Origin of the sequence: Salinispora vitiensis (assembly GCF_000378825.1) — a bacterium.
In the GTDB taxonomy this organism is placed as follows: Bacteria; Actinomycetota; Actinomycetes; order Mycobacteriales; family Micromonosporaceae; genus Micromonospora; species Micromonospora vitiensis.
The window spans coordinates 1,774,870-1,831,983 of record NZ_KB900388.1 but is presented as its reverse complement, the minus strand read 5'-3'; the positions used below and the strand labels follow the sequence as shown (position 1 = coordinate 1,831,983).

45 protein-coding genes and 1 pseudogene (1 of these 46 only partly in view) are annotated in these 57,114 nt (G+C 71.4%); 19 read left to right on the top strand and 27 right to left on the bottom strand.

What is annotated here, in order from left to right; translation table 11 throughout:
• A protein-coding gene (locus tag SALPAC2_RS0108475) for a right-handed parallel beta-helix repeat-containing protein (RefSeq protein WP_018216229.1) crosses the window boundary here: on the bottom strand, window positions 1-455 show its 5' end (the start). The gene continues 1,216 nt to the left of window position 1, outside the view; only the first 455 of its 1,671 coding nucleotides appear in the window; it begins with the start codon at window positions 453-455; the stop codon falls past the left edge of the window.
• 282 nt (window positions 456-737) lie between these two features.
• Window positions 738-2,216, bottom strand: a complete 1,479-nt coding sequence (locus SALPAC2_RS0108470) for an aminopeptidase P family protein (RefSeq protein WP_018216228.1) — start codon at window positions 2,214-2,216, stop codon at window positions 738-740.
• A 120-nt stretch (window positions 2,217-2,336) separates the two neighbouring features.
• Here SALPAC2_RS0108470 and asnB point away from each other — a divergent pair, with 120 nt between their 5' ends.
• Entirely contained in the window at window positions 2,337-4,298 is a 1,962-nt protein-coding gene (gene asnB / locus SALPAC2_RS0108465; RefSeq protein ID WP_018216227.1) for an asparagine synthase (glutamine-hydrolyzing), read from the top strand.
• A gap of 130 nt (window positions 4,299-4,428) precedes the next feature.
• Here asnB and SALPAC2_RS0108460 read toward each other — a convergent pair whose 3' ends face one another.
• The 3 genes from SALPAC2_RS0108460 to SALPAC2_RS0108450 form a co-directional block, all read right to left on the bottom strand.
• Complete coding sequence (locus tag SALPAC2_RS0108460; protein ID WP_026184541.1) at window positions 4,429-11,568, bottom strand: type I polyketide synthase; 7,140 nt, start codon at window positions 11,566-11,568, stop codon at window positions 4,429-4,431.
• Between the two features lie 89 nt (window positions 11,569-11,657).
• Window positions 11,658-12,515: a methyltransferase domain-containing protein gene (locus SALPAC2_RS0108455; protein WP_018216226.1), complete on the bottom strand. Its 858-nt coding sequence runs from the start codon at window positions 12,513-12,515 to the stop codon at window positions 11,658-11,660.
• A gap of 23 nt (window positions 12,516-12,538) precedes the next feature.
• Entirely contained in the window at window positions 12,539-15,031 is a 2,493-nt protein-coding gene (locus tag SALPAC2_RS0108450) for a lantibiotic dehydratase (protein ID WP_018216225.1), read from the bottom strand.
• Window positions 15,032-15,132: 101 nt separating this feature from the next.
• Between SALPAC2_RS0108450 and SALPAC2_RS0108445 the strand changes: the two genes are divergently transcribed.
• A complete protein-coding gene (locus SALPAC2_RS0108445) occupies window positions 15,133-16,341 on the top strand; it encodes a M20 family metallopeptidase (protein ID WP_018216224.1) in 1,209 nt (402 codons plus the stop codon).
• Between the two features lie 32 nt (window positions 16,342-16,373).
• On the opposite strand, the gene SALPAC2_RS0108440 is transcribed toward SALPAC2_RS0108445, so the two are convergent.
• The 12 genes from SALPAC2_RS0108440 to SALPAC2_RS0108385 form a co-directional block, all read right to left on the bottom strand.
• Window positions 16,374-17,045, bottom strand: coding sequence for a VOC family protein (locus SALPAC2_RS0108440; protein ID WP_018216223.1), 672 nt, complete (start codon window positions 17,043-17,045; stop codon window positions 16,374-16,376).
• Window positions 17,045-18,145 (bottom strand): NAD(P)/FAD-dependent oxidoreductase, encoded by a 1,101-nt coding sequence (locus tag SALPAC2_RS0108435; RefSeq protein ID WP_026184540.1) that lies wholly within the window; start codon window positions 18,143-18,145, stop codon window positions 17,045-17,047. Before SALPAC2_RS0108435 ends, SALPAC2_RS0108440 begins: the two co-directional genes overlap by 1 nt.
• Window positions 18,120-19,196: a hypothetical protein gene (locus tag SALPAC2_RS0108430; protein WP_018216221.1), complete on the bottom strand. Its 1,077-nt coding sequence runs from the start codon at window positions 19,194-19,196 to the stop codon at window positions 18,120-18,122. Before SALPAC2_RS0108430 ends, SALPAC2_RS0108435 begins: the two co-directional genes overlap by 26 nt.
• Window positions 19,189-20,448, bottom strand: a complete 1,260-nt coding sequence (locus tag SALPAC2_RS0108425) for a metallopeptidase TldD-related protein (RefSeq protein WP_018216220.1) — start codon at window positions 20,446-20,448, stop codon at window positions 19,189-19,191. The genes SALPAC2_RS0108430 and SALPAC2_RS0108425 overlap by 8 nt, the downstream gene beginning before the upstream one ends.
• Window positions 20,445-22,694 carry a lantibiotic dehydratase gene (locus SALPAC2_RS0108420; protein WP_026184539.1) on the bottom strand — a complete coding sequence of 750 codons (2,250 nt, stop codon included), beginning with the start codon at window positions 22,692-22,694 and terminating at the stop codon, window positions 20,445-20,447. The genes SALPAC2_RS0108425 and SALPAC2_RS0108420 overlap by 4 nt, the downstream gene beginning before the upstream one ends.
• Window positions 22,691-24,160, bottom strand: a complete 1,470-nt coding sequence (locus tag SALPAC2_RS0108415) for a hypothetical protein (RefSeq protein ID WP_018216218.1) — start codon at window positions 24,158-24,160, stop codon at window positions 22,691-22,693. Before SALPAC2_RS0108415 ends, SALPAC2_RS0108420 begins: the two co-directional genes overlap by 4 nt.
• Complete coding sequence (locus SALPAC2_RS0108410; RefSeq protein WP_018216217.1) at window positions 24,157-26,442, bottom strand: lantibiotic dehydratase; 2,286 nt, start codon at window positions 26,440-26,442, stop codon at window positions 24,157-24,159. The genes SALPAC2_RS0108415 and SALPAC2_RS0108410 overlap by 4 nt, the downstream gene beginning before the upstream one ends.
• The gene (locus SALPAC2_RS0108405) at window positions 26,439-28,874 is read right to left on the bottom strand and encodes a lantibiotic dehydratase (protein WP_018216216.1); all 2,436 of its coding nucleotides are present in this window, start codon (window positions 28,872-28,874) and stop codon (window positions 26,439-26,441) included. The genes SALPAC2_RS0108410 and SALPAC2_RS0108405 overlap by 4 nt, the downstream gene beginning before the upstream one ends.
• A 2-nt stretch (window positions 28,875-28,876) precedes the next feature.
• Window positions 28,877-30,676, bottom strand: coding sequence for a hypothetical protein (locus SALPAC2_RS0108400; protein WP_018216215.1), 1,800 nt, complete (start codon window positions 30,674-30,676; stop codon window positions 28,877-28,879).
• Window positions 30,664-30,921: a lymphostin biosynthesis Trp-donating RiPP gene (locus SALPAC2_RS0108395; RefSeq protein WP_026184538.1), complete on the bottom strand. Its 258-nt coding sequence runs from the start codon at window positions 30,919-30,921 to the stop codon at window positions 30,664-30,666. Before SALPAC2_RS0108395 ends, SALPAC2_RS0108400 begins: the two co-directional genes overlap by 13 nt.
• A gap of 36 nt (window positions 30,922-30,957) precedes the next feature.
• On the bottom strand, window positions 30,958-31,578 hold the full coding sequence (locus SALPAC2_RS0108390) for an NADPH-dependent FMN reductase (RefSeq protein ID WP_018216213.1): 621 nt from the start codon (window positions 31,576-31,578) through the stop codon (window positions 30,958-30,960).
• A 275-nt stretch (window positions 31,579-31,853) separates the two neighbouring features.
• Complete coding sequence (locus tag SALPAC2_RS0108385; protein ID WP_018216212.1) at window positions 31,854-34,526, bottom strand: CHAT domain-containing protein; 2,673 nt, start codon at window positions 34,524-34,526, stop codon at window positions 31,854-31,856.
• Between the two features lie 230 nt (window positions 34,527-34,756).
• Here SALPAC2_RS0108385 and SALPAC2_RS0108380 point away from each other — a divergent pair, with 230 nt between their 5' ends.
• Genes SALPAC2_RS0108380 through SALPAC2_RS0108370 form a run of 3 tightly spaced genes read left to right on the top strand, consistent with a single transcriptional unit; the run spans window position 34,757 to window position 37,009 of the window.
• Window positions 34,757-35,935, top strand: a complete 1,179-nt coding sequence (locus SALPAC2_RS0108380; RefSeq protein WP_018216211.1) for a S8 family peptidase — start codon at window positions 34,757-34,759, stop codon at window positions 35,933-35,935.
• A gap of 32 nt (window positions 35,936-35,967) precedes the next feature.
• Window positions 35,968-36,531: an RNA polymerase sigma factor gene (locus SALPAC2_RS0108375; protein WP_018216210.1), complete on the top strand. Its 564-nt coding sequence runs from the start codon at window positions 35,968-35,970 to the stop codon at window positions 36,529-36,531.
• 16 nt (window positions 36,532-36,547) lie between these two features.
• Window positions 36,548-37,009 carry a hypothetical protein gene (locus tag SALPAC2_RS0108370; RefSeq protein WP_018216209.1) on the top strand — a complete coding sequence of 154 codons (462 nt, stop codon included), beginning with the start codon at window positions 36,548-36,550 and terminating at the stop codon, window positions 37,007-37,009.
• A gap of 97 nt (window positions 37,010-37,106) precedes the next feature.
• Here SALPAC2_RS0108370 and SALPAC2_RS0108365 read toward each other — a convergent pair whose 3' ends face one another.
• Window positions 37,107-38,144 carry a lytic polysaccharide monooxygenase auxiliary activity family 9 protein gene (locus SALPAC2_RS0108365; RefSeq protein WP_188115907.1) on the bottom strand — a complete coding sequence of 346 codons (1,038 nt, stop codon included), beginning with the start codon at window positions 38,142-38,144 and terminating at the stop codon, window positions 37,107-37,109.
• Window positions 38,145-38,509: 365 nt separating this feature from the next.
• Entirely contained in the window at window positions 38,510-39,754 is a 1,245-nt protein-coding gene (locus tag SALPAC2_RS0108360) for a multidrug effflux MFS transporter (protein ID WP_018216207.1), read from the bottom strand.
• Window positions 39,755-39,823: 69 nt separating this feature from the next.
• Between SALPAC2_RS0108360 and SALPAC2_RS0108355 the strand changes: the two genes are divergently transcribed.
• Window positions 39,824-40,312 (top strand): MarR family winged helix-turn-helix transcriptional regulator, encoded by a 489-nt coding sequence (locus tag SALPAC2_RS0108355; RefSeq protein ID WP_018216206.1) that lies wholly within the window; start codon window positions 39,824-39,826, stop codon window positions 40,310-40,312.
• Between the two features lie 96 nt (window positions 40,313-40,408).
• Here the strand turns inward: SALPAC2_RS0108355 and SALPAC2_RS0108350 are convergent, their stop codons facing one another.
• Both SALPAC2_RS0108350 and SALPAC2_RS0108345 read right to left on the bottom strand, forming a co-directional pair.
• Window positions 40,409-41,236: an MBL fold metallo-hydrolase gene (locus SALPAC2_RS0108350; RefSeq protein ID WP_018216205.1), complete on the bottom strand. Its 828-nt coding sequence runs from the start codon at window positions 41,234-41,236 to the stop codon at window positions 40,409-40,411.
• Complete coding sequence (locus tag SALPAC2_RS0108345; RefSeq protein WP_018216204.1) at window positions 41,233-41,625, bottom strand: thioesterase family protein; 393 nt, start codon at window positions 41,623-41,625, stop codon at window positions 41,233-41,235. The genes SALPAC2_RS0108350 and SALPAC2_RS0108345 overlap by 4 nt, the downstream gene beginning before the upstream one ends.
• A gap of 81 nt (window positions 41,626-41,706) precedes the next feature.
• Between SALPAC2_RS0108345 and SALPAC2_RS26010 the strand changes: the two are divergent.
• Window positions 41,707-41,892, top strand: a pseudogene (locus SALPAC2_RS26010) (phosphatase PAP2 family protein); the annotation flags it as partial.
• Between the two features lie 32 nt (window positions 41,893-41,924).
• Here the strand turns inward: SALPAC2_RS26010 and SALPAC2_RS0108340 are convergent.
• Genes SALPAC2_RS0108340 through SALPAC2_RS26005 form a run of 3 tightly spaced genes read right to left on the bottom strand, consistent with a single transcriptional unit; the run spans window position 41,925 to window position 44,252 of the window.
• The gene (locus tag SALPAC2_RS0108340) at window positions 41,925-43,460 is read right to left on the bottom strand and encodes a PH domain-containing protein (protein ID WP_033662021.1); all 1,536 of its coding nucleotides are present in this window, start codon (window positions 43,458-43,460) and stop codon (window positions 41,925-41,927) included.
• On the bottom strand, window positions 43,457-44,005 hold the full coding sequence (locus SALPAC2_RS0108335; RefSeq protein WP_018216202.1) for a PH domain-containing protein: 549 nt from the start codon (window positions 44,003-44,005) through the stop codon (window positions 43,457-43,459). The genes SALPAC2_RS0108340 and SALPAC2_RS0108335 overlap by 4 nt, the downstream gene beginning before the upstream one ends.
• 22 nt (window positions 44,006-44,027) lie before the next feature.
• Window positions 44,028-44,252, bottom strand: coding sequence for a hypothetical protein (locus SALPAC2_RS26005; protein WP_080636998.1), 225 nt, complete (start codon window positions 44,250-44,252; stop codon window positions 44,028-44,030).
• Between the two features lie 266 nt (window positions 44,253-44,518).
• On the opposite strand from SALPAC2_RS26005, the gene SALPAC2_RS0108330 reads away from it, so the two are divergent.
• The 3 genes from SALPAC2_RS0108330 to SALPAC2_RS0108320 are packed head-to-tail and all read left to right on the top strand — an operon-like array spanning window position 44,519 to window position 47,558.
• Entirely contained in the window at window positions 44,519-45,616 is a 1,098-nt protein-coding gene (locus SALPAC2_RS0108330) for an AAA family ATPase (RefSeq protein WP_018216201.1), read from the top strand.
• Window positions 45,595-46,611, top strand: coding sequence for a DUF58 domain-containing protein (locus tag SALPAC2_RS0108325; RefSeq protein ID WP_026184537.1), 1,017 nt, complete (start codon window positions 45,595-45,597; stop codon window positions 46,609-46,611). The genes SALPAC2_RS0108330 and SALPAC2_RS0108325 overlap by 22 nt, the downstream gene beginning before the upstream one ends.
• Entirely contained in the window at window positions 46,608-47,558 is a 951-nt protein-coding gene (locus SALPAC2_RS0108320) for a VWA domain-containing protein (protein WP_018216199.1), read from the top strand. The genes SALPAC2_RS0108325 and SALPAC2_RS0108320 overlap by 4 nt, the downstream gene beginning before the upstream one ends.
• Before the next feature lie 94 nt (window positions 47,559-47,652).
• On the opposite strand, the gene lepB (SALPAC2_RS24655) is transcribed toward SALPAC2_RS0108320, so the two are convergent.
• Window positions 47,653-48,135 (bottom strand): signal peptidase I, encoded by a 483-nt coding sequence (gene lepB / locus SALPAC2_RS24655; RefSeq protein WP_223874134.1) that lies wholly within the window; start codon window positions 48,133-48,135, stop codon window positions 47,653-47,655.
• A gap of 49 nt (window positions 48,136-48,184) precedes the next feature.
• Complete coding sequence (locus SALPAC2_RS27495; RefSeq protein WP_018216197.1) at window positions 48,185-48,340, bottom strand: hypothetical protein; 156 nt, start codon at window positions 48,338-48,340, stop codon at window positions 48,185-48,187.
• A gap of 393 nt (window positions 48,341-48,733) precedes the next feature.
• Between SALPAC2_RS27495 and fabG the strand changes: the two genes are divergently transcribed.
• The 4 genes from fabG (at window position 48,734) to SALPAC2_RS0108290 (ending at window position 52,176) form a co-directional block, all read left to right on the top strand.
• The gene (fabG, locus tag SALPAC2_RS0108305; protein WP_018216196.1) at window positions 48,734-49,471 is read left to right on the top strand and encodes a 3-oxoacyl-ACP reductase FabG; all 738 of its coding nucleotides are present in this window, start codon (window positions 48,734-48,736) and stop codon (window positions 49,469-49,471) included.
• 14 nt (window positions 49,472-49,485) lie between these two features.
• Window positions 49,486-50,253 (top strand): enoyl-ACP reductase FabI, encoded by a 768-nt coding sequence (gene fabI, locus SALPAC2_RS0108300; protein WP_018216195.1) that lies wholly within the window; start codon window positions 49,486-49,488, stop codon window positions 50,251-50,253.
• Between the two features lie 77 nt (window positions 50,254-50,330).
• Entirely contained in the window at window positions 50,331-51,362 is a 1,032-nt protein-coding gene (locus SALPAC2_RS0108295) for a ferrochelatase (RefSeq protein ID WP_018216194.1), read from the top strand.
• A gap of 34 nt (window positions 51,363-51,396) precedes the next feature.
• Entirely contained in the window at window positions 51,397-52,176 is a 780-nt protein-coding gene (locus SALPAC2_RS0108290) for an HAD-IIA family hydrolase (protein WP_018216193.1), read from the top strand.
• 19 nt (window positions 52,177-52,195) lie between these two features.
• Here SALPAC2_RS0108290 and SALPAC2_RS0108285 read toward each other — a convergent pair whose 3' ends face one another.
• Window positions 52,196-52,990, bottom strand: coding sequence for a hypothetical protein (locus SALPAC2_RS0108285; RefSeq protein ID WP_018216192.1), 795 nt, complete (start codon window positions 52,988-52,990; stop codon window positions 52,196-52,198).
• Between the two features lie 180 nt (window positions 52,991-53,170).
• Between SALPAC2_RS0108285 and SALPAC2_RS0108280 the strand changes: the two genes are divergently transcribed.
• The 5 genes from SALPAC2_RS0108280 to SALPAC2_RS0108260 all read left to right on the top strand — a co-directional run bounded on the left by SALPAC2_RS0108280 (window position 53,171) and on the right by SALPAC2_RS0108260 (window position 57,059).
• Window positions 53,171-53,692 carry a SigE family RNA polymerase sigma factor gene (locus SALPAC2_RS0108280; RefSeq protein ID WP_026184536.1) on the top strand — a complete coding sequence of 174 codons (522 nt, stop codon included), beginning with the start codon at window positions 53,171-53,173 and terminating at the stop codon, window positions 53,690-53,692.
• Window positions 53,689-54,453, top strand: a complete 765-nt coding sequence (lepB, locus tag SALPAC2_RS0108275) for a signal peptidase I (RefSeq protein ID WP_018216190.1) — start codon at window positions 53,689-53,691, stop codon at window positions 54,451-54,453. Before SALPAC2_RS0108280 ends, lepB (SALPAC2_RS0108275) begins: the two co-directional genes overlap by 4 nt.
• Before the next feature lie 75 nt (window positions 54,454-54,528).
• Window positions 54,529-55,344, top strand: coding sequence for a DUF3097 domain-containing protein (locus SALPAC2_RS0108270; protein ID WP_018216189.1), 816 nt, complete (start codon window positions 54,529-54,531; stop codon window positions 55,342-55,344).
• A 132-nt stretch (window positions 55,345-55,476) separates the two neighbouring features.
• Window positions 55,477-55,947: an NfeD family protein gene (locus tag SALPAC2_RS0108265; RefSeq protein ID WP_018216188.1), complete on the top strand. Its 471-nt coding sequence runs from the start codon at window positions 55,477-55,479 to the stop codon at window positions 55,945-55,947.
• A gap of 2 nt (window positions 55,948-55,949) precedes the next feature.
• Window positions 55,950-57,059, top strand: a complete 1,110-nt coding sequence (locus SALPAC2_RS0108260; protein ID WP_026184535.1) for an SPFH domain-containing protein — start codon at window positions 55,950-55,952, stop codon at window positions 57,057-57,059.
• Window positions 57,060-57,114 lie beyond the last annotated feature (55 nt).

Here is a 57,114-nt window from a genome sequence, read left to right as displayed (position 1 = left end):
TTCTGGTTGGCGTGGACGATTGCTTGGATCAGCTTGTCGCTGTTGCACGGGACAGCTTTCGCGTGGTCCGCAGGCTTCCGGTGCTCCTTTTGGCCGCTGCTGTCGCCGCCGCCCCACTGGCCCTGGCCTTGGCTGTCGCCGCCCCACTGGCCTTGGCCGCTGCTGTCGTCGCCCCACTGGCCCTGGCCTTGGCTGTCGCTGACCGCGCCGCCCTCGGCGGGAATGGTCTCAGCGGGGTCGGCATCGTTGACCTTCTGTTGGATGTTGGCCTGCGTCTCCGCCCGGCTGGCGTCTTCGGCCGTGTCGTTGTCTCGGGCGGCGACCCCACCGAGGGCGGCCAACCCGACGACACCGGTCAGGCCAACGACACCGGCGGCGACCCACAGTGGCCGCCGTCCCCGGTTCGGGGGGTCGGCGTTGTTCCCGCCGTAAGGAGTTGATACGTCAATGGACATCAGAGCATTCCGCCCTTTCGACTACCAGACGGTCCGCACCGAACGAAGGTGGCGCGAACTGCTACAAAACGGTTGCAGCCTCCGATGACCACCGTATGGGAAGATGTTTCATGGAGGGGATGTATCCGAAAAATCCCCGCATTTGGCTCATCTTGGGGCGGCTAGCGCAGCTGGCGCCGGTCGGCTCCAAAAGGGGTCACCTAAACGAAGGGCCCCGCCGCTGGGCCGGTGACCGTCCGGTCACCGGCCCAGCGGCGGGGCCGAAGCTTGGTCGTCGAGGGGTTAGCCCGGCAGTCGCGGACCTGCCTCCCGCTGCTCAGCCAGCCAGGCTTCCACGTCGCCAGCGGTCCGGGGGAGTCCGGCGGAGAGGTTTACCGTGCCGTTCGCCGTGACCAGGACATCGTCCTCGATCCGGATGCCGATGCCGCGCAGCTCCTCCGGCACCAACTCGTCCTCGGGCTGGAAGTACAGGCCCGGCTCGACGGTGAGCACATAACCCTCGCCTAGGGCGCCGTCGCGGTACGCCTCACTGCGCGAGTTCGCGCAGTCGTGTACATCGATGCCGAGCATGTGCCCGAAGCCGTGCAGGGTCCACCGTCGGTAAACCGCCGACCTCTCGTCCATCGCCTCGTCCACGCTGACCGGTAGTAGGCCCAGTTCAGCCAGACCTTCGGCGAGAACCCGCATGCAGGTTAGGTGCACCTCCTTGAACGCCACGCCCGGCCGGATGAACTCGATGCCGGCCTGCTGCGCGGCGTACACGATGTCGTAGATCTGACGCTGTAGCGCGGTGAACCGGCCACTAACCGGGAGCACCCGGGTCACGTCGGCGGTGTAGAGGTGGTTGTTCTCCACCCCCATGTCCATCAGCAGCAGGTCACCCGGGCGGGTGGTGCCGTGGTTGTGCACCCAGTGCAGGATCGTGGCGTGCTCGCTGGCGCCGACAATCGAGCCGTAACCGATGTCGTTCCCGTCATGTCGGGCCCGCAGCGCGAAGATGCCCTCGAGCAGCCGCTCGGAAACTCCCCGGTCGGCCGGGAGCGCCCGGGCCGCATCCTCGAAACCGCGAACCGTGGCATCCACCGCGTCCTGGAGCTGAGCGATCTCCCACTCGTCCTTGACCAGCCGTAGCTCGGAGATCGCGCTGGCCAGCTCCTGGTCGCGGGGCGGCTGTCCCCGCTCCCGCCGGCCGTCGTACGGGCGCAGGGCCGCGTCGACCCGGGCGTCGAAGCCGCGCAGCACTCGGGTTCGGGCCGGGGCGAGGTCGGCCAGGGCGGCGTCCAGGTCCGCGAGGTCGGCGGTGGGCATGCCCAACTCACTCGACTTCTCCGCAAGGGTCGGTCGCCGGCCGAGCCACAGCTCGCCGTGCCGACTCCGGAAGAATTCGTCGGTCTGCCGGGACGCGTGGGGCCGCAGGTAGAGGAGGGGCTCATGTCCGGAGCCGGTCGGACGGAGTACGAGCACGCTGTCCGGTTCGTAGTCGCCGGTTAGGTATGCGAAGTCGCTGCCGGGACGGAACCGGTGGGCGGTGTCGTTGGCGCGTACCTGCTCGCCGCCCGTGGGGATTACCAGGGTCTCGCCCGGGAAGGCCGCGGAGAGGGCCGCCCGGCGCTTGGCGTGGTTGGGCGCCGCCGGGCGCGGTACGACCGGTAGCGCGCTGTCCCGCCAGCCCTGCCGCATGAACGCCAGGAGCGCCGCCGGGAATTTTGGATCATGCGACTCCGTGCCCCCTGGATCGCGGTGAATACGTTCCTCGGTCATCTCCGCTCCCTTCGCGTTGTCGCTGGTCCCGACGGTATCCGACGTGGCTGGGCCAGCGGCTGAGGCCGGTTGCGTAGACGGCCGCTACGGCAGTGACAGGGGCGTGGAAAGATGAAGACCATGTGCGGACTCCTGGCCTTCTTCAGCGCGCGCGGGGATGCCGCGGCTCACCGCGACCACATCGCCAACGCGTTGGAGTGCCTGCACCATCGCGGCCCGGACGAGACCGGGGTGGAAGTGGTCGGCGACGCATCCGGCCAGTACGTGGACGGCGTCTTCGCCCACAAGCGGCTGGCGATTATCGATGTGGCGTCCAGTCAGGAGCCGCTGCCCTACGCGAACGGGCGCTACCTGCTGACCTTCAACGGCGAGATCTACAACTACATCGAGCTGCGGGAGGAGCTGGCCCGCGACTTCGGGACGCAGTTCGCCACCTCCGGTGATGGGGAGGTGATCGTCGCCGGCTACCACCACTGGGGTGAGCAGGTGCTCACCCGGCTGCGGGGAATGTTCGCCTTCGTGATCTGGGACCGGCAGGAGCGGCGTGCCTTCGGTGCGCGCGACTACTTCGGGATCAAGCCGCTGCACTACCTGGAGACGGCCGACGGCCTCTACCTCGCCTCGGAGAAGAAAGCCCTGCTGCCGTTCGCGCCGGCCAACTACCAGGGTGACGCCGGCATCGACACGGCCAGCCTCAGCCACTATCTGACGTTGCAGTACGTGCCGGAGCCCGGCACCCTGCACCAGGGAATCCGCCGAATCGGCTCGGGGGAGTACCTGACCTGGTCGCCGGGCGGTCGAATCGACGTCCGCCGGTGGTATCAGCCGATGTTCCGGCCGGCTCCGGTGCCGGACGAGCAGAAGCTCTACCACGAGATCCGGGAGACGTTGCGGGACAGCGTCCGGATTCACATGCGGTCGGATGTCCCGGTCGGTTCGTTCCTCTCCAGCGGGATCGACTCCACCGCGGTGGTGGCGCTGGCCCGGGAGTTCAACCCGAACATTCTGACCTTCACGGTCGGCTACGACGTGCCCGGCTACTCGGAGATTGACGTGGCCCAGGAGTCGGCCCGCCACCTCGATGTCACCACCATTCCCACCAAGATCGGGCCGCAGGACATGATGGCGGCGCTGCCGAAGATCGTCTGGCACCTGGACGACCCGGTCGCCGACCCGGCCCTGGTGCCGCTCTACTTCGTGGCGCGTAAGGCCGCCGAACACGTCACGGTGGTGCTCTCCGGTGAGGGCGCCGACGAGTTCTTCGGCGGCTACACCATCTACCGGGAACCGCTCTCGCTGAGCTCGGTCAACGGGTTGCCCGACGGCGTGCAGAAGGGGCTGCGGGCGGTGTCGAAGGCGATCCCGCAGGGGGTCAAGGGCAAGAGCTTCCTGGAACGCGGCACCACCCCGATCGAGGAACGCTACTACGGCAACGCCCGGATGTTCACCGAGGAGGAGAAGCAGCACCTGCTACGCCGCTATGACCCCTCGGTGCGCTACACCGACATCACCGCCCCGATCTACGCCGAGTGCACCGAACTCGACGACGTCACCAAGATGCAGTACGTGGACCTCTACACCTGGCTGCGCGGCGACATCCTGGTCAAGGCCGACCGGATCTCGATGGCGAATTCGCTGGAGGTACGGGTGCCCTTCCTGGACCGGGCGGTCTTCGACGTGGCGTCGAAGATCCCGGTCGAACTGCGGCTGCCCCCACGCTCCGACGCCACCAAGTACGCGATGCGCCAGGCGCTGCAGGGGGTGGTCCCGCCGGCCATCGTGAACCGTCGGAAGCTGGGCTTCCCGACTCCGACCCGGGTGTGGCTGCGGGGGGAGATGTACGAGTGGGCCCGGCACATGCTGGCCACCTCCGGCGCCGGTGACCTGATCGACCTGCCGTACGCGCTGCGGCTGCTCGATGAGCACAAGCGGGAGGAGGCCGACAACTCCCGCAAGGTCTGGACGGTGCTGATCTTCTGCATCTGGCACGCGATTTTCGTCGCCAAGACGCTGGACCCGGGCATCCAGCGCAACCCTTCGGCCCTGCTGACGAAGCCGGTTGTCGGCAGCATGGTCCGCTGAGCGGACCGCGGAGTGTCGGGCCGACCGCCCGGGCTTAGCCCCGTGCGGGCCCGGATTCTCCGGGCTCGTCGGGGCGGCTTCACGAGCCGCCCCGACGCCCCTCCCGGGCCGAGCTGACCCCAGTGAGATCTCAGTAGGACAGCCCGGGGCAGTACACCCCGCCCTCCGGTGTGGTGTAGCTGCCCAGCGAGATCAGGGTCTCCAGGCGGAGCAGCGAGACCCCTCGGGTGCGGGCGGCCCAGCTGAGTAGGCCCGGTGCCAGCCGGCCCGGGATGCGCAGCCGGGGGGCCAGGCCGTTGGGGTCCTGGCGGCGCATCAGCTCACCTGCCCCGGCGTACAGCGCCCGCGCCGCCGCCTCCGACGTGGCGATCAGGTGGCCCAGGTCGGCCAGGCCGGTGGTGTAGCCGGAGAGCTCACCGGTGGACTTGTCCAGCACCACGTACGGCATCGACCATTCGAAGGCCCGCTTGGCTGCCATGTGGATCTCACTGTCCCGGGAATGTCCGTTGATTTTGCGGTACAGCGTTTGGCAGCCCGGAACATCCGCCTCGGTCATGGGACGCACCTCGAAGCCCGCCATGTTGCCGGGGGTCGGCGGGGCGTACCCCACCATCAGGGAGAGCTGTTCCTGCGGCACAAAGCCGAGCGATGAGTACAGCCGGTAGCCCCACGTGTTGTTGGTAACCTGGACGCCACGCACGGAGGGCCAGCCAAGCCGGTCACTGGCGGCGATCATCGACTCCATCAGCTTCCGGCCCACCCCGCCTCCCTGCGTGTCAGGGGCGACGCTCAACGGTCCGATGGCGGCCACCTCCTCACCCAGCACCAGGAAGTTGGAGCCCACCACCGAGCCCGTCGCATCGACCGCGACCTCAGACACGCAGCTCGGTGCGGCGAGTCGTCCCTGGAGCATCTCCAGCACCGCCTGCTCGGAGGACCATTCCGGTGGTAGCCCCAGCGCGGCGTTGGTGTCCTCGAATGCCTGATAGCAGATCTGGGCCAACCGCGGCAGGTCGGCGGTGGTCGCCGGGCGGATGTGGAGGCGACCGCCAGCGGAAGCCGCCGCCGGGTGTGCGCCCGGCTGCGGGAAGTAGCCCACCCGGACGAAGAAGTCGACGTACTTCTCGAACAGGTCCTGGGTCATGGGCGGGCAGTCGATGCCGGTCCCGGCCAGCAGGGCGCGGGTCTCGGCGGTGTCGACCGTCAGGTAATGGTTACGTCCGCTGTAGATGGTGGACTCGAAGCCGTCGATCATCGCCACCATGGTGTTCTCGGGGTTGGATCGCACCCGCCTGACCCAGGGGTCCCAGCCCAACTCGTCAAGGCGGTAGCCGCGCGCCCGCAGCGCGCCCATCATCTCGGCGAACGGCAGATGCGTGTGGTTGGCGAGGTGGTGGTTGTGGTTGACGGCGGCCGGGTTCCGGGACAACCCCAGGATCGCCGAGCTGACGTAGTCGACGGGCACGAGGTGGAAGATGCCGGCCGGGTCGGCCGGAACCGCCTCCGCCTGCAGGATGCCCTTCATGCTGAGCCACACGAAGTCGTGCCGTTGGCAGCGGCCCAGCTCCGAGTCGCCGGAGATCTCATCGACCCGGTAGATCGACACCGGTAGCCCGCGTTCCCGGGCGATCTCGATGATCTGCTCCGCGACCAGCTTGGTCTGTCGGTACCCGGAGGAGAGAGCGGCGGCGGGCCCCGGCGGGTCGGACGATTTCAGGGCGACCCCGGGTACGACCTCGGCGGAGAAGACACCCGTTGACGACACATGGTGGACCGGAACGCTGCGATGCCGGGCGGCCAGCCGCAGTATCTCCTCGGTGCCGGTCACGTTCGCCGCCTTCAGCGAGGCGTAGGGGTAGAGACTGTTGACGGTGGCAGCCGCGTGGTAGACCGCGTCGACCCGGCGGGACAGCTCGTCGTACCGCTGCGTCGACAGGCCGAACCCAGGGGCGGCCAGGTCGCCGACCACCACGGACAACCTGCTCGGATCGATCTCGTCCCAGAGTTGATACCACTCGAGGTTGTCCCGCAGCCGGTCCAGTGCCGGCTTCTCGTCGGTGGACCGAACGAGGCAGTGCACCACGGCGTTCGTGCTCCGCATCAGGTCGCGGAGCAGGAACGCGCCGAGGAAGCCGGTCGCACCGGTGAGGAGGACCTCGCGGGGCTCAGCGGCGGCGGTGAGCACCTCATCCGCGCAGACGATGTCCGCGGCCAGGGTTACCTCGGCGGCGAAGTCCACCCGCTCCTCGTCGTCGTCGGCTGCGCGGAGCACCCGGCCCAGCAGGTGATCGGCGAGGACTGCCACGGTGGGGTATTCGAAGACCAGCGAGGCAGGGAGGTTGACCCCACTGAGGTCGCGGATCTGGTTGCGCAGCTCCACCGCCGTGAGGGAGTCGAAGCCCAGATCCAGCAGGGACTCGTCCGGGTCGAGCTCGTCCGGGTCGGCGTGACCGAGTACGGCGGCGACCAGAGTCTTGACGGTCTGGACCAGCTCCAGGAACTGCTCCTCCTCGTCCAGCGCGCCGAGTCGAGCCGCGAGCATGGCGCCCGCCGACTGCGTGCCGCCCGCCGCCGGTGTGGCACCAGCGGACGGCATGGTGTCGGTTGACCGCCGGGTGACCCCTGGGAGGCGGGGCGAGTCAGCCCCATTGAGCAACTCGCGGGGGGCCGGGCTCGCGCTGGCGGGCGACGGTACGGCGGCCGGGGGGAGCCAGTAGCGCCGTCGTTGGAACGGGTAGGTGGGCAGGTCGACCTCGGGTCCGCCGGTTGGTGGGAAGAAACCCTCCCACTCCACCGGGAGGCCGAGGGCGTGCAGGGCGCCCAGCGCAGCGACCTCGGCGCCGGACCGGCCGCGACGGCCCAACGACACCGCGTGGTGCTCGTCCGCACCGAGGGTCTCCCGCACCAGCGCGGTCAGTACCCCGTCCGGACCGAGCTCGACGAAGGTGTCGGTCCCCTGCCTACGGATCGCGTCCACCGCTGGTGCGAAGCGAACCGGCTGGCGGAGTTGCCCGACCCAGTAGTCCGGGGTGAGTAGTTCCGCACCTGCGGCCGCGCCGGTGACGGTGGAGACGATGGGAATGGTCGGTCGCCGGTAGGTCAGCGACTCGGCGACGACACGGAAGTCGTCCAGGACGGGATCCATGTGCGCAGAGTGGAAAGCGTGGCTCACCCGGAGGCGGGTGGCCCGACGGCCGTGCTCGGCCAACCGGGCGGCGAGCGCGGTCACAGCCTCCTCGTCGCCCGAGACGACGACCGACCGGGGGGCGTTGATCGCGGCGATTCCGATCCGCCCCTCCTCCCCGGCGAGCAGGGGCAGGAGCTCCTCCTCGGTGGCTTTGACCGCGAGCATCGCCCCGCCCGGGGGCAGTGCCTGCATCAGGGCGCCCCGGGCGTTGACCAGGCGGGCCGCGTCCGGCAGCGAGAGCACCCCGGCCACGTGCGCCGCGGTGAGCTCGCCGATGGAGTGCCCGGCGAGCACGCTCGGGTGCACCCCCCAAGAACGCAGCAGGGCGAACTGGGCGACCTCCAGCGCGAAGAGGGCCGGCTGGGCGAGACCGGTTTGGTGGATCGACTCGTCGTCCGTCGCCTCGGCGGGCGTCAGCAGGGCCGACCGTACCTCCGGTGTCAGATGACGGCAGACCTCGTCCAGCGTGTCGGCGAAGACGTCGAAGCTGTCGTAGAGGTGCCGGCCCATGCCCTGGTACTGCGCGCCCTGGCCGGTGAAGAGCGCGGCCACGACCCGACCGGGCACCGCCCGTGCCATCGTCAGCGCGGCTGACGGCGTACCCGAGGCGAGGGCCTCCAGGCCGGCCAGGAGTTGCTTGGTCTCCGTACCCACCACGGTCGCCCGATGGTCCAGACTGGCGCGCGAGCGGGCCAGCGCGCGGCCCACGGCCACCGGGCTGAGCTCCGGCGCGGAGCGCGTCATCGAGGCCAGCCGGGCCGCCTGCGTCCGCAGCGCCGCCGGCGACTTGGCGGAGAGCAGCCAGGGCACGACGGCGGGGCTCCGGTGCTCGGCAACGTTCGCCGACACCGGCGGCTCAATCGGGCTCTCCTCCACGATCACGTGGGCGTTGGTGCCGCTGATCCCGAAGGCGGAGACCCCGGCCCGCCGGGGCCGGCCGGTCACCGCCCAGGGTCGGGGCTCGGTCGCCAGGCGTACCTGGCCGGAGGTCCAGTCGACGTGCGGCGATGGTTGGTCGACGTTGAGCGTGGCCGGGAGGGTCTGGTGGCGCATCGCCTGTACGACCTTGATGAGGCCGGCAGCACCGGCGGCCGCCTGGGTGTGGGTGATGTTGGATTTGACGGATCCGAGCCAGACCGGCTGCTCCGGTGCCCGCCCCTGCCCGTAGGTGGCGAGAATCGCCTCGGCTTCGATGGGGTCACCGAGCGCGGTTCCCGTGCCGTGCGCCTCGACCAGGTCGATGTCGGCGGGGCCGAGCCGGGCGGCGGCGAGGGCCTGCCGGATCAACCGCTGCTGGGCCTGGCCGTTGGGGGCGGTGAGTCCGTTCGACGTGCCGTCCTGGTTGACCGCGCTGCCCCGGATGACCGCGAGTACCTTCCGTCCCGCCCGGCGCGCGTCCGAGAGGCGTTCCAGCAGCACGACCCCCGCACCCTCGCCGAAGGCGGTGCCGTCCGAGGCCGCGGCGAACGCCTTGACCCGGCCGTCCGCGGCCAGGCCGCGCTGCCGGCTGAACGTGATCAGATCGTCGGGGGTGGCCATCACCGTGACGCCGCCGGCGAGGGCGAGGCGGGACTCCCCGGAGAGCAGCGACTGACAGGCCAGGTGAAGCGCCACCAACGACGCCGAGCAGGCGGTGTCCACGGTGATGGCCGGACCCTCCAACCCGAGGGTGTACGCGACGCGTCCGGACAGCACACTGCCCGAGGTGGCGAAGCCCAGGTAGCCCTCGTACTCCGAGGCCGCGGTGGCCAGGGAACTGTACGTCTGCCCCTTCGTGCCGATGAAGAGCCCGGTCGGCGAGCCGGCCATCTGGGTGGGATCGATTCCGGCGCGCTCGAACGCCTCCCAGGCGATTTCCAGGAGGATCCGCTGCTGTGGGTCCATCGCGGTGGCCTCCCGCGGGCTGATCCCGAAGAAGGCGGCGTCGAAGCCGGCGGGGTCGGCGAGAAACCCGCCCCGGGTCACATAGCTGGTGCCGAGGTGGTCCGGGTCCGGGTCGATGAGGGTGTCCAGTGGCCAGTTCCGGTCCTCCGGGAGTTCCGAGGTGGCGTCCCGTCCTTCGGCGATCAGCGTCCAGAGCTGGTCTGGATCCTCGACTTCGCCCGGGAAGCGGCAGGCCATCGCGACGATGGCGATCGGCTCGTCGGCGTTGGCCCAGCCGGCCCGCTCCGGGGCAGCGGTGGGTGTGGCCGGTGCGCTCGTTCCGCTCACCTCGGCGACCAGCCGGGCCGTCAAGGCGGTGGGCGTCGGATGGTCGAAGACGATGGTCGCCGGCAGCCGCAGCCCGACTAGCGCGCAGAGCCGCTGACCAACCCCGACGACGGCGAGGGAGCCGAGCCCGAGGTCGACGAAGGGCTGGTCCGGTCGGATCTCACCGGCGGCGTCCAGCCCCACGGTGCGGGCCACCTCGGCGCGAACCAGCTCCAGGACGTTCCGGGTTCGCTCGCTCGGCGGCATCTCCCGCAACTGTGCCGCCCACTCCGTACCGTCGGTCGGCCCGGCCTCGTCGGGCTCGCCACCCGGGGAGGCGATCGCCAGCAGCTGGGGACTCGCCGCCGCCAGCAGGTGTCGGGTGATCTTGCCGGTGCTGGTCCGTGGAACGCGTTCGATGGTGTAGAGCTTCTCCGGAACCTTGAAGAAGGAGAGCAGTCGCCGGCAGTGCGCGAGGACCGCCGCCGCGTCCACCCCCTTAAGGCCCGGCACCAGATAGGCCACCGGGACCTCACCGAGCACATCGTGTGGCTCGGCGCCCACCGCCACGTCGGCGACCCCGGCGGCGGTACGCAGCACCTCCTCCACCTCGACGGGGTGAATGTTCTCGCCCCCACGGATGATCAGCTCCTTGCGCCGGCCGGTCAGGCTCAGGTGTCCCAGTGCGTCCCATCGCCCAAGGTCCCCGGTGCGGTACCAGCCGTCGCGCAGGACCGCGGCGGTGGCATCGGGCTGCCGGTGGTAGCCGAGCATGAGGTTCGGTCCAGCGACCCAAACCTCGCCCTCCTTTCCGGGCGGCACGTCCTGACCGGTGTCCGGGTCGACCAGTCGGATGTCCACGCCGGGCAGCGGCGGCCCGACCGAACCGGGGACCCGCTCCCCGTACGGCCGGTTCGAGGTGATGGCGCCGGTCTCGGAGGACCCGTACTGGTCCACCAGGGGGACACCGAATGCCTCCTCGAAGCGGCTGCCCAGCGCGGCGCCGCTCGCCGATCCCGCCACGAAACCGAGTCGTAGTGCGGAGAGGTCGGTGCTGGCGTCGACGCCCTGGTCCAGCAGGTAGTGGTAGGTGGTCGGCACCCCGGCCAGGAACGTGATGGCCTCGGCGCGCAGGAGGTCGCGGACCTCGGACGGCGCGAAGCCGCTCATCAGCCGCGCACTCGCGCCGACCGCGGTAACCCCGAGTACGCAGAGGTTCTGCCCGAGCCCATGAAACAGCGGCATCGGCCACAACAGACGGTCCTGCTCCGACAGCCCCAGCACCGGTGCATGGCCCGCCGCCACCAGCCACAGCGAACTGCGCAGCGAGTACAGCACCCCTTTGGGTTGGCCGGTGGTCCCGGACGTGTAGAGCATCCACGCCGGGTCGTCCAGCGGGGCCTCGTCCGGGACCGGTCCGCTCGGCTCGGTGCCCATCAGCTCTTCGTAACTCACCGGCGCTGCTGCGGTGTGATCCACCGCCGCGGCCTCGCCGGTGCAGATAATCCGTGCTGCTTGACCCGGGCGGTGCCGCCGGCCCACCTGGTCGAAGCGGGCCGGGTCGCACACGACGACCGTCGGTTCGGCGTCGGCGAGGAGATAGTCGATCTCCGCTGGGGATGCCTGTGGGTTGAGCGGTACCGCGATGCCGCCGGCCCGGATCACCGCGAGGCAGCTCTCCACCGCCTCGACGCTGTTACCCATCAGGATCACGGCTCGCCCACCGGTCGCCAACCCCAGGGCGGCCAGGTGTCCGGCCAGTCGAGCGGTCCGCCGATCGAGGTCGGCATAGCTGACGCCACGCTTACCGTCGGCGAAGGCGATCTTGTCTCCGCGCTGGGTGGCGTGTCCGCCGAGTAGCTCGGACAGCGGTCGGATCAACTCGCTACGCATGTCTTCGTACCTTTCGGCTTCGTACTCTGGGGTGGGTGTGTGCGGACGATGCCGGTTACCGGAGGGCGCCGGTCAGGGGAGGTCGCCGGTCAACGAAGTGCGCGGATCGTCCGGGTCGGGCAGGAGAACTCCAGCGAACCGTCGGAGCCCGCCAGGCTCCGCAACGCGGTCCGGGCCGCATCGGTCGCCTCGGTCCGCCGCTCCGGCGGTACCAGTTCCCACTGCATGCGCGGGGTGACCGTCCAGGTCCAGGCGAGGTAGTCGTCGATCGACTCGAATCGGGACCTCGCTGGTACGTGCTGAATCTCGACATCGGAGAAGCCCGCCGCCAGCACCGCTGCGGCGGTCGACTCCTCGGAGACCAGCGGCCCGCCGAGACCGAGCACCAGCCGCCACGGATCGTCCACGCCCTCCGGGAGATGGGCGGACAGCACCTCGGCCAGAATCTCCGCCGATTCCCAGCCGGCGGCGAGTCGGCCGTTCTCCGTGGGAAAGGTCGTCGCGACCAGCCGTCCACCGCTGCGTAGCGCCGCCGCGGCAGCGGCCAACGCCTGCTGCGGCGCCGGTAGCAGGAACAGCACCATACCGGCGCTGATCGCGTCGAAGGGCTGGTCAACGGTGAAGCTCTGGATATCACCGAGCCGGACCTGGGCCCGGTCGGCCAGCCCGCGGGCCGCCAGGTCGGCCCCACACGCCTCCACCATGCCGGGCGCCTGGTCGATGCCGAGCACGAAACCCTCGGGGCCGACCTGGGCGGCGATGGGAAACAGGCAGGCGCCCCGGCCGCAGCCGAGGTCGAGCACCCGCTCACCCGGGGCGAGCTCCAGCCGGTCGGCGACCATCTTGCCCAGTGGGTGGAAGACGAGTTGGCCGGCGGAGTCGTACTGGTCGGCGGACTTGTCGTAGGCGTCCCGGACCTGCGCGGTAAGGCTGCTCTTCTCGGTCATGATCTTCTCTCTGGTTGTGGTGGTTACGGGTGGTGGGGGACGGCATCGTCCTCGTCCGCGCCGGTCGAGGCCGTCGGTCGTACCACCGCACCGAGGCGGAGCTCGGCGCAGTGCGGCTGGTCGTTGGGGCGCCACCACAGCTGCTCCGGCGTGGGCAGCATCTCGGAGACCACGACGTCGGCCGAGGTGAGACGGGCGAGGTCGAGCACCGCCATCGGGTCAGCGAAGTCGACGTACAGCGGCTTCGGTTCGGCGGGATGTCGGACATAGACGTGGCGCGGCAGCCGGTGCTGCGCCCGGATGCGGTGGAGCGCCAACCACTGCCCGTACGCGTCGTCGGCGCGTTCCGGGAGCCGTACCCGCCACCGGGCGCGTTGCAGCACGACACCGCCGACGACGATGCGTGGCGTGTAGCTGCCGAGGTCGATCGGGACCGGGCCGAGCGCCGGGCGGGAGAGCGCCCGGTGCAGGGTGGAGGAGAGGTCTCCCGGCCACAGCAGCCGACGTTCGCCCTCGATCAGGACGGCGTCTGCCGCGGCGGGGACGTGGGCCTCGGCGATCGGTACCACCTCGGTGCGGTCCTTGCCCGACAGGCCACTGAGTTCGATCGCCACCCCCGGCAGCTCCGGGGTGACGTGGGCGCTGCGGCGGCGGGAGACGATGGTCGCGGCCGTCCGCGGCGACACCGCCTGCTCGACCCGGGCCACGAAGTCCGCCCAGAGCCCGTCCGGATCGCTGTGCAGAGGTCGCTCCAGCCCGCCGAAGATGGAGCTGCAGTCGTCGTGCAGCTCCGAGAGCACCCAGGTGGCGGTGGCGGGGTCCGGGCCGACGACCATCAGGTCGGGGCTGGGCAGGCAGGCGTCGTCCGGGTCGAGGGAGACCAGGTCCCACAACGGGGCGAGGGCGTCGGCGAGTACGTGTGGGTCGAGATCGACGACCGGTGGACGGTCGGCGACCACCGTCAGGTCTCCGACGGCCTTCGTGATCAGCTCGTGCAGGATGGCATCCAGCTGGTCCCGCCGATCGGTTCGGGCGGGGATCTCCCGGGCGGCGAGGGCCGCGAGCGGGGCCGACGTGCCTCGCAGTGCGGTACACAGCGCGTCCCGGGCGTCCTCGCGGGCGAGCAGGGCGGCCAGGAAGGTCAGCGGGAAGGCGGCCTCGGTAACCTGACGGATGCGGTCGACGACGGGCGCGCCGAGGCTGACCTTCTCGCTCAGTGGACTGGATCTGTCCTCGTGGAACAGTTCCCGATCAGCGTAGTGCTGTCCACTGTTGCGGGAGGCGTCCCCACCGGCCCGGGCACTGGCCTGCTGCGCCGCGGCGAGCTGCGGTACGCGGTCCGGCCACCCCGCCTGGGCGTACCTGTTCCGGCAGTCGGCGAGTTCGACAACCGTGGGGGTGGGGTGCTCGTCGGCAAGCCGGGTCAATGCGTGGAGTTCGGTGGCCGGGAGGCGCCAGGGCGAGACGGTCAGCGCCGGCCCCAGCGCCCGTACCAACCGTGCCAGGCGTTCGTCGGACTGGTCTGTCGTGCCGGTGGCGGCCAGTAGGTCGGCCAGGCGGGCTCCGGGGCTGGCCGCCGCCGCCTGCCACAGTGCCAGCGCGGCGGCGGCGACCGTGAAGCGGCGGCCGTCCATAACCCGTTCCAGGACGTGCTCCGGACCCGGTTGGCGGAACAGGGGACTGGGCCAGGCCCGCTGGGTACGCAGTGGAGTCTCGCCGGCGGCCTGCTCGCGGAGCTGTTCGACCAGCCAGGCGCTGGCCTCCACCACGACGCGCTCGGGCCCGGGGGTCCCGACCCGGATTGCCTGGTCCTGTTCCGGGCGCAGGTTGCTGAACAGCACCGGGCCGAAGAAGGAGACGGTCTCGCACTTGGTGGCGAAGCGGCGAAGGTAGCGATGCAGGGTGTCCAGCCGGCGGCGCAGCGCCCGCGGGAGGTCGGCACCCGCCGCCGAGTTGTCCCAGCCGGGGTGCTCCAGCGGCGGCGTCCGCAGCGCGGCGTGGAAGAAGCCCGGGTTCGACACGAACACGGCGTGCCGGAAGGCATCGGAGCTGGCGGCCTGCGCGGTGCGCAGCCGGGCCTGGCGCAGCGCGGCGTCGAACTCCGCGCGGGCCGTTGCCAGGTGCGCGGCGTGCGTGTCGACCAGGGTGTTCCACCGCGAAGCCCACCCTGGCACTCCGGTGGCCGCGAGGATCTCGCTGCCCCGCTCGTCCAGCCGCGCCCCCGCCTCGATCCGCCGGCGACAGCTCTGCAACGCGCGCAGGGATCGCTGGCGGGGCTCGAGCTCCCGGACGGCCTCGCGCGCGGCGGGCCAGTGTTCGTGCAGAAAGTGGACCCGGGCCGCCTCGATCTCCTGCTCCGCGGCGAACACCCGGTCGGCCGCGGGGATGAGGGGCGTGGTGGCGAGCCCCGCCACCAGCTGGACCGGAAAGCCGGTGCTGCGGAGCAGCGCCGACGGTACGGTCTCGACGGTCAACTCTCCCCGCCCGGCCGGCACCGTCCAGGTCAGTGCTGCCATCTCGAGCCTCCTGACTGGTCTCGCTTTCGGCTGCCGGCTCGGGTAGGAACGGAAGGAGCCGGGTACGGCACCGCGGCCCGGCCGGTGCGACGGGAGGGAACATGCCGCGGATGAGGCTCAGCCCCGAGGTCCGGCGTCGGTGTGCCGACGCTGTTGACCAAGCCGAGGACCGCCTGCTCGCCCTGTCGCGTAGCTTGCACGCGGAGCCGGAGACGGCGTTCCGGGAGCATCGCAGCGCGGCCAAGGTGAGCGGTCTGCTGCGCGACGAGGGCTTCGAGGTGGAGCTCGGCGTCGGCGGCCTCGACACCGCCTTCACCGCCCGCTTCGGCGACGGTCCGCTGGTGGTCGGGCTCTGCGCCGAGTACGACGCGCTGCCGGGGCTCGGTCACGCCTGCGGGCACAACATCATCGCCGCGTCCTCGGTCGGCGCGGCCCTGGCGTTGCGGGAGGTCGCGGCGGAGCTCGACCTCACGGTTGTGGTGGTCGGCACGCCCGCTGAGGAGGACGGGGGCGGCAAGATCACTCTGCTGGAGGCCGGGGTCTTCGACGAGGTCTCGATGGCCATGCTGGTCCACCCCGCGCCGGAGGACAACTGCACCCCTCGCCCGCTGGCACTGGTCGAGTTGGAGGTCACCTACACCGGGCGGGAGTCCCACTCCGCGCTCGCACCGCAGCTGGGCGTCAACGCCGCGGACGCGTTGACCATCGCCGAGGTCGCGGTGGGGGTCGGTCGCCAGCACTTCGAGCCGCGCCAGCTGGTGCACGGCATCGTCACCCGTGGCGGTGACGTGCCGAACGTGGTCCCGGCGCACACCCGGGCCCGCTACAACCTCCGGGCGGCCGACATGGAGTCTCTGAGCCGGCTGGAGTCGCGGATCCGGGCCTGCTTCGCCGCGGGCGCCGTCGGCAGCGGCTGCACGCACGAGGTCAGCGCCACCCCCGCCTACGCGGAACTGGTGCACGACCCCTTCCTGTCCGAGGCCTACCGCTCGGCGGCTACCGAGTTGGGCCGCCCGCTGGTCTCCCCTGTGCAGGAGCGGGAGCTGCCCACCGGCAGCACCGACATGGGCAACGTGAGCCGCGCCCTGCCCAGCCTGCATCCGAGCATCGGGATCGACAGCGGTGACGCGGTGAACCACCAGCCTGAGTTCGCCGCGGCCTGTGTGGCCCCCGGTGCTGATCGGGCACTGCTGCAGGGCGCGGTCGCGCTGGCCTGGACCGCCGCCCAGGCCGCCCAGGACCCCTCGGCCCGCCAGCGGCTGTTGGACCTGCACCGGGCGCGCGGTACGTCGACGGCGAGCCCACGGTAGCGGTGGGCGGCCACGAGCGGATCGGCTTCGGCTCATGGCAGTCGCACCACCGTGTCGCCCGCGCCGGTCTCGACCCGGACCGCGGTGATCTCGGGGCCCGCGTCGTCGTGGACCGTCACCGCGAGCCCCGCCAGGCCGGGCCACTCCGTGGCCCAGCCCCGCTCTCGGGCCGGGCCCGTCACCAGCCCCGCGAGTGCGGTCGGCCGCACCCGGTGCCCGGCTGCCCGTAGGTCACCCGCCACCCGATCCGCCCGGTCGGCGGGATTGCCGTAGCTCAGGAAGAACGGCAGCACCCGGCTGCGCCAGGACAGGTCGAAGGCGGCCTCCGCCCACGGCACCCGCTGGCCGTCGGCGCGTACCGACTCGCCCCGCAGCAGGCCGGGGTCGGCGCCAGTGACCTGCTCCACCCGCTGCGCGGTGCCGGCGATGTCGTCGGTGAGTACCGCCCAGTTGAGGAAGGCCGGCCCGTCCGCGGTCCGCTCCAGGAAGGCCCGGCCGAAGTCGGTGCTACCCAGTTCCCGCTCGTCGTGGGTGACGAGAAGCTCCAGATACTGGACGTCGGGGGTGTCGAACGGCACGACCCAGCTCGCGGTGCCGTCCGGGTTGGGGCTGCCGTCGGTGATCCCGAAGCCGTGCCGTTCCCAGAGCAACTCCCGGAGCGGGGCGATCGTGCGGGCGCCGAGAATCACGTGGTCGATGCGCATCACGCGGTGCCTCCCTGGGCGTGTGTCGGGCACATCCGGTACGGCAGCGCGTCCCAGTCGTCGCCGAGCAGCCCGGCCGCCATCCCCTTCGCGGTGGTACGGGCCGAGAGCAGCCCGTGACCGGCGTGTCCGGCCGAGATGAAGATCCGGTCCTGACCCGGCAGCGCCCCGGCCAGCGGCCGACCTGTGTCGGAGACCGGCCGCAGTCCCGCCCGCAGCTCCAGCGGTACGGCGGCGGCGAGGCTGGGCATGGCGGCGGTGGCGAACCGCAGCAGCGCTCCGACGCCCTGCGTGGTGACGTGGTCGGCGAAGCCGGCGTCCTCCTCGGTGGCGCCGACGAGGATGTCGTCGCCGACCCCCGGGGCGAGGTAGTAGGCGGAGGAGAGGATGCTGGTCAGCTTCTCGTCGGTGCGCAACACCACCATCTGACCGCGTTGCGGCCGGATCCCGGTGGACTCGGCCAGCCCGGTGCCGGAACTCCACGCGCCGGCGGCGATCACCACCCGGTCGGCGTGCAGCGCCCCCTGGTCCGTACGGAGCACCACCCGGTGCCCGTCCTCGCGTACCTCGCGTACCTGGCACCCCTGTCGCCAGTCGACCCCCTGCTCTTGGCAGCGGCCGCGGACCGCGGCCAGGTACCGTCTTCCGTCGATCATGAGCCCACTCTCGGCGTACAGGTAGTGCCGGCTGGTGGGGAGCTTCAGGCCGGTCGCGACAGCGGCGAGGTCGTCGCCGCTGACCTGCACCCCGGACCCCGCCTCCGCCAACAGGTGGCCGTAGGTGTCGATGTCCTGCGGGCGCAGGGCGCGCAGAATCGGCCGTGCCACGCTGAAGGTGCCGAACTCCGGCTCCAGGCGGGCCACGTCCGCGTCCAGGTCCCGCTTCGCGTTCCGCAGCCAGGAGTAGAACTCCCGGTCGTCCAGGTAGCGAAGGGAGGGCACCGCCACGCCGGCCGCGCGATGGGTCGCGTGTCCGGGCTCCGTGCCGGCGTCCAGCACCAGGACCGAGGCGCCCTGGCTGCTCAACTCCTCCGCCAGGCACGCACCGACTATGCCGCCGCCGACGATGGCGACGTCAGGAGTTGACGGTAACGACTGCATGTCCGGCACCTTCCAGTTCGGCTGCGCTGGCTAGTACCAGCGAGCGGGTGGTCACGTCGCTGTCGCCGTAGACAGCCGTTCGGGGGCCCGTCAGACCGTGGGTGTGACGGAGTAGGTGGATGGGTTTGCCGTGCAGCACGACCACGAAGCTCTCCTCGGGGTGGTCCAGAGGTCGGGCTACACAGTGGACTCGGATCGTGCCGTCGCCGTGGTAACGCTGGAGCCCTTCGACACACCACTGCAGCTCGATCGCGTTCGGCGGGGTGACCGCATCGGGCCCGTCGAGCTCGAGCCGGACGACCGGAGGTGGACCGCAGGCGGCGGCGTCGTGATCCCAGACCGCCCGGCCCGGCGGCACCCCGTCGCGCCACCGCCCGGGGGGACAGATTCGGCCGGCGTCCACCAGCGTGCTGGTCTCGGCGGGGTCACCGAGGTCGTCCCGGTCGTACCCGGCGGGCACCGCGGGGAGATCCCGGATGGTCAGCGCGGGGAGTACCCGGCGCCCGGCGAGTTGCGCCGCGCTCCGTCGGCCCTTGCGCGACGAGAGGGAGAATGCCGCGCCGGCCACGAGTACGGCCGCGGGAGCGGGGCGCAGGATGAGCGGGCGCTCCCGCCAGCCCGCCGGTGGTTCGGCGGCCGGTGGGTGTGCCAGCGCCGCCAGGTCCTGCCCGGCGACGGCCGACACCAACTCGAACGGTGTGCCGGGACCTGCGGTGCCGAGTACGACCGGCCCGGCCGCCGTCTCGACCCGGGCCAGCAGGTCGCTGCGGCCCGAGACCGGCAGGTCGGCATCGGCTCGCCACTCGTGGATCGTGGCGACCGCGCTCTGTAGCCCGTCGAGGGCGCCGCCGATCCGGGCGGTGGCGTCGGTGAGCAGCAGCGCCACGTTCTTGGCTGCCGCGTCGGCGGCGGGTCCGTCCACCCGAACCGATCCGAGCACCCGTCCGGAGGCGTCCCGGCGTAGTTGCACGAGATCCAGCGACACGGTCAGCCGGGGGCCGGCGGAGGTGGGGGTGAGCAGCCCGGAGGCGCGCAGTCGAAGCTCAGGCATGACGCACCGCCCGGATCCCGACCGATCCTGCGGGGAGCCGGAGGCCGGCGTTGGCGAAGGACACCAGGACCGGGTACTGGCCAAGTTTGCCGCAGCCACCGGTGGCCCGGAGGTATCCGGCGACCTGGTGTGCGTACGGCCGTAGCCGCGCCAGCGCCCGCGCGCCGTCGCCGGCGATGCGGAGGGGGCCGAGCCGGGCGGTGGTGCCGTCGGCCCGGTGCAGTACGGAGATCGGCGCGTGGAAGACGAACGCCCCCGAGGCGATGTTCATCATCTCCAGTCGCAGCCCGCGGGGAGCGATCCAGTCCCCGGCCGGCTCCTCGACCTCGACGCCGGGCTCCAGTACCGCCGCGGTGTGCGTCATGCGGGGGATCGCCGGGTGGCGGTAGTTCTGTCGGCGTCCGTGACCGGTTCTGGTGGTGTTCAGGCGCTGGGCCAGGGCCAGATCGTTCATTGGCCGGCCAACCACCCCCCGGTCGATCAGCCGGCTGGTCACCGAGTCGGCGCCCTCGTCGTCGAAGGCGCTCCGGTAGCCGCCGCCAGCGAGGTGACCGCCGTCGAAGATGGACAGCCAGGGTGGGGCGACCCGGTGCCCGAGCTGCTGCCCCAGGTAGCTGGTGCCGGAGGCGACGACGTCGGCCTCCATCGGGTGCCCGACGAGCTCGTGGAAGAACGCGCCGGCGAACCCCGGCAGCAGGACGAGGTCGGCGTTCGCGGGTAGCTCCTCGGCCAGCGGCAGACCGAGCCGGCCGCGCATCTGGGTGGCGGTCTGCCGCGCTGCCAGCGCCAGCGTGCCGGGGTCGTCGGTCGGATTCCACCGAACCGACTGCGTGTGCCGGGTGCCGTCGTCGCCGGTCAGGGTGAGCAGCAGTGTCGCGACGAAGCGGTGCGTGGAGCGGACCTGCTCCGGGTCGCCGGCGGCGACGTGCTGCTCCGCGACGCCGAGAACGAGTTCGGCGCCGGTCTCGGCGGCGATCGCGGTGAGCAGGGCGCGGTGCTGCGCCGTCACCTCGAACACCGGTCGGCCCTGTACCTCGCGCAGGGCGTCGGCGGCCGGCGCGGCCAGCCCGGCGTAACCAGTCCCGAGCAGCGCGTCGCCGTCGGTGAACCGGTGGTCGGTGCAGCCGTCCCCGAGGTGCCGCTCCACACTCATCCCGCGGGCGGTGGAGCGTTGGGTCGGGAACGAGCCGTCCGGTCGGACGTCGACCCGCAGCCGCAGCGAGTGTTCGCTGAACCAGATCGTCGGCGTCATGCTGGCCCGCCTTCGCCGACGACCTGCATCCGCAGCTCGCTGGTGTAGCGCCGTCCTTCGGCGTCGCGGAGCCACAGCCCTTCCGGTCCCGGTGCCATCCGCTCCACGTCGATCTCGTCGCAGCCGCGGGTGATGTGGTTGACCAGGTCGGCGGCGAGTGGGGAGGCGAGGTCGATCAGGTACGGCTTGCGTTCGTGGGCGCTGCGGCCGAAGAGGAACCGGACGTTGGTATCGCGGGCCAGCCGACGCAGCCCGAGGAACCGGGTGTGCGGCTCCGCTGCGGCCAACGTCTGGGTCGGTACCCGCCAACGGGCGCGTTGCAGGGTCACCGCCCCCAGTACGACCTCGGGCAGCGCACCGCCGGTGGCGGCGCGGAAAGTGGGGTGCAGGACCTGCGGGTGTGACAGTGCGGCGAGCGGCGCGTACTTGACGAAGTCGCTGAGCGGCACGTACGCCATGACGGTGCGACCGTCCGGGTCCCGGAGGGTGACCGTGTCGGCGGTGATGGAGACCCGGAGGTCTTCGGGTTTGAGCAGGTCCGCTCGGCCCTCGTCGGTCCAGGAGAGCGGACGCATCGCGACCTCCCGGCCCGGGAATCGGTAGTAGCCCTTGTTCCGGCGACCGAGGTCGAGGCCGACCAGGTCGTCAGCCTGTCGGGCGACCCATTCGGCGGCGGCCGCGCCGAACCGTCGCGGATCCGGGTGCATGGTGGCGAGCCAGCTGTCGACCAGCAGGTGGTGGTGGGCGCGGGACAGCACCAACGGCGCCCCGTCCAGCCCCGCCACGTCCGCCGCCGCCGGGCAGAGGTCGATGACGGCGTACCGCCCGCCGGTGAGGGCGTTGGCCTGGTCGATGAGCTGGGCCAGCTCGGACCGCCAGTCCTCACCCGGGTAGCTGGGCGCGTAGGTCGCCTGGTAGGTGCTGGTGGAGTCGGACTGGTCCGCGGCGGCCCGGGTCGCGTACTCGAGGAGGTTCAGTTCGAGGTCCTGGCCGTTGCCGGCGAAGCTCTCCCGGACGGCCCCGGCGGCCGCGGCCTGGGTGGCGTGACCGTGCGTGACGCAGGCCTCTAGGAGCGGGGTGAGCTGCTCCTCCCAGCGTCGGATCAGGTCGGCCCCGATGGTGAGGGAGAAGGGGGACGCGCACTCCTCGAAGAAGACCGCCCGGTCGGCGTAGGCGGCGCCCGCGCCCCGGCGGGCCGGTTTGCCGGTGATCTCGGTAAATCGAGCCTCCACTGTGGCAACCGTGGTGACCTTGCGCTCCAGCGGCTGTTCGCCCAGCTCCGCCAGGAGCGCGGCGAGATCGCCGAGCCGGTCGAGCCATTGGTCGCGGGCGGGAGTGGCCGGCAGCGCGGCGAGTTGTTCGCGCAGCGTCGTGAGCGGGTCCAGGTCGTAGTCGCCGCCACCGAGCCCGATGGTGAGGTGCTCGGTCGCCACCAGCTTCATCAGGATCCGGACCACCTCGACGGCGGGGCGGCCCGAGTGCTGGATCAGCTGCCGCACGGTCGTGCCGCCCGGGAGTACCTGGGCCAGGATCGGCTCGCCCGGGTCGGCGCCGCGGCCGGTGCGGTGGAAGCGGAGGTGCGGCAGGATCGCGGAGTCCCGGGCGATGGCCAACGCCAGGGCCCGCGCCGCCCAGTGGGACAGAAACACCCGGCGGGTACGGGGAACGTCTCGGCGGAGCTGGGCGTCGCCTCCGGCGCCCACCGTGCCGTACGCCATCGGGCCGAAGAAGCTGACGGTTTCGTTCTTGGCGCAGAACCGTTGCACGTAGGTGTACATCTGTCGGCGTACCCGCCGCCAGCGTGAGTTCAGGGCACCCTGGTACGCCAAGAAGGGTTGCAGCATGTTGCGGTGGACGTCCGGGTTGGACAGGAAGACCGCCTCGGACACCTGGGACGTCGCCAGCAGTTCCCGGAGTTCCTTGCCGACCTGCTCGTCCGCTGCCTGGTAGGCGCGGACGTACTGGGCCAGTGCCTCCCCCCAGGCGTCGACCGCCGTCCGCCAGTCCGGCCCGGCGGACCGGGGCAGCTGGTCGATCCGGCCGTGCAGCACGTCGGCTCGGATCCCGGCGGCTCGATCGCCAGTGAAGTGCGTCGAGACGCTGGCCAGCAGGACATCCTCCCGCCGAACCACCTCGTCGGCCAGTTCCAGCAGGTCGCCGGGGGCGCCCAACTCCTCCAGCCAGTCGAACGGCATTCCCGCGTGGCGCACGAGGAACTCGCGGCCAATACGCCAGTTTCTAGTCATTGTGGACTCCGGATCGCCCCGGCCCGGACCAGCTGACCGGACAGTTTTGTACGGACCGTGTCACTGAGGTGCTGCCAGACGGCGGCGTCGCCGCTCGCCAACCGCCGTACGACCGGCGTCAGTCTCGGGTGCAGCCGAAAGGCGCTACCCGTGCGTAGGTTCACCACGAAGGATCCGGGTCCGCGCCCATCTGGCCCGGCCCCGCTGGCCTCGACGACCGTGGCGGAGGGTTCCCACGTGGCGGGGGGCGGGCCTCCGGACGCGAGCGCGCAGCAGGCGAGCCGACCCGGATACAGCTCGGTGTCGGCGCCGAGCTCGGCGGTCAGGGCGCTGGTGATGCGCTGCCGGTCGGCGTCGTCGAGCGACCCCGGCCCGTGAAAACGGTCCCAGCGCGGAAGATCGTGTCGCGGCGAGTCCTGTCGGGTCAGCGGAACCCCGCCCCACCTCGTCGAGCTGCGGGGACCGTTCCGGCTGGTCAGCCGGAACGGGCTCAGACCCGCCAACCGGGGTCCGGGCCCGGAACGCAGCCGCCGGGCGGCGGTCGTGGTCGCCTCGGCGTCCAGCCCGGGGGCGCCGACCAGCAACTCGACGGCCAGCCGGTCGTCGCCGACGAGCCGGCGTACCGTCTCCAGGTCGGTGTCGACGCCACTCACCCCCGTCACCGCTGACCAGGCGGAGAAGCGGGCCACGGTCAGCGCCACCCCGCGGCAGTCCCGCCAGGCGCGGGCCGGCAGCAGCACGGCCTGCTCGGGGGCGAGCCAACCCGCCCAGGGCCGCCCGGGGTGCCACTGGTGGGCGTCGCGTACCCAGCGGATGTCCTCGCCCGCCGGGGCCCACTCCCGCCGCAGGCGCCAGGACGGCGTCCAGTCCTCGAACTCGGCGCCGGCGAACGGTGCGAGTGCGCGGAGCGCCTTCCGGTGCGCGGCGGCGAACCGCCCGCAGAGCGTGACCCGGTGCGAACCCAGCGCCACCGTCAGCGCGGCGGCGGCCGGAAGCTGCTGGTCGGTTTCGACCAGCAGGTGCACCCGAGCACCCGGTGCCCAGGCTTGGGCCCGGTCGGACTCCGGCGCGAACAGGGCGGTCCCGGCCGCGGCGGACACCACGTCGGCGCCCGACTCGGTGGTGCCGTTGACCAGCTCGACATCGTCCACGGCCAACCGGATCGTCGGATCTGCTTCGGCGGTCAGCCGCAGGGCCAGCCCCATCGCCCGCAGCCGGCCCCAGTCGTAGCGCCCACGGTCCAGGATCGTCGCGGCGCCCGCCGCGAAGAGTGCCCTGGTGGCCGTCTCGGCGGTGGCCACACCAGACGTCGGCCGCGCCGCGGACTCGGCCAACGCGCGCAGGCCCACCGGAGCGCAGAGCCGGTCGAGGAATTCGGCGTTGGCGTCGAACAGCTCGTCTCCGGGCCCCAGGATCGGTTCGAGGCTCAGGTCGTACAGGGGCGGCAGGAGCACCCGGCGCGTCACTGTCCACCACCCCGCAGGTAGACGCAGCGCAGCTCCGAGGCGAACCGCAGCTCACCGTCGCGAAGCCAGGCGTCGGTCGGCGCGGGCAGGGCCTCGGTGACGGCGAGGTGGTCGGCGGTGGCCGCCAGCCGTGCCATCCCCTTCAACAGGTCGGGACTCGCGATGTCGACATACACCGGCTTGCGTTCGGCGGGCGACTTGACGAAGAAACGGTTCGGCAGGGCGCGTTCGGTGACCAACCGGGCGGCACCGAGCAGCAGGTCCAGGTCCCGCTGGCCGCGGAGCAACGGCTGTACCTCGGCGCTCGGCACCAGCCAGCGGCGCCGGGAGAAGACCGCGTTGCCCCAGCGCAGTCGGGGCAGGTACGGCAGCGTCGGGAGGACAGCGCGCCGAATGCGGGGCAGCGCGAGCGCGGTGTGCACCGCGGTGTCGAGTTCGCCGTTGTGCAACAGCAGGCTCTGCCCGGGGAAGCTGGCTCCCCGGAGCACCACCTGCTCCCCGTCACTGTCGAGCCAGAGTTCGTCCAGACCGATCCGGTCTCGACCGGCGGTGGCGGAGCCGCCCAGTTCGAGTACGACGCCGGGGAACTCCAGCGGCGGCAGTCCGGTCGTCCGTCGAGAGATCACGTTGACGGCTGTCTGGTCACCGAGGGCCCGCCGGACGGCGGCGTCCCGCTCGTCCAGCAGCGCCGCCGCATCCGGATGAAACTGAAGGGCCCACGGGGTGAGCAGCGCCGCGTCGTGGATGTCGCCGAGCACCAACGGAGTCGTACCCGGGTCGTAGTCGGCCAGGTTGGCGGTGCCGATCAGGACGTCGATGGAGCACAGAACCGGTGCGGTGGGTGCGGGCACCGGGGGCAGCAGACCGGCGACGTCGAGCTCGCTCGCCTCCGGTCCGGCCTCGCCGACGACGCGGGCCAGCTCCGTGCTGAGCTGACCGCCGTACTCGATGGACATGTCCGCGCAGGCGCTCAGCGCTCGCAGCAGCGGAGTGCGGCCCGGGCCGAGCCGCCGCGCCACCGCCCGGTTGGTCTGCACCCGGGTCAGCTCCGCCTCATGTGCGAGCAGGTCGAGTACGGGGGCGGCCGCCGCCCGCAGGTCGTGGGCGAGCCGGCCACGGAGCTCCAGCTGGGCGGTACCCACCGCGGCCTCGTGGATGATCACCCGGTCGTTGTAGAAGCGGCTGCGGTTCGTCGGTCCACCGGTGGGGAGCAGGGACTCCACCTCGGCCTGGATGGCCAGCTTGCGCTCCGGCGCGGTCCAGGGGTAGCTGTCGAGGAGGTCGAGCACCTTGACCAGCAGCGACCGGACGGCCGCCGCGCGGCTGGCGGTCTCGGCGCCGGCCTCGTCGATCCGCTCCAGGGTCCAGCGCAACGGATCCACCGTCGTCGCCGGCGGGCACCAGGAGTGCGTCAGCACCCCCTTGGCTACGGCCGCGCGGAACAGCCCCACCGTACGGGTCAACTCCGCGCCGCCGGCCGCGGCGAGCTCAGCGAGCGTACGGTCGCCGTCCACCGCCCGGATCAGCTCGGCCGCCGGGTCGTCTCGGCGTGGCGGACGTGCCGTGGTCTTGCGGATGGGCACCAGGTGCGTCACCAACGAGTCATCGTCGACGATCATCGTCTGGACGGCGTCGTTGACCCGGGCGGCGCAGTGCGCCTGCCGAACCCGGATCTCCCGGTGGCCCGCCCAGGACAGCGTCGTCGCCGCCTCCGAGTCGGCGTCCACCCGGCCGTAGTTGATCGGCCCGAAGAAGCTCATCGTCTCGCTCTTCGCCGCCAGCCGCTGCGCGTACGCGGCGAGCTGGCGGCGGATCCGACCCCCGGTCGCCCCCCGGACCAGATCGCGGTGGACGGCGGGGGAGGAGCAGACGATGGCGTCGTTGATCCGCGGGTCGGTCCGGATCTCCGTGAGCGCGGCATTGACCGTCGCCGCGTCCGCCGCGACGGTCGGCTCCAGCTGCTCCCGGGTCCGCGTCGCCTGCTCGGCGATCTCGTTCCACTCGGCGAGCCAGTCGGGGTCGAAGATGTCCGACGGGGGCAGTGGGCGGACGTTGCGTAGCTTGCTCTGCTGGCCCCGGGTGAGGCGAGCCGAAGCTCGCATCCGGGCGGCCACCTCGGCGGCCCTACGTTCCAGGACGGCCAACTCGCCGAGCAGCGCTGCGGTCTGTCGATAGGTCAGGGACTCGATCAGTTGCCAGGGGAAGCCGGCGCTGCGCAGTACGAGGGTTGGCAGCAGCTCCCAGCTGGGGTCGGCCGGGCCGGCGCTGGTGGGGACGGTCACGACGAAGCCCTTCTCATAGCGATCCGGAACTCGGCGGTCACGGGTCTGTCGCCGTGGCGTAGCCACAGGGCGTCCGGCGCGGGCCGCATCTCGGCCAGCGAGACCTTCCCGTCGCCGGCCAGGGTCAACGCCAGCAGCGCGTCCACGGCCAGCGGATTGTCGAGGTCAACACCGACCGGCTTGGGCTCGTGCGCCGCCGAGACGAAGCAGAAGCGGGGCAGTCCGTGCCGGGCGCGTAGGGACTGCACCGCGAGGAACGCGGTGGCGGTGTCCCGGACCTCGGCGACGCCGAGGTCAGCGGCGCTGAACCACCAGCGGGCCCGCTGCATGATGACCTCACCCACGCGGATCCGCGGCGCGAAGTCACCGAATCGGATCAGGGGCAGGGCCACGCCCGGTGCGGCGAAGGCCCGGAGGTGGACGTGGTCGTCCTCGCCGGCGTAGAGGGTCAGCTCACCGTCGGGTGCGTGTAGCCGCGGCACCCCGTCGACCAGTACGGCGGTCAGGTCGGCCAGCGCCACGGTGCGCTTCCGGTCGTCGGTGGCCACGGAGGTGACCTCGACGAAGCGTCCCGGGAACCAGTCGGCGACCAGGCCCTTGTGCCGCCGTCGACGGATGACCGTGGCGAGTTGGTCGGGGCCGCCCCACGGCTCGAGCCCCGCGGTGAAGTCGGCCAGCATCCGCTCCTGGTCGTCGCAGAAGAGCCCCTGCGAACCCCAGGCGAAGACGTACGGGTGCAGCTCGCCTAGGACCAGCAGGTCGGTACCGTCCGGCTGCCGCTCCAGCATCAGGTCCGGGCTGACGAACCGGTCCCGACCCGGGCTGGGCGCCAGGGTCGCCAGGGCGGCGGTGGACAACCGGGCCTCCTGCCCGCGCAGGGCGGTGCGCACCAGCTCGGTGTAGGTCTGGGTGAACTCGCGTACCGGGCCGGCGAGCGCCGTCAGCTCCCCCGCCTCAACCGCTGGTAGCACCCGGCGGATCAGCTCGTCATAGGGCAACGAACCGGTCCCCGTCTCGCTGATGACCCTGGCGCACAGCTGCGCGGCGACCTGTTGCTGGAGCTCGCCGTACCGGGCCGCGACATCCAGCACCGGGGTGAGCTGCTCCTCCCAGCGCCGGGCGACGTCGCCGCCGACCACCACCGGAGACTGGTCGCCCTTGGCGTCCAGCGACACCACCAACCGGTCGGCGTACATCTGCCCACCGGCCCGACGGGCGTCGGTCGCCGTCAGCGCCGAGAAACCCGCCTCCACTTCGGCCAGCACGGCCGCCCGTCGGTGGTGTCCGGCAGCGGCTGCGTACCGGTCCGCCAGGGCGGCGAGTTCGCGCAGCCGCGCCGGCCACTCGGTGCCGGCGGCATGCTGCTGCGCGAAGCCCACCAGCCAGTCCAGCGGACGGGCGGTGGTGGACGGCGGTTCGGGCCACAGCCGTACCGCGCCGACCTGCCGCAGCCGATCCAGGACCGCGCGTGCCTCGGCGACCTTCATCCCGGCGAGGTCCGCGAGGTCCCGTACCGAACGGTGGTCGTTGACGTCGCGAACGAGTCGCCAGTGGGTGCCGGAGAGCCGGATCCGCCGCCCGGCACTGGTCTGCACGGTGCCGGTTCCGGCTTCGGCCTCCGCCCGTCGGCGGCACGCCGGCACCCAAGTCACCGGCAGCTGGTCGCGGACGGCGGGATCGGCGCCGAGGTTGCGGGCCAGCTCGCACACGGCCCAGAACGCGGTCTGCGCCTCCGTGGTGTGGACCCCGGACCCGGTCTCGGGGCCCAACCCGATCCCATCGGCCGTGTCGTCGATCCGTCCGTGCACCAGCGGGCCGAAGAAACTTGTCGTCTCGTTCTTCGCGGCTAGGCGCTGGCCGTAGAGGTAGGCGCGGCGGTAGAAGGCGCGGTCCTTGGCCCGGTTCCGGTTCGCACCGGCGCCCCGGGTGGCCCACCCCTGCCGCCAGCGTAGGACCTCGCCGTAGAACGAGGGTGAGAGCTGAAGCAACGCGTCGCAGACCCGATCGTCGGTCAGCAGCGCGCGCACCCGCTCCGGTCGGCGCAACGCCTCCTGGGCGAGGACGTCGGTCAGCCGTTGGCCCGCCTGCTCCAGTTCGGCCTGCGCCGTGCCGTAGGCCGCCGCCGCGCAAACGAGATCCGGGTCCAGCTGTTCGGGGTTCACCGACAGGCCGCGTCCCGCCCGGCTGCGGGCCCGGGACAGCGCCCGAAGCCGGGACCGGTCCGACTGCCGATCGGTTCGGGCGACGACCCGGGCGATGCCCTCGATCAAATCGGTGCGGCACTGCCCGAACTGTTTCGCCGCCGTCCGGTACTGCGCGGCATCTTCTCGCGTCGGTTCGTCGGCCAGGGCGGTCAACAGGTCGATGCCGAAGCCCGCCCGACGGAGGAGCAGCCGGGGGTAGAGCTGCCAGGGGGTTGGTTGCTCAGTCATCGTCAGTCCTGAAAGTTGATCAGGTCGAAGGGACGGTTGAGCTTCGTGCGGGGCTTCGGCAGGAGTTCGGCGAGCTCCGCCGCGCCGGACACCGCCTTCGCGAGGGCCGTCGCCTCGACCGGACGGGTCAGGCTCAGTTCCGCGCTCGCCACGGTGGCCGGAACGTCCGCGCCGGCCCCACCCGTCATCACCTGTCCGGCCTGGGCGAGGGCGATCCGGTACGGGTCGCCGAGCCGTCGCGCATCCTGCTCGGCCAGCTCGTACTCTGCGACGGCGGCCTCGCGGTGACCCGCGGACGCGTGCAGCATGCCCAGCTCGAGGCGGACCTCGGTCTGGTGGAAGATGTCGTTGAGTCCGGCGGCGTTGGTGAGGGTCGTGTCGATCTCCTCGATCGCGGCTTCCCGGTCACCGACCAGCAGCCGCAGTCCGGCGCTGCGATACGAGTGGTGCTTGGCGAAGCCCGCCGTCGAGGAGCCGGTGGCCTGCCGGAACTTGTCCCAGGTCGCCAGCGCGGACGAGTACTTGCCGGCCTTCTCCTGCAACACGCTGATGTTGGAGTACAGATTGATGCGCAGGTGAGCGGAGCTGGCATCGTTGAGGCCGGCGAGGCAGGCGAGGGCCTTCTTCTCGTGCTCGAACGCCGGGCCGAGTCGTCGCTCGGCGAAGAGGGTAAGCCCGCGCAGGTTGTGCAGCCAGCCCCGTTCCCGGCGGACGCTGTCGGCCTCGTTCGGGCGCTCCCGGACGACCTCGAACCCCTGCTCGACCTCGGCCACCGCCTCGCCCAGGCGGCCTTTGCGCTTGGAGAGGGTGAGGGCGGTGTACAGGTGGGACTGGGCGCGGATCTCCGGCGAGAGGCCGTGGTCGTGCTCGCGAATGGCACGGAAGGCGGTGACCGCCGCGTCCTGGTCCCCGCGGAAGCCGGCCTGGATCCCGATTACCTTGAGGAGGAAGCCACGGATATCAGCGGTGCTGCGCAGGATTGTGGTTTCGAACTCGATGGCGTGGACCAGGCTGTCCTCGCGTTCCGCCTTGGCCAGTAGCTCGGGAAGGGCCGGCGTGGGTACCCCGGGCAGAAGCTCGATCGCCTCGGTGGCGACGAGCGCCATCCCTTCCCAGTTCGCGGAGAAGAAGGCCCGCCGGCAGTAGGCCATGGCGGCGGCGACCCGGTCGACGGCGGTGCTGTCCTGGTCGCGTGCCCGCTGGTAGAGCTTGCCCTCCTCGGAGGCGGGCGCCACCGCGGTGGCCGCGACCGACGGTAGGTCCGGCACGAGATCGTCGACCGTGATGGGCAGGTCCATGCGACGGAGGCAGCGAGCCCGCTCGGCGCGATAGTCGGCGTGCGGTCCGAGCGGCGCACGGACCGACTCCGGTCGATCCAGCAGCAGCGCCGCGCCGGGGTGTACCCGTGAGTGCTCCACGGCCCGCATCAGCCCGCGCAGGGACGACAGGTCGGTGCCGCCGACACCGCTGACGAGCAGTGGACGACCTAACTCCGCGGTGCCGGCGCAGAGCGCGGCGGCAGCGACCGAGAGGACCCGGTACACCTGCTCGCTCTCCCGGTGCAGTCGTCGCTCGGAGGCGGCGAGGGCGATCTCGCCGAGCGGCAGCGGGTTGTCCTGTGGCTTGTCGTCGGGGGCCAGTTCCGCCCACTCGGCGGTGTGGCGGTGGGGCAGGTCACCAAAGCTGGCACCGGCCGCACGGAGCGCGGCGATACATTCGCGCAGCCCGACGTAGGAGCTGGCGGGGCCGGTGTTGATATCCACCCGGACGGCGGCACCGGCGGCCACGGTCACCGGCGCCACTGGATCGCCTCATTCGACGCGAGGGCGAGCGGTGCGATCTTGTTTTCCACCTCGTCCAGGTCGAAGTCGACGTTGTCCAGGTCGTCGAGCCCCTCCACGTCGGATCCGAAAGGTTGGGCGCTGCTCTGGCTGTCGACGGCTACGGCTGTCGCGGTGGCAGCCGCCAGCGTCGGGTTGTCGACGGTGCCGTCGGCTACGTCCGCGGTTGCGGCGGAGCGGTGGTTGTCCAACATGTCGTACTCCACTTCAGATCGGGCCGGTAGTCAGGCTGCGTGCGGCAGTCAGGCTGCGGTGGCTCGGGCGAGGGCGAACTCGACGACCTGCTCTCCCATCAGGGACAGCTGGGAGGAGACGTGCGAGTCGGTGCTGGTGCCGTCGGCGGTGAACGTGACGTGCTCCGTGTTGACCGCGACGCCGAGCGGCGTCGGCCAACCCCGGAGTGCGTGTACGACCGCGCGGAGGCTGGTGAGGGTGGTGGCGGCTTGGGATCCACGAGCGGTGACCAGGCAGCCGACGGCCCGACCGTGCAGATAGGGGTGGGGCGCGTCCCTCAGGTCCTCGATGTAGTCGAGGGCATTCTTGACCAGGCCGGAGATACCTCCGTGGTACGCCGGCGTCCCGATCACGATCCCGTCGGCCATCCGTACGGCGTTGACGAACTGTCGGGCTGCCGCCGTCCGTCGGCCTTCGCCGGGCAGGTACAGCGGCAGCTGCAGCTCGGTGGCGCCGAGCAGGTGCGTACGGGCTCCGGCCTGCTCGGCGGCGGACAACGCGGCCCGGACGGCCTGTTCGGTGGAGGACCCGGGGCGCATGGTGCCGCCGATGCCGACGATGAGGGGGCCGGTGCGGCTCCGGACCCGGCTCGTACCATTGCTGGTGTTGGTTAGCTGGAGCACGTGCACACCTCTCCTTCGTCGCGCGTGGACTCGAGGTTGTGAGCTGTCCGGCGCGATGGGATGTGTTTCGTTCGTCGTCCCCCGTGCGGTTCCCCCATAAGAGAGGGCCCGGGGCGCGTGTGATGCATGCGGTCCATGTCGCGAAGGCGACGTATCAGATCGACGCGGGACTGCTCGCTCCGTTGTGGATCGACGGAGAGTGTTCGCGGGGGGTCAGCCCGGTAGTCGACGGCCGGCCAGCAGGGCGGGCTGGTTGGCGCGGCCGGGGCTGGTGAGGTCGGTCAACCGGCGCCGAAGCAGACGAAAGAGGCGGCGGTGGCGGTGCTGGCGTCCAGGCCGGCACCGAATTCCGCCTGGGCGCCGGCGAGGGCGAGCCGCGGTGTGTCGCCGGCGGCCAGCCGTCGATGCATCTCCACCATCAGCTCCTGCGCCGCGGAGTCCAGCGCCGGCAGGACACTGGCCAGTACCGTCGCCGTTCCCAGCTGGAGCAGCGCGGTGGACAACCCCATCAGCTCCTCGCCCGGGTGCACCGCGGACAGCCCCACGTCGCAGGCGGAGAGCACCACCGTCCCGGGCGCGCAGGCGAGCCGCTCCAGGTCGTAGACGGTCAGTGGACCATCGGCGAGGCGTACGTGCGAGAACATGGGGTTGTCGGTGCGGAAGGTGCCGTGTGCGGCGAGGTGGGCAAGGGGGGCGCCGTCCAGCGCCGCGAGCGCTGCCTCTGCGGTCGCGTCGGGGCCGAGGAGCACCTTTACGGGCGCGAGTGTGCCCGCCAGCCGCTGCACCTCCGCCTCGGCATAGGCGAGGCCGGGGCCGGCGACCAGCACTGGGTTCCGCTGGTGGGGCGGAGTGGTCGTCGCCGGGTGGGCGGCTTGGCGGCGGGCTGACGCGGTGAGCCACTCCGATGCTGACGGCACCACCGTCACCGGTCGCCCGGCACAGGTCGGTAGCAGGGCCCACGGCATGGCGTGCAGGGCGCCGACCGGCACCAGGACCAGTCCGCCGGCGCCGAGCCACGGCTGTATCGCGCCGAAGATCAGGTTGTCCAGCTGGTGCACCGCGAACCGGGCCGCGGTCGCTGCCGCCGCCCGGGAGTCGTCGGAGCCCCGGCTGGTCAGGATGCGTCGCAGCGCGAAACGCAGGGCCTGAAGCTCGTCGGTGACGGTGGCGAGCGCACCCAGCGCCCGGGTGTGAAACCGGCCGCCGTGCACGACGACGATGTGGAGCGTGCCGTCTATGTCGATCAGCTCGACCAGGGTCTGGTCGGCCAGCTCCACCGCGATCCGGTCCAGTGGAATCCCGCTCGCCGCACCAGACTCGGTGCCGCTGGCCTGCCAGCTGCGGGTCCGGATCCGTTCCTCGATCAGCCGCTGTTGACGCAGCAGGGTCGATCCCAACGCGGCACTCGTGTGGGCGGCTTCGTCGACGGTCCGGCGCAGCTCGGCCAGGTCGGCCGCGAGCCCGGCTTCGTCCGGAGGCCGGGCGGGGGGTAGCCGCAGTGTGGCGGCTCGCCACCGCTCACTCCAGCGTAGGATCGCCCGAGCCTGCCCGCCCCGAACCGCTAGTCGAAGGCCGGTGCTGGCCAGGTCCAGGGCGTACACCCCGGCCATCACCCGCAGCTCGGTGGCGCCGAGGGCTGCCTGGTAGCGGTCCAGCAGTGCCATTCCCGCGTTGAGCGCCCGGCGTGCCCCGGCGGTGTCGCCGGTGGCGATTCGGCGGAGTGCCTCGGCGTGCCAGGCGCGGGCCCGGAGCTGGGCCGGCCCACCACGGCTGGCGGCGCGGATGGCACTCAACTCTCCGGCGATGGCGGCGACCTTCGCGCGTTGCCCGGTGCACAGCGCCCGGTCGAGGGCGACCCGGGCGGCATAGAGGCGGGCGTCGAGTGCCGGTATCGGCCAGCTGCTCGTCGCCAGCGCACGTGCGACGGAGCGAGACTGCCGCAGGTGCGCCGGCTCGTCTGGTGAGCTGGCCCGTAGCTTGACGTATCGGGAGAGCGCCGCCCAGGCCGGTCGGTTCTGTCGACTGAACAGGCGGTACGCGGCCTGTGCCTGCTTCGAGGCGGTCGGCAGGTCGGCCTCGGCCAGCGCGACCTCGGCCAGCATCAGCCGGGCTTGTGCCTCGTAGAGCCCCATCCGGCTTGCCCGGGCCGCGTCCAGGGCGGCCTCGGCCGCCGCGCGAGCCTCCGGCAGTAGCCGGGCCCCCAGTAGCAGTTCGCCTCGATCCATCAGGGCGATCGCCGGGCGGGTGGTCCTGGCGAAGTACTGGTCGGCCAGGTCATACCAGCGCAGTGCGCCCGGTATGTCACCCGCGCGGGACAGGACGAAGCCGAGGTTGTGGCGGACCTGGGCCAGTGCCAGCTCTTGGTCGAGCTTCGCGTAGCCGCGCTCGGCGGACCGCAGGTCAGCCTCAGCCTGGCGCAGGCTGCCCCGGTAGGTGTGCAGCACTCCTCTGTTGGTGAGTGCACGGGCTTGCCACAACCGGTCGCCGCTGCGTCGGAAGGCGGCCAGCGCATCGGTGTAGCCGGCCATCGCCTCGTCGAAGCGGCCGAGGCGGTCGAGGATCAGTGACCGCTGCATCTGTAGGCGGGCGGCGGGCAGCCCACGGAGGATCGGTGACGCGGCGTCGATCTCGCGCAGTGCCTGCTGCGGTTGGCCCGCCTCGGCCAGGACCAGCGCGAGGCTCATCCGGGCTTCGGCGGCGCGGACCGGGAGTTGGGCGGCCTCGGCCACGCGGCGGGCCCGGCGTAGGTGGCGGAGCCCGTGATCTGCGTTGTGTTGTTCCCGCGCGGCGAGTCCGAGTGCCCGCAGCGCCACGGTCTCCTGGTCGGGATCCGCGCCCGCACGGGCAGCGGCGAGCGCGGCAGCCGCCAGCTCGGCGGCGCGAGCCGGGTCGGCGGTGACGAGGTGGAGCGCCTTGCCTGCTGGACTGTCGTCCATCTGTTCGGCGCTGTCCATCACCTATGGATTTTGGCACAGCGGTGAACGACCGAGAAGCAGTCCGACAAAGCTTCTCGTCCATCCACTGTGGCTAGCCGCAGGTCGGATGAGGATTAGTCAGATACCTGACTCAAACCACTGTTCACACCTTGTATCAACGAGCGGTCCACCGCCCTCTCTTGTGCGAACGCCCGCCAGTCGGTCGCCGGCAGGTGGGTGTGGTCGATTCCCTACCGAAGGAGAGATGGATGCCACCGTCCTCAGAACGCGTCAACCGATTCGCTGCCCGCCGTCGGGCGCGGCTGGAGCGCCTTCCCAAGCTCGCGCACACCGCCGTCGGCGGTAGCGCCCGGGCGTGGTTCGTCGCCGACGAGCTGTTGGTCGTTGAAGACAGTCGGCGGGATGCCGAACGCTATCTCGGACGTGCTCGGGCCGCGCAGCCTGGCTCCGGCGACGAGGAGCTACTGCCGGGCCTGCGGCGCTATCGGGCGCCGGGGCTGGACGTACCGGCTGCGGTCCGCGCGCTGCGTGCGGACCGTCCAACCCGCCGCCAGGTGGTCAGCCCCAACCACGTCTTCCTGGCCAGTCCGTTCAACCATGGAGGTCCGTTCGGGCCGCCGGCGCCCGTCGCCGCGTCGACGTTGAAGATGCCGGCCGAAACCGGCCGAGTCGCGGTATCCATCGTCGATACCGGGTTCTGGACCGAGACCCCGCTCCCGGCCGGCTACCTCGCCGCAGACGGTGTCGAGGTGGAGACGGAAACCGATGTCGATGAGGATGGGCTGCTCGACGGCGACGTGGGGCACGCCAACTTCATCGGTGGTGTTATCGCGAACCACACGGACCGGGCAGTATTACGGGTGATCCGTACCTTGGACACCTTTGGTGTCTGCACGGAGGACGAGCTGATCGCCGGCCTTGGTCGGCTGCACCCGGACACCAAGGTGATCAACCTTTCCCTCGGCGGCTTCACCGCCGACGGATCCGCACCGCTCGGCGTACGCGCGGCGTTGGAGCAGGCCCTGTCCGGGATCGACCGGGTGGTGGTCGCCGCCGCCGGCAACGACGGCAACCGCAGCGACCCGTTCTGGCCCGCGGCGTTCGCCGATGCCGACGAGTCGTGGAGTGGGCAGGTCCTGGCGGTCGCCGCGCACGACGGCACCAGCCTCTGCTCCTGGAGTAACGCCGGACCGTGGGTCAGCATCGTCGCGCCCGGCGAGGACGTGCGAAGCACATACATCGACCACGCGCTGTTCCCGGAGGGGTGGGCACAATGGAGCGGAACCTCCTTCGCCGCGCCGCGGGTGGCTGCCGAACTCTCCGCGCGGATCGACTCGGAAGTCGGCGCGGTGACCGCTGCCAACCAGCTAATGGCCGACCTGAGGACGGCCGACCAGCGGTTTGGAGGCCACCTCGGGCTGATCTGATGCGCTCAGGTAGCGCTGTACGATGTCTGTCTATGAGCGACGACGACGCAGGTCAGCTGGTGCGTGCCGCTGCCAACGGTGATCAGGCGGCGTGGGAGGCACTGGTCGACCGGTACGCGCGCCTGGTCTACACGGTGGCGCGAGGATTCCGGCTCGACGACGCTGACGTCGCGGACGTTAGCCAGGCGACCTGGTTGCGGCTCGTGGAAAATCTGGACAAGCTACGTGATCCTGGATCGGTGGGGGCGTGGCTTGCCACCACCGCGCGTCGAGAGGCCCTTGCCCTACTGCGCAACCGGTGGGAGGTGCCGTCACCGGATTTCGCGAGGTCAGAGCCGATTGACGAGTCACAGCCGGAGCCTTGGCAGCGGCTGGTCGCCGAGGAAACTGATGCGGAGCTGTGGCATGCCTACCGGCAGTTGCCGATACGCTGTCAGGAGCTACTGCGGTTGCTGGTGTTCGAGCCGGTGGGCAGCTATGCGATCGCTGCTGCGGCACTCTCGGTGCCCATCGGCAGCCTTGGCCCTTCTCGTGCCCGGTGCCTGGCGACGCTTCGGGCACTGCTGAATCAGCCGGCACCGCAGCGACGTACCTAGGGGAGCGTGCGTACGCATGAGTGACGACCGATTAACCACATCAGACGAGGAGCTGCTTGTCCGACTGGGGAGCCTGCTGGCTGAGGTCGATTCGGTTCCGGAGTCGGTACGTGCCGCCGCGGTCGCCAGCTACAGCTGGCGTTCGCCCGACTCCGAGCTCGCCCAGTTGGTGGAGAGCATGTCCGGGGCAGCCGAGGTCCGTGGCGATGAGGCGCGGCTGCTGACCTTTCGCGCGGATTCGATCACTATCGAGGTGGAGGTAATCCCCGTTCGTGATCGGCTCCGGATCGTCGGTCAGCTGGTGCCGCCCCAACCGGCGCGGGTGCAGGTAGAGCAGCCGGGTTCCGACTCGACCGTCGGCACCGACGCGGACGGTCTGGGACGTTTCATGCTGGACGACACCGCACCGGGGCCGGCTCGGTTGGTCTGCACCCTGGCTGACTCCGGTCCGATCTGCACCGAGTGGACCACCCTGTGATCCGGGTGGCCCGGTCGTAGCGATGTCGGCACCGCCCTGCTCCGCGGAGCAGGGCGGTGCCGACCGTCGCCGTTGACAGCCGGGTCTGACCCGCGGTTCAGCTCCCGCTGCAGGTCACGGTCGGTGATGTGTTCGGGCCGGCGAGGCTGGCGAGGAAGCCGAACGTGGTCCTGCCTTCCGGGACCACCGTGCCGTTGTACGACGCGTTGGTCACCGTTACCGCCGATCCCGAGCTGGTGTGCGTGCCGTTCCAGAGCTGGGTTATTGCCTGACCGCTGGGCCAGGTCCAGCTCGCCGTCCATCCGCTCCAGGTGGTGGCGGTGTGGTTCATGATCTCCACCTCCCCCTGGAAGCCGTCCGGCCACGCGTTGATCACCTTGTAGACCGCCATGCAGTCGCCGCTGGGCGGCGGTGTGGTCGGGCTCGGTGGTGCGGTGGTGGGACTCGGTGGCGGGAGGGTGCCACCGGGGCCGATGCCGGTCACCTCACCATTGCCTCCGTCGAACGTGACGTCCGAGCAGCCGAAGAAGTTCTCCGGGCTGTCCGAACGGACCCAGCGGGAGTAGATCAGGTGTCGGCCGCTCTTGTCGGCCGGCAGCGTTCCGGTGAAGTAGTAGTGCCCGTCGTTGGTGCCCGGACCACCACGCTGGGGTGGGTTGGTGACGGTCAGGAACGGTTGCTCCTCCAGGTCGTTCCAGGCCAGCGGGCGGGTTGGGCTCCAGCTGTCCTTGGTGATGTAGAAGTAGAACGTTCCGGGGTGGTGTGCCCAGTTGCTGTAGCGGAACTCGATGCTCTGGCCAGCGGTCAGGTGCGTCAGGGGCCAGTCGGTGCGGGCCAGGTCGTAGCCGAGGAAGCCGGAGTTTCCTCCGCTGCACAGCTGGCCGTCGGGAATGAAGCCGACGGTACGACCGGCGGCGTCGGAGCGCAGCACGCTGAACCAGTTGTAGAGCGAGTTGGCCCCACTCTGGTCCACGGCCGCCGAGCAGGCGGGGTTGTACGGCTGGATTTCGCCGGTGGGGCTCAGTCCGTCCCGCCAGCAGAGGAAGGTACGGCTGCCGGGGACCATGGCGGCGCCGTGCGCCGCCGCCGGCTCCGACCTGGTGATGAGCACCACGACGGCCGCGAGGAGAGTCATGGCCGCGGTGAGGAGCACGGTTGTTCGGGTTCGGTAGGAGGACACGGGATCTCCTGACTCGCGGGGCGCCTATCACCCCGCGCGGGGGACGGGCGCGGGGCGGCACCCGGCCGGCCCGCGGCGACGAGCGGTCACGGTGGTAGGCGGCGTGCGCAGGAGTGGTGGGCACGCGTGCCGGCGGTCCGTCGTGGGACCGGTGCCCTCGCGTGGATGCCCGAGCGGACGACGAGTGCCCTGCGTCGTCCGGTGCTGTTATCGCAACACGGTGAAGTATTCGACGGCAATAGCCAGCAGCCAATGTCCTTTTCAGTTGGCGCAGTTCACGGGATCGGTGGGCGCGAAACCACCCAGGTGCGCGTGGTCGATCAGGGGCGCGGGGGACGGGCCAGGGTGAGTGCGGCGGTGAGCGACAGTGCGGCTGAGGCCGCGAGTACCGCCGCCATCGGTACGGCACTGCCCTCCCCGCCCAGCCCGACCAGGGGCGCGGCGAGCGACCCGATCACCGACTGGAGGGCGCCCATCAGCGCTGCCGCGGTCCCGGCGTGGTGTGCGTGTCGGTCGAGGGCGAGGCTCGTGCCGTTCGGCATCACCATGCCCAGCGACGCGATGAAGGCCAGCAGCGCGCCCGTGAGCAGTAGCTGGCTGGCGGCGATCGCGCCGGCCAGCACCCCAGTGGCCGCCACCGCACTCACCCCGAGGGTGCTGACCAGCAGGGTACGGGGCGGGAACCGGTCCAGCAGGCGGACGTTGGCCTGCCCGACCGCCACGAACGCCAACGCGTTGAGGCCGAACAGCAGACCGAAGGTGCTCGCCGAGAGGTGGAACACGTCCTGGAAGACGAACGACGAACCGGAGATGTACGCGAACAGCCCGGCGAAGGCGAGCCCCTGGGTCAGCGTGTACCCCAGGTAGGCCCGGTCGGTGAGCAGCTCGCGAAGCGACCGGACGATGCCGCTGAGGCCGTCGCGGTTGCGCCGGTGCGCGGGCAGGGTCTCCGGCAACCAGGCCGCCACCACAGCGGTGAGCAGTGCGCCGACGACCGCGAGGAGGACGAACAGGGTCCGCCACGACCCGAACCGCAACACCAGACTGCCGACGGTCGGCGCGGCGATCGGGGCGAGACCGAAGACCAGGGTGAGCCGGGAGAAGTACTTCGCCGCGGCCCGACCTGAGTACAGGTCGCGCACGACGGCACGGGTCACCACGGCGGCCATCCCGCCGGCGAAGCCCTGGACGAACCGCAGGGCGGTGAACATCGGTGCGCTGGGCGCCGCGGCGCAGGCCAGGGCGAGCACGGTGTACGCCACGAGGCCGATCAGCGCCGGCCGGCGCCGGCCCCAGCGATCGCTGAGCGGGCCGGTGACGAACTGCCCGAGCGCGAGCCCAACCAGGCAGGTGGTGAGCGAGAGCTGAATCTGGGCCTGGCTCGCGTCCAGGTCCCGGGCCATGGCGGGGAGCGCCGGCAGGTACATGTCCAGGGAGAGCGGGCCGATCGCGGTGATCGCCCCGAGGAGGAGCAGCAGACCAAGCCCACCACCGACCCCGGCTGGCCGCGGCTGGCCGGCGGGCGGGGCTACGGCGGGTGCGGTCGGTGGTGCGGTCTGCGTCACTGAGTTCCCCCGGGGGTCGCCTGCCAACCGGGTAACCTTAGCTCTGTATCCAGAGTCTTTTGAGGTGAGGTGGGCGACACGGTGGCGACCGATGACGTGCCGGCGCGCCCGGTGCCGTGCCTCGACCCGGCTTCGACGGCGGCGCTGGGCGCCGTCGTCGGCGAGCTGCACCGCCGGCTGCGGCGCGCGGCGGCTCGGCAGGCCAACTGCCTCCCGTTGCCGGAAGCCCAGGTCGAGCTGCTCCTGCTGGTCCGGGCCCACCCGGACGTCAGCGTGAAGGATGCCGCCTGCCTCCTGCACGCGGCACCCAACACGGTGAGCACCCTCGTCCGGGACCTGGTGGCCGCCGGACTCCTGCACCGCGAGTGCGCCCCGGCCGACCGCCGTACCGCCCGGCTGCGCCTCACCGACGACGCCCACGCCCGGATCGCCGATCACGAGCAGCAGCGCGCCGCCCTGCTCGCCGCCGCGGTGTCCCGTCTGTCCCCCGAGGCGCGCGCGGCGGTCCTGGCGGCCACCCCGCACCTGGCCCGCCTGGCAGACCTGCTGAACCCCTGACCCGGCGGGCAGCGCCCGGGCCCGGCGGCGGACCAGGCGGCGGGCCGGGCTTCCCGGCGCGGTGTGTTGGTGGCAGTGCGGCCGGCCGGCGTGGGGTCAGAGTTCGCCGTTGAGTTCGGCGTAGCCGCGGCGGGTGGCGATCAGCGCGGGGCGGGCACCGAAGGGTGCTTCGGCGGCCACCCGCTCCGCTGGTGTCCGACCGGCATGGCCAGCCCGGATCTGCCAGGCCAGGTCGCTGAGCAGGCCGTGCTGGGCGTGTACGAAATCGTGGTCAACCGGGTCGCCGTGCCCCGGTACCACCACCGTGGTCGGGGTCGTCATCCGCAAGAGCTCGGCCACCGCCTCCGGCCACCGCAACGGGTACGAATCCTCGAACGCCGGCGGGCCGCTCTGCTCCACGAGGTCACCGACGACGAGCACCTCCGTATCGGGTATGTGCACCACCAGATCCGCCGCGGTGTGTGCCCGCCCCAGGTGGCGCAGGACGACCTGTCGGCCACCCACATCGAGCACCTCCCGCTCGCCCACCAGATGGGTCGGCGCCAGTACGGCAGTGTTGAGTAGCTCCGCGGCGAGGCCGGGCTGCTCGCCGTGCATCTCCTCGTACGCTTCCCGGCGTAACCGGTCCGGGTCACGCAGGGCGGCGGCGGCCAGCTGGTGCGCGTACACCGGGCAGGGGGGATCGCCGACCAGCGTGGCGTTGCCGAAACAGTGGTCGAAGTGGTGGTGGGTGTTCACCAGCATCCACGGGTGCGGGGTGACGGCCCGCGCCGCCCGGGCCAACTCCGCCGCCTGGCCCGCCGTGGAGAGGGTGTCCACCAGCAGGGCCGCACCGTCGCCGACGAGCAGTGTCACGTTGACCTGCAGCAGCGGCTCGCGAAGCACATAGACCTGGTCGGCCACCTCGACGAAGTGGAGGCTCATGACGACCGCCCGGCTCGCTCGATGAAGCGCTGCCGGTCAACCAGGAGCCGCTCCACCCGCCCCTCGGCGACGGTAAATTCACCCTCGGTGACGGAGATGGCAAAAACCAGCCGCCGACCGTCGACCTTCGTCAGTCGGGCCCGCGCCACCACGGTCCGGCCGACCGGGGTGGCAGCGCGGTGGTCCAACTCGATCCGGACTCCCACGGTCGTGGTGCCCTCGGGCAGTTGGCGGGCGATCGCCGCGACGGTCGCCGCCTCGGCCAGGGCGAGAATTCGCGGCGTACCCAGGACCGGCACGTCGCCGGAGCCAATGGCCTGGGCGGTGTCGGCCTCGGTGACGATCAGCTCCACCGAGGCGGTTGCGCCCGGGGAGAACGGCTCCTGCATGGTCACCAGCCTAGGCGTCGGATGGCGGGCCGGTCACGCTTGAGCCGAACCGCCCGGAAGCGTCCGCAGGGCCTCCTGCGTCCGCTGCTGCTCGCGTACCCGCTGGCCATGACCTTCACCCTGGTTTACTCCGGGGAGCACTACGTGATCGACATTCTGGTCAGTTGGGCGTACGTGGGGATGGCCTTCCTGGTGGTGGGGCTGGCCGAGCGGTGGTGGGCGGCCCGACGTGCCCGGCGTGCTCCGGACCAGCCGGTTGCGGCGGCGGCTCGCTACTGCCGTCGGCCGGGTGGCGCGGCCTACTGCGGCCGGGTGGCGCGGCGGGCCTGGTGCGCCCGGGCCGTCAGCTCGGCGGCCAGGGCCCACGCCTCGGCGACCGCTCGGTCGCGGGCGGCGGCCCCGGCGCCGCCGGCGGTGTCCGCGTGCACCGTCGCCAACCCCAACCGTCGCTGCACCGGCCCCTGCACCACCCGTACGCTCTGGATCCTCGCGTACGGCACGACCACGATGTGGCGGGTGAGCAAGCCGGAGCGGACCGCGAACACCCGCTCGTGCAGGCCGGCGCCGAGCACCGGCTGACCCAACGGGTTGAGCCAGCGAGCCCGGGTTGGGGGTGCGGTCAGCGGCAGGTCGTCGAGGCGCACCCCGGGCAACACCTCGGCGAGGATCGCCTCGGCGACCGGTTGCTGACCGACCGGGAGAAGCTGGTCCGGCCGGTTGCGCCCGTCGGCTTCCCCCGTCGAGTAGCCGGCCACCTCCAGCCGCAGCCGCAGCCAGCCCTTCGCCCGCCAGAGCAGCGGCCAGGTCGCACCGACCGACTGAACCCGGTGTAGCGGCACGGTCTGCGCCCGGGTCTCCAGCAGACCGTTGCGGATCCGCAGGGTGTCGGCAGCGCGAGCCAGCTGGAAGTTCCAGTCGTCGAGCACCCGGCGGATGGGCTGGAGCAGCACCCCGGCCATCGCGGTCAACGTGCTCGCCACCGCGACGAACGACCAGGAGTCGCCGGAGAGGAACTGCGTCGCCACGAAGGCCACCCCGAACGGGATCATGAAGGCCTGTGGGGTGAGTAGCTGGCTCAGGAGCAGGTCCGCGTTCCGGACGGTGTGCAGTGGTCGGTCGGGCGGGGCCGCCTCCGGCCCGACCGGCGAAGTGTCCGGTGCCGGGGCGGCCGCCTCCGGTTGCGGACCGGCTAGGGCGAGCAGCCGCTGTCGCAGGGCGGCGGCGTCCGCCACGCTCAGATACGCCAGTGGCGCCTCGGTCTTGCCGCCCCCGACCACCTCGAGGCGCAGCTCCGCCAATCCGGTGAGCTGGGCGAGTAACGGTCGGACCACCTCCACGGCCTGGAGCCGCTCCAGCGGGATCGCCCGGGTACGTCGCCAGAGCAGTCCCTCGTGCACCCGGAGCTCGCGGTCCACGACCTGATAGCCGGTGTTGTACCAGCTGACCACCGCGAGCACGGTGGCGCCGAGCGCCAGCACCACCGCCAGCACCACGAACCAGCCGACGCCGACCCGGGACAACGTGGACCAGGAGAGCCCAGCGATCACCACGACCAGCGACTTGGCGCCATGCAGTGCGGGGGAGAGCGGATGTAGCCGCTGCCGGCGTTCGGCGCCGTGCGGCGGCACCGGTGGGGTGGGCACGCCGGCCGGTGGGTACCAGCCGGGGTGCGGCGGTACGGCGGGGGGATATCCATCCGGGTGCGGCGGGGACGCCGCGGCGGCCGGTGGGTACCAGCCGGGGTGCGGTGGTGGGGCGGGGGGAAATCCGCCGGGGTGCGGCGGTGTGGCGGGTGGCCGGGTCTCCTCTGGATCTCGTGCGGCCGGCTCGCTCACAGGCCCTCCGCCCGGTCGCGGCCGAGCGCGGTGAGGCGGTCGCGGAGGCGGGACGCCTCAGCCGGGCGTAGCCCCGGCACTCGGGCGTCGGTGGCCGCCGCCGCCGTGTGCAGCTGGACGGTAGCCAGGCTGAAGGCCCGCTCCAGCGGGCCGGCGCTGACGTCGACGAACTGCATCCGCGAGTACGGGACGATGGAGAGCCGGCGCACCAGCAGACCGTGTCGCACCAGAAGGTCATCCTCGCGTTCGGCGTATCCCCACGCCCGTACGGCCCGTACGACGGTGACCGTCCGTAGCGCGGTCAGGAGGAGAACCCCGGCGAGGGCCACCCCGAACGCCCCTTGGCCGGTGACTGCCCACCCCACTGTCAGCCCGGCCAGCAGGATGACGATCAGCACGGCCAGCCGCAGCAGCTCAACCCAGATCAGGTCGGTGGAGACAGCCTGCCAGCGGACGGTTTCTGGCCACGGTTCCAGCGGACCGGGGGGCGGGCCGGTCGGGGGTGGGGCAGCGGGTGGCAGCCCGGCCGGGTCGTCGCCGGTCACCGTGCGGTTCCGTTGTACGTGCTCACGAGTCGAGAGTAGGCGATTCGGCCGTCGGAACAACCTCGCGGAGGAAGCCCCGGGCGCCGAGGAAGTCGCCGAGCGTCACCCGGTGCTCGGGGCAGGCGAGCCAGGTCTTCCGTCGCGCCGCGTCGTGTAGCCGGGGGTTGTTCCACCGCAGCGCCCACTGGGCGGGGGCTGCACAGCCACGCGCTGAGCAGACCAGGGCGGGGATTGCGGGGTCATCCATTCCCGCCACTCTAGGCGGGCTCGCGGAGGAGTTTGAGCGCCGGGCGGCGCGGAGGAGTTTGAGCGCCGGGCGGCCACGGGGGGAGCCGCCCGGCGACGGGATGAATCGTACACGTCCCGTACCGATCGCTGTCCACCCCGCTGCTGGCAAGTTCGGTGGATCGGACCGCGGGCCGGGCCCGGGGTCCGCGCTGCGGCGTACCACCACCGATCATGTCAGTCTTGTACCGCACCACGCCCGAGTACCGATCATGCTGTGGAGGACCGGTGGCCCAGCCGAGCACGCCCGATACCTGGACCTCCGGCGGGTCGACCCCGCCGGCCGCGCAGAGCACTCCGGCCGCGGACGCCACCCTGCTGGAAAAGGCGCTGTTCGAGGTCAAGCGGGTGATCGTCGGGCAGGACCGGATGGTGGAGCGGATGCTCGTCGCGCTGCTGGCGCGGGGGCACTGCCTGCTGGAGGGGGTGCCGGGGGTGGCGAAGACGCTCGCCGTGGACACTCTCGCCACGGTGGTCGGCGGGTCGTTCGGCCGGGTGCAGTTCACGCCGGACCTGGTGCCGGCGGACATCATGGGCACCCGGATCTACCGGCAGTCGAGCGAGAAGTTCGATGTCGAACTTGGGCCGGTGTTCGTCAACTTCCTGCTCGCCGACGAGATCAATCGGGCGCCCGCGAAGGTGCAGTCGGCGCTCCTGGAAGTGATGAGTGAGCGGCAGGTCTCGATCGGTGGCGAGACGCACCGGGTGCCGGACCCGTTCCTCGTGATGGCCACCCAGAACCCGATCGAGCAGGAGGGTGTCTACCCGCTGCCGGAGGCGCAGCGGGACCGGTTCCTCATGAAGATCGTCGTCGGTTACCCGACAGCCGCCGAGGAGCGGGAGATCGTGTACCGGATGGGCGTGGCGCCGCCGGAAGCCGCCCCGGTGTTCGCCACCGCCGACCTGGTCGCGCTACAACGTAAGGCGGACCAGGTCTTCGTGCACAATGCCCTGGTCGACTACGCGGTCCGGTTGGTGCTGGCCACCCGGACCCCCGCCGAGCACGGCATGCCCGACGTCGCCCAGCACATCCAGTACGGTGCGAGCCCGCGAGCCTCGCTCGGCCTGGTCCGCGCGACCCGGGCCCTGGCGCTGCTGCGCGGCCGGGACTACGCGTTGCCCCAGGACGTGCAGGACATCGCGCCGGACATCCTGCGGCACCGGCTGGTGCTGAGCTACGACGCGCTGGCCGATGAGGTGCCAGCCGACCACGTCGTCGGCCGGGTGATGGCGACGATCCCACTACCCACGGTGGCGCCGCGCCAACAGGCCACCCCGGCCCCGGCCGTGCCACCCGGCGCCGGGTGGCACGGGCAGCAGCCGTGATCCCACCCGCCGGTCGGCCAACCGACGCCACCGGTCGCGACTCCGTCGATCCCACCGCCGGTCGGCGCACCGAGGCCGCGTTGTCCCGGCTGCACCTGCTCGTCACCCGTAAGCTCGACGGTCTGCTCCAAGGCGACTACGTCGGCCTGCTACCCGGTCCTGGGAGCGAGGCGGGGGACACGCGCGAATACCGCCCGGGCGACGACGTGCGGCGGATGGACTGGCCGGTCACGGCGCGTACCACGATGCCGCACGTGCGGCGCACGGTGGCGGACCGGGAGTTGGAGACGTGGCTTGCGGTGGACCTCTCGGCCAGCCTCGATTTCGGCACCGGCCGCTGGCTCAAGCGGGACGTGGTGGTGGCCGCCGCCGCGGCGCTGGCACACCTGACCAGCCGGGGCGGCAACCGGATCGGCGCGGTGATCGGCACCGGGGGTGAGCCGGCCGCCGCCGGCCGGGGCACGCCGACTGCCACCGGCCGGTTCACCCGGCTGCCCGCGCGCTCCGGTCGCCGGGAGGTGCAGGCGCTGGTCCGGGCCGTCGCCGGTACCGAGATCCGGCCGGGCCGTGGCGACCTCGGCGCCCTGGTCGACCGGTTGAACCGGCCGCCGCGCCGACGTGGGGTGGCGGTCGTCATCTCCGACTTCCTGGCGCCACCGGCCCAGTGGGCCCGGCCGCTGCGCAAGCTGCGGGTACGCCACGACGTGCTGGCCATCGAGGTACTCGATCCGCGGGAGCTGGAACTGCCCGACGTGGGTGTCCTGCCGGTGGTTGACCCGGAGACCGGCGAACTGCACGAGGTACGGACGGGCGACCCGCGGCTGCGCCACCGCTACGCCGAGGCCGCTGCCGCCCAGCGCGCCGAGATCGCCGCGGCGCTCCGCGCCGGGGGCGCTGCCCACCTGAGACTGCGTACTGACCGAGACTGGCTGCTGGACATGGTGCGTTTCGTCGCCGCGCAGCGGCACACCCGCACCCGGGGGACGACACGATGATTCGTTTTCTACAACCGTGGTGGCTCCTGGCCGTACTGCCGGTGTTCGTCCTCGCCGGGCTGTACGTGTGGCGGCAGCTGCACCGCCGGGCGTACGCGCTGCGGTTCACGAATGTGGAGCTGCTGCGTACGATCGCGCCGAAGGGCCTGGGGTGGCGTCGGCACGTACCGGCGACCGCGTTCCTCCTCTGTCTGCTGGTGCTCGCCACGGCGCTGGCCCGGCCGTCGATCGACACTCGGCAGCCCCTGGAACGGGCCACCATCATGCTCGCTGTCGACGTCTCCCTGTCCATGCAGGCCGACGATGTGGCCCCGAACCGGCTGGCGGCGGCCCAGGAGGCGGCCCAGCAGTTCATCGCCGAGCTGCCGGCCAGCTACAACCTCGGGCTGGTCTCGTTCGCGAAGGCGGCCAACCTGCTGGTGCCGCCGACCAAGGACCGGCAGGCCGTGGTCACCGCCATCAACGGCCTGGCACTGGCCGAGTCGACGGCGACCGGGGAGGCGGTCTTCACCTGTCTGGAGGCGATCCGGTCGGTGCCGGCCGACGGCGCGGCCGGGGTTCCGCCGGCCCGGATCGTGTTGCTCTCCGACGGCTATCGCACGTCGGGTCGGTCGGTGGAGGAGGCCGCCGCGGCGGCGCAGGCCGCTAATGTCGCCGTCTCCACGATCGCCTTCGGGACCGATGGCGGTCAGGTCGACATCGGTGGCCAACGCCAACGGGTGCCGGTGGACCGGCTCGCCCTGGCGGATCTGGCGGAGACGACCGACGGGTACTTCTACGAGGCGGCCTCGGTGCGCGAGCTGAAGCAGGTCTACCAGGACATGGGTTCGTCGATCGGGTTCCGGACCGAACCGCGCGAGATCACCCAGTGGTACGCCGGGGTGGCGCTGCTGCTGGCGCTCTGCGCCGGGGCGACGAGTCTGCTGTGGTCGTCCCGGATCGTCTGATCCTCGATCTGTCACGCAGCTTCCAAGACCGGGCACCGGTGGCAGCCAGCCGTCCTCCGTCGGCTGATGTGCGACACATGCCCCGGCTGCGTGCTCAGCGTTTGATAATGCCGATCACATTTCCTGCCGCCACCGGGCCGTTGTGCGAGGAGTCGTTGGCCGCCCCTCGGAGGTCGCCGAGGAGGTAGAGCTTGCCCGCGGGCACGGTGAGGTGCTCGAACGCCGTCGAGAAGGCTGGCTCCTTCACATAGGGCTCGTCTTGGACAGTGCCATTCCGGAAGATCCGCCCCTGAGCGTCGCAGCAAGCGACGGTATCCCCGGCGACGGCCACCACTCGTGAGATCCGTGGCGCTCCGTCGGGGTTCCAGCCGTAGCTGTCTGGTGGATCGAACACCACAATGTCGCCGACGCGCGGCTGGTAGTCGCCCGGCTTAACCACCTTGGCGGTGACAACCGAACCTTCCGCGATCGTTGGCTCCATGGAGGGAGAGTTAACTTTGTAGCGCTTGCTCCGGTCAATATCGCCGAGCGCCCCGCAGGCGGTCAGCGAGATGACGAGTCCGCCTAGGACAAACATCTTCCGCACGTCCGGATCATGCCAGTCCACTTCGCGGGCGCGGCGGCGGTCAGTGACCGCCGCCGGCCAGGACGAAGAGGACGGCCACCCAGACCGCGGCCAGGGTGAAGCCCAGGGGGGCGACGTAACGGCTCATGGGGGTTGGCTCCGGTGGCGACTGGGCGCGGGCGTCGAGGGCCCGCGGGTGGGTGGTCAGAACGCGCACACAAAGTCGTGGCCGGCAGCTCCGACCGTCCACCGGTGCTCGGTCCGGTGTGGGCCGGCAGGGGTGCGAGGGAGCGGGTTTGTCAGCCGTGCTTTCGGGACTCAGCGGGGCTGACGGTCGGCCCGGCCACGACTCGGAGGATCGCTATCTCGCACAGCGATCACCTCCTGCGGTCGGCGGGGCCCGGGGCTGCGAGTCGTGAGGCGGGCTCGCAAAACGGCGCCATCGTACACCCTGGTCGGTGGGGCATCGAAGCGGGCTGGGGCGGGGGTGACGGTCGCCGGGTGATTGCGGTGGGTTTCGCTTGTCGGTGCCGTGGCGCGTTAGCGCTTACCTGCCGGTAACCCCTAGGCTCCGACGCGACGTGGAGATCTTCTGAGCTGAGGGGGAATCGTGGCCCGTACCGTGCTGGTGACCGGGGGTAACCGCGGTATCGGTCTGGCGATCGCTCAGGCCTTCGTCAAGCAGGGTGACCGGGTGGCGGTGACCTACCGGAGTGGGGCGGCGCCCGGCGCCGACGCGGCCGACTCGGGGACCGGCGCCGGCCGCCTCTTCGGCGTTCGCTGTGACGTGACGGATTCTGACTCGGTGGACGCGGCGTTCACCGCCATCGAGGCGGAGCTCGGCCCGGTCGAGGTGCTGGTGGCCAACGCCGGCATCACCGATGACACGCTGCTGCTGCGGATGTCCGAAGAGCAGTTCACCGGGGTGCTTGACACCAACCTGACCGGCGCGTTCCGCTGCGCCAAGCGCGCCTCGACCAAGATGCTCCGGGCACGCTGGGGGCGGATGATCTTCATCTCGTCGGTGGTCGGGCTCTACGGCAGCCCGGGCCAGGTCAACTACGCCGCCAGTAAGGCCGGCCTGGTCGGCGTCGCCCGCTCCATCACGCGAGAGCTGGGGAGCCGCAACATCACCGCGAACGTGGTGGCACCTGGCTATGTCGAGACCGACATGACCGCCGCGCTACCCGAGGACCGCAAGACCGAATACCGCAAGGCCATCCCGGCGGGCCGCTTCGCCGCCACGGACGAGGTGGCCAGCGCCGTCACCTGGCTGGCGGGGGACTCCGCCGGCTACATCAGCGGTGCGGTCATCCCGGTCGACGGTGGCCTCGGCATGGGGCACTGAGAGGAGACATCGACATGTCAGGACTGCTCGCCGGTAAACGGCTGCTGGTCACCGGCGTCATCACCGACGCCTCGATCGCCTTCTCGGTGGCGCGACTCGCGCAGGAGAACGGCGCACAGGTGATACTCACCGGCTACGGTCGGCTCTCCCTGGTCGAGCGGATCGCCAAGCGGCTGCCCGAGCCAGCTCCGGTAATCGAACTGGACGTGACCAACCGCGACCACCTCGCCGCGCTCGGCGACCGGGTCCGGGAACACGTCGACGGCCTCGACGGGATCGTCCACTCCATCGGCTTCGCCCCGCAGAGCTGCCTCGGCGGCGGCTTCCTCGACGCGCCCTGGGAGGACGTCGCGACGGCCGTGCACGTCTCGACCTACTCGTACCAGGCCCTCGCCACCGCGGCGCTGCCGCTGATGGCATCGGGAAGCTCGGTGGTCGGGCTCACCTTCGACGCCACCAAGGCGTGGCCGGTCTACGACTGGATGGGCGTGGCCAAGGCCGGCCTGGAGTCCGCCAGCCGCTACCTGGCGCTGCACCTGGGCCCGAAGGGCATCCGCAGCAACCTGGTCGCGGCCGGGCCGCTGCGTACCGTCGCCGCGAAGTCGATCCCCGGCTTCGAGCAGTTCGAGGACGCCTGGTCGGCGCGGGCCCCGCTGGGCTGGAACCTCACCGACTGTGAGCCGGCCGCCCGGGCCTGCCTGGCGCTGCTCTCCGACTGGTTCCCGGCGACCACCGGCGAGATCGTCCACGTCGATGGCGGCTACCACGCCATCGGCGCCTGACTTGGCCGACGGCCCCTGCCGTGCTGCGCCGCAGGGGCCGTCGTCCGGTCACCGAGCCACCGGGGAAGAATGAGGCCATGGCGTACGACGCGGTGGTGCTGGTTTCTTTCGGCGGGCCGGAACGGCCCGAGGACGTGATGCCGTTCCTGCAGAACGTGACCCGGGGCCGGGGCGTGCCGCCGGAGCGGCTGGCCGAGGTGGCCGAGCACTACCAGCACTTCGGTGGGGTGTCACCGATCAACCAGCAGTGTCGGGAACTACTCGCCGCGATTCGGGACGACTTCGCCGCCAACGGCGTTGACCTGCCGGTCTACTGGGGCAACCGGAACTGGGATCCGATGCTCGCCGACACAGTGGCGCAGATGCGCGACGACGGGGTCGAACGGGCCCTGGCCTTCGTGACCAGCGCTCTCGGCGGCTACTCCTCCTGCCGGCAGTACCAGGAGGACATCGCCGCGGCCCGCGCGGCGGTCGGCGCGGATGCTCCGGTGATCGAGAAGCTCCGTCAGTTCTGGGACCACCCCGGGTTCGTCGAGCCGCACGTCGATGCGGTGCGCACGGCGTTGGCCCAGCTGGACCCGGCCCGGCGGGACAGCACCCGGATCGTCTTCACCGCCCACTCGGTCCCCACCGCCGCGGCGGCAGCGGCCGGCCCGCATGGCGGCCGGTACGAGGCACAGCTGGCGGAGACCGCTCGGCTGGTGCACGCCGCCGCCGCCCCCGACCTGGCCTATGACCTGGTGTGGCAGAGTCGCTCCGGGCCCCCGCAGGTACCCTGGCTGGAGCCGGACGTCAACGACCACCTCGCCGAGCTGCCCGGGCAGGGCGTCACCGGGGTGGTGGTCAGCCCGATCGGGTTCGTTTCCGACCACCTTGAGGTGGTGTGGGATCTGGACACCGAAGCCCGGGAGACCGCCAAGCAGCTCGGTCTGGACTTCGTCCGGGCCGCCACGCCGGGCACCGACTCCCGGTTCGTGGCGATGGTGCGCGAACTGGTCCGGGAGCGCACCGATCCGGCTGGCGCGACGTTGCGCCGGCGCCTCGGTGGCCTGCCGATGTGGGACACCTGCCCGACAGCCTGCTGCGTTCCGGCCCGCCGCCCCTCCTGACCGCTTCGGCGGCCCGACATCAGGGATCCGAGAGATGAATGATCGTAAGCCTGTCCAGAGCTGGCTCACCGACATGGACGGGGTGCTGGTGCACGAGGGGCAGCCGGTGCCCGGCGCGCCGGAGTTCATCGCCCGACTGCGCTCCTCCGGCCGGCCGTTCCTGGTGTTGACCAACAACTCCATCTACACTCCGCGCGATCTGCAGGCCCGGTTGGTCCGGATGGGGCTGGACGTGCCGGAGTCCGCGATCTGGTCGTCCGCGTTGGCCACCGCCCAGTTCCTGGCCGATCAGCGGCCGGGCGGCACCGCGTACGTGATCGGGGAGGCCGGGCTGACCACGGCGCTGCACGCGGTCGGCTACGTGCTCAGCGACTTCGCGCCCGACTACGTGGTCCTGGGGGAGACCCGTACCTACAGCTTCGAGGCGATCACCAAGGCGATCCGGCTGATCAATGACGGGGCCCGCTTCATCTGCACGAACCCCGACGTGACCGGGCCGTCGATGGAGGGCGCGTTGCCCGCCGCCGGTTCGGTCGCCGCGATGGTGTCGAAGGCGACGGGTGTGGAGCCGTACTTCGTCGGTAAGCCGAACCCGATGATGATGCGGTCGGCGTTGAACACGATTGACGCGCACTCCGAGTCAACGGCGATGATCGGCGACCGGATGGACACCGACATCCTCTGCGGGCTTGAGGCGGGGTTGGAGACGATCCTGGTCCTCACCGGCATCAGCAGCCGGACGGAGGCCGAGCGCTACCCGTACCGGCCGTCGCGGATCGTGAGCTCGGTGGCCGACCTGATCGACGAGATCTAACGCCCGGCTGCCGGGGTCGCTACGGGCGGAGCGGGGCGTTGCAGGCGGCGGCCAGCGCCTGCCGACAGGCGCTGGTCAACGGGCGCAGCGCCGCGTCGCGCTGCTGGGCCTCGTAGTTGTTGACTGCGCCCCCGGGGGCGGCCTGCCCCGCCAGGGCGAGCACCTGGTCCAGCACGGCGGCCCGGGCGAAGAGCCGGCGGGCGCGGGGGTCGAAGCCAGGTGGCAGGTCGGTGGTGCCGTCGGGCCGGCGCAGCGCCTCCAGCGCCCCGGCCAGCTCCGGCCGCCACTGGGCTACGTCGAGCCGGGTCAGGGTGGCGGTGGTCTCGGCGAGAGCGGCGGCCAGCTCCGCCTCGGCCTCTGCCGCCCCGGGGAGGGCGAGCGATGCGGCCGCCGCGTCGGCCGGTAGCGGGTAGCTCCGCCACAGCACGGTCTCGAAGACGTCGCCGGAGCCGGAGGTGTGGGTGCGCAGCTGCGGGACCAGGCCAAGTGAACCGGCGACCACGCCCTCGCCAGCGAGCAGGGCGGCGCCGGCGAAGTCGCCCGGGCCGGGCAGCCCGCGCGGGTCACCGGGCGCGGGCAGCACCAGGCGGATCACATCGGGCGAGAGCTTGGCGAGCGTGGGCAGGGCCGCGGGCAGGGGGACATCGGTCCAGGTCCCGGGTGCGTCGGCGACCAGGTGCTCCTCGTCACCGGCGATGGCGTCGGCGACCTCGTCGAACGGCACCAGCCCGGCACGCCACGCGCGTACCCAGGCAACGAACCGGCTGGACCGGCGTGGCGCGAGGGTGGTTGCGCCAGCGGCGGGGGTGGACATGCCGAAAGGGTACGTCCTCCTGCCCGCCTCTGTCTCGGCTGCCGCACCAGCCGTCCCGCCCCCGGTGGGGCAGGCCGGTACGGACCTTGGCGCCCTCCGTCGGTGCCACGTGGCGCGACTTCGCCGACGGGGTGGTTGCCGGCGTGCAACCTCCCGGAGCCCGGTCTCGTCCTGTTGACTGTGACCCCCTCAGAAGAAGAGTCGTTCACCCAGTTCGTGCGGAACCACGCTGACGGGCTGCTCCGCCTCGCGCGGCTGTTGGTGCCGGATGCGGCTGAGGCCGAAGATCTGCTCCAGACGGCCTTACTCCGGCTGGCCCGGCACTGGTCCCGGCGGCTCGACTCACCCGAGGGGTACGCGCGCACCGTCTTGGTCAACCTGGTGCGGGACCGCGGTCGGCGTAGCCATCTGGTCCCCGTCCCGGTCCCCGTGCCGGCGGTGGCGGATTGGGGGCCCTCGGGAGCGGATCACGCCGAGGCGATCGCGGCCCGCGCACAGCTCGATCAGATCCTTGCGGTGCTGCCACCCCGGCAGCGGGTGACGGTGGTGTTGCGGGTCATCTACGACCTCAGCGAGAGCGAGACGGCGGCGGTCATGCGGTGCTCGACCGGCACTGTCAAGAGCAACCTGGCGCGTGGATTGAAACGGGTCAGCGCCACCCTGACGAGCACGAATACTTCCGTGGAGGAGCTCGCGCGATGAACGACACCCCGAAGGTCTCCGGCGAGGCGGCCGAGCAGCTCCGTACGCTCGCCGCGGTGGCGGCGCCCAGCACGCAGGTTCGGCCCGACCTGGCGCGCGTGCTCCTGGATCGGGTACGACGGCGGCAGCGGGTACGGCGCCTGGGTCGCGCCGCGTTCGGGGTTGGCGCCGGGCTCGCGGTGGTGGGTACCGTCGCCGCGGCCACGCTGCTCGGCCGGGGCGATCACTTTACGGTGATCGAGCCCAGCATCGCCATGGAGCCCACGATCATGGTGGGTGAACGGGTGGTTTTCAACAGAGAGCTCGCACCAGCCCGGGGCGATGTCGTGTACGTGCAGCTCAGCGACGTTGACACGGGGGGCGACGTCACCGCCACCTTCCGGGTCGTCGCCCTGCCCGGCGACCGCATCGGCTGTCCGCCCGGCCCGAGTGGCCGCTGCGAGGCTCTCGTACGCAACGGGGCGCCGGTGCCCGAGCCGCACCTGGAGCCGGCGGCGATTGCTCCCTTCCCCACGAAGGCGGTGCCGGCGGAGACGGTGTTTCTGCTCGGCGACAATCGTGCCGCGGCGCGGGATTCGCGCTACCAGGGCCCGGTCGAGATCGATGCGGTTGCTGGCGTGGCGGTGGAGATCAAGGACGCGAACGGGACGAGTCGGGCGGTGCCGGGGGCGCCGCCCCACAACGGGCCGGGCGACCGCGACAACGTCGATCCGCCCGGCCCGATTCCACCGGCCGGGGTTTCCGTACCGACCCCTCGCTGAACCCGTTGCGTCCCCCTACGGTGGGCCGGCGTGCCGGGTCGGCGGTGGGGGTCCGCTGGGGCTAGCTTGATCGGCATGGCAGGGCGTTACGACCATGACGTGTTGGCGGGGGACTGGCGGCGGCGCCGGGTCACCCCGGAGGTGACCGCGGAGCTCGACCTGGTGGTCGAGGACGCCGACTCGGGGTTCTGCGGCGCGGTGGTCGGGTTTGAGGCCGGCGCGGTGCTGCTCGAGGACCGGCACCGGCGGCGGCGTACCTTTCCGCTGCTACCGGCGGCGTTCCTGCTTGATGGGGAGCCGGTGACGCTGCGTCGCCCTTCCCGGCCAACGGTGCCGGCGGCGCGGCGGCGGACCGCCTCGGGCTCGATCGCCGTCGACAACGTCCGTGCCAAGGTGGCGAAGGCGAGCCGGATCTGGGTGGAGGGGGTGCACGACGCCGCGTTGGTGGAGCGGATCTGGGGCGACGATCTGCGCATCGAGGGTGTGGTGGTGGAGTCGCTGGACGGGATCGACGATCTCGACGCCCGGGTACGCGATTTCGCCCCCGGTCCGGGCCGGCGGCTCGGCGTACTTGTTGATCACCTCGTCCCCGGTTCCAAGGAGAGCCGGATGGTGGCCCGGGTGACCTCGCCGCATGTGCTGGTGACCGGGCATCCCTACGTAGACGTGTGGCAGGCGGTACGGCCGGCCGTACTGAAAATCTCGGCTTGGCCGGTGGTGCCGCCCGGGCAGCCCTGGAAGGAGGGGGTCTGTGCGGCGCTCGGTGTGGCCGAACCGGCCGAGCTGTGGCGGCGGATTCTGTCCCGGGTGAACTCCTTCGCCGATGTCGAGACGCCGTTGATTAACTCAATGGAGCGGTTGATCGATTTCGTCACCGAACCGGCGGGTTGAGCTCGGGCCCAGGCGCTGAGTCTGGGTGTCGTTGAGCCCTGGTCGGCGTCGACCCCGACCAGGGGAGCGTGTGAACCTACCGCACCAGATGTCGATTCGATGACACGTGCACCGGCATGTCACGATCGTGGGGTGGACGCGGTGCTGTGGATTGTGGTCGGGGCGGTGCTCGCCATCGCCGAGATTTTTACGACGACGCTCTTCCTGATTATGTTTTCGGTCGGGGCCTTCGCGGCGGCCGGCGCGGCGGCACTCGGGGCTCCCGTGGAGATTCAGGCGGTCGTCTTCGCTGTGGTCTCGGCGTTGACCGTGCTGGGTGCGCGACCGATGTTGCGGCGACGGTTTAACCTGGCCCCGAAAGACGGCTCATCGTTCGGGGTTGGAGCGATCGAAGGGAGCGCAGCTCTTGTGCTGGAGCGGGTTGACGCCGAGAACGGTCTGGTAAAGATCGACGGCGAGTTGTGGCAGGCCCGCTCATATGATGCGACCCAAGTCTTCGCGCCGGGCGACCGGGTGCAGGTGATCCAGGTGCGCGGCGCCACGGTCCAGGTGTGGCGTGATGACGTTTCCCGGCCCGGTGAACTACCTGAAGTGAAAAGGTGAATATGGACACTATTGTGCCAATCCTCCTGATAGCCCTGGCGGTTATCGCCGTGGTGACCCTGTTCCAGGCGGTGCGGATCGTGCCGCAGCAGCGTGAGGACGTGGTGGAGCGGCTCGGTCGATACCGGCGTACGCTGAAGCCGGGGCCCAATCTGCTGTTGCCCTTCATTGACTCGGTGCGCACCAAGGTCGACATGCGGGAACAGGTGGTTGTCTTCCCGCCGCAGCCAGTCATTACCTCGGACAACCTGGTTGTTTCGATCGACACGGTGCTCTACTTCAAGGTGGTCGACTCGGTTCGGGCCACCTATGAGATTGAGGACTTCCTGCACGCCATTGAAGAGATCACCGTGACGACGGTGCGTAATGTTATCGGCTCCCTCGACCTGGAGCGGGCTCTGACCAGCCGGGAGGAGGTCAACCGGCACCTCTCCGGCGTGCTGGATGAGACCACTGGTCGGTGGGGAATCAAGGTAACCCGGGTGGAGATAAAGGCGATCGAGCCGCCGCCGAGCATCCGGGACTCGATGGAGAAGCAGATGCGCGCCGAGCGGGACCGGCGGGCCGCGATCCTCAACGCGGAGGGGCACAAGGAGTCGCAGATCCTCACCGCCGAGGGTGAGAAGCAGGCGGCGGTGCTGCGCGCCGACGGTAACCGGCAGGCCCGCATCCTTGAGGCCGAGGGGCAGGCAAAAGCGGTTCGTACCGTCTTTGACGCCATCCACCAGGCGAATCCGAGCCAGAAAGTGCTCGCCTACCAGTACCTGCAGGCCCTGCCGCAGATCGCCAACGGCTCCGCCAACAAGGTCTGGATCGTCCCGGCGGAGCTGACCAAGGCGCTGGAGGGCATGGGAGGCGCGCTGGGGGGCCTGAGCCAGATGGCCGGCGACTCGCCGTTGCCGGAGGCGTCCGACGGGGTCAGCCAGGTTGAGCGGGAGGCCGAGGAGGCCGCGCGGGTCGCCGCGGACACCGCGCGGCAGATCCACGACGAGGTTCGCGTCGCTGAGGCGCAGGCATCCGGGGGCGAAGCTCCGACGGAGTTGCCCGCACCCGAGCCGGTCCCGGCGGAGGGCTCACCCGACGATGCCGCCGACCAGCGCAAGCAGGGCTGACCACCAGCGCAAGCGATAACACGAGAACACCTCATGAGGCGCTCCGGTGCCTGCC

Excerpts from the sequence above, each read along its gene's own strand:
- SALPAC2_RS0108445 (WP_018216224.1), top strand. The coding sequence starts at position 15,133 with ATGCCGCGGATGAGGCTCAGCCCCGAGGTCCGGCGTCGGTGTGCCGAC.
- SALPAC2_RS0108405 (WP_018216216.1), bottom strand. The coding sequence starts at position 28,874 with ATGACTGAGCAACCAACCCCCTGGCAGCTCTACCCCCGGCTGCTCCTC.
- SALPAC2_RS0108455 (WP_018216226.1), bottom strand. The coding sequence starts at position 12,515 with ATGACCGAGAAGAGCAGCCTTACCGCGCAGGTCCGGGACGCCTACGAC.
- SALPAC2_RS0108285 (WP_018216192.1), bottom strand. The coding sequence starts at position 52,990 with ATGTCCACCCCCGCCGCTGGCGCAACCACCCTCGCGCCACGCCGGTCC.
- SALPAC2_RS0108450 (WP_018216225.1), bottom strand. The coding sequence starts at position 15,031 with ATGGCAGCACTGACCTGGACGGTGCCGGCCGGGCGGGGAGAGTTGACC.
- SALPAC2_RS0108435 (WP_026184540.1), bottom strand. The coding sequence starts at position 18,145 with ATGCAGTCGTTACCGTCAACTCCTGACGTCGCCATCGTCGGCGGCGGC.
- SALPAC2_RS0108350 (WP_018216205.1), bottom strand. The coding sequence starts at position 41,236 with ATGAGCCTCCACTTCGTCGAGGTGGCCGACCAGGTCTATGTGCTTCGC.
- SALPAC2_RS0108420 (WP_026184539.1), bottom strand. The coding sequence starts at position 22,694 with ATGACTAGAAACTGGCGTATTGGCCGCGAGTTCCTCGTGCGCCACGCG.
- SALPAC2_RS0108380 (WP_018216211.1), top strand. The coding sequence starts at position 34,757 with ATGCCACCGTCCTCAGAACGCGTCAACCGATTCGCTGCCCGCCGTCGG.
- SALPAC2_RS0108345 (WP_018216204.1), bottom strand. The coding sequence starts at position 41,625 with ATGCAGGAGCCGTTCTCCCCGGGCGCAACCGCCTCGGTGGAGCTGATC.
- SALPAC2_RS0108440 (WP_018216223.1), bottom strand. The coding sequence starts at position 17,045 with ATGCGCATCGACCACGTGATTCTCGGCGCCCGCACGATCGCCCCGCTC.
- SALPAC2_RS0108260 (WP_026184535.1), top strand. The coding sequence starts at position 55,950 with ATGGACACTATTGTGCCAATCCTCCTGATAGCCCTGGCGGTTATCGCC.
- SALPAC2_RS0108290 (WP_018216193.1), top strand. The coding sequence starts at position 51,397 with ATGAATGATCGTAAGCCTGTCCAGAGCTGGCTCACCGACATGGACGGG.
- SALPAC2_RS0108375 (WP_018216210.1), top strand. The coding sequence starts at position 35,968 with ATGAGCGACGACGACGCAGGTCAGCTGGTGCGTGCCGCTGCCAACGGT.
- SALPAC2_RS0108430 (WP_018216221.1), bottom strand. The coding sequence starts at position 19,196 with ATGCCTGAGCTTCGACTGCGCGCCTCCGGGCTGCTCACCCCCACCTCC.
- SALPAC2_RS0108270 (WP_018216189.1), top strand. The coding sequence starts at position 54,529 with ATGGCAGGGCGTTACGACCATGACGTGTTGGCGGGGGACTGGCGGCGG.
- SALPAC2_RS0108320 (WP_018216199.1), top strand. The coding sequence starts at position 46,608 with ATGATTCGTTTTCTACAACCGTGGTGGCTCCTGGCCGTACTGCCGGTG.
- SALPAC2_RS0108365 (WP_188115907.1), bottom strand. The coding sequence starts at position 38,144 with ATGACTCTCCTCGCGGCCGTCGTGGTGCTCATCACCAGGTCGGAGCCG.
- fabI (WP_018216195.1), top strand. The coding sequence starts at position 49,486 with ATGTCAGGACTGCTCGCCGGTAAACGGCTGCTGGTCACCGGCGTCATC.
- lepB (WP_018216190.1), top strand. The coding sequence starts at position 53,689 with ATGAACGACACCCCGAAGGTCTCCGGCGAGGCGGCCGAGCAGCTCCGT.
- SALPAC2_RS0108425 (WP_018216220.1), bottom strand. The coding sequence starts at position 20,448 with ATGACGCCGACGATCTGGTTCAGCGAACACTCGCTGCGGCTGCGGGTC.
- SALPAC2_RS0108470 (WP_018216228.1), bottom strand. The coding sequence starts at position 2,216 with ATGACCGAGGAACGTATTCACCGCGATCCAGGGGGCACGGAGTCGCAT.
- SALPAC2_RS0108460 (WP_026184541.1), bottom strand. The coding sequence starts at position 11,568 with ATGCGTAGCGAGTTGATCCGACCGCTGTCCGAGCTACTCGGCGGACAC.
- SALPAC2_RS0108295 (WP_018216194.1), top strand. The coding sequence starts at position 50,331 with ATGGCGTACGACGCGGTGGTGCTGGTTTCTTTCGGCGGGCCGGAACGG.
- SALPAC2_RS0108385 (WP_018216212.1), bottom strand. The coding sequence starts at position 34,526 with ATGGACAGCGCCGAACAGATGGACGACAGTCCAGCAGGCAAGGCGCTC.
- asnB (WP_018216227.1), top strand. The coding sequence starts at position 2,337 with ATGTGCGGACTCCTGGCCTTCTTCAGCGCGCGCGGGGATGCCGCGGCT.
- lepB (WP_223874134.1), bottom strand. The coding sequence starts at position 48,135 with ATGTTTGTCCTAGGCGGACTCGTCATCTCGCTGACCGCCTGCGGGGCG.
- SALPAC2_RS0108370 (WP_018216209.1), top strand. The coding sequence starts at position 36,548 with ATGAGTGACGACCGATTAACCACATCAGACGAGGAGCTGCTTGTCCGA.
- SALPAC2_RS26005 (WP_080636998.1), bottom strand. The coding sequence starts at position 44,252 with ATGGATGACCCCGCAATCCCCGCCCTGGTCTGCTCAGCGCGTGGCTGT.